37 protein-coding genes and 3 pseudogenes (1 of these 40 running past the window's edge) are annotated in these 50797 nt (G+C 49.0%); 8 read left to right on the plus strand and 32 right to left on the minus strand.

Annotated features, from left to right (window positions below):
* The 3 genes from dnaJ to grpE form a co-directional block, all read right to left on the minus strand.
* Nucleotides 1–564: the 5' end (the start) of a molecular chaperone DnaJ gene (dnaJ, locus tag ACTG2G_RS23190; RefSeq protein WP_005338032.1), read on the minus strand. Its footprint begins 579 nt before the window's first position; 564 of the gene's 1143 nt are visible here — the first part of the coding sequence; the start codon lies at nt 562–564; its stop codon lies beyond the left edge, outside the window.
* A 101-nt stretch (nt 565–665) separates the two neighbouring features.
* On the minus strand, nt 666–2594 hold the full coding sequence (dnaK, locus tag ACTG2G_RS23195) for a molecular chaperone DnaK (RefSeq protein ID WP_042053028.1): 1929 nt from the start codon (nt 2592–2594) through the stop codon (nt 666–668).
* 297 nt (nt 2595–2891) lie between these two features.
* Nucleotides 2892–3467 (minus strand): nucleotide exchange factor GrpE, encoded by a 576-nt coding sequence (grpE, locus tag ACTG2G_RS23200; RefSeq protein ID WP_005338036.1) that lies wholly within the window; start codon nt 3465–3467, stop codon nt 2892–2894.
* A 291-nt stretch (nt 3468–3758) separates the two neighbouring features.
* Between grpE and nadK the strand changes: the two genes are divergently transcribed.
* The 7 genes and pseudogenes from nadK to ACTG2G_RS23235 all read left to right on the plus strand — a co-directional run.
* Nucleotides 3759–4643: an NAD(+) kinase gene (gene nadK, locus ACTG2G_RS23205; protein ID WP_005338038.1), complete on the plus strand. Its 885-nt coding sequence runs from the start codon at nt 3759–3761 to the stop codon at nt 4641–4643.
* A 250-nt stretch (nt 4644–4893) separates the two neighbouring features.
* Nucleotides 4894–6558, plus strand: coding sequence for a DNA repair protein RecN (gene recN / locus ACTG2G_RS23210; RefSeq protein ID WP_323894190.1), 1665 nt, complete (start codon nt 4894–4896; stop codon nt 6556–6558).
* Nucleotides 6559–6935: 377 nt separating this feature from the next.
* Complete coding sequence (locus ACTG2G_RS23215) at nt 6936–7826, plus strand: manganese-dependent inorganic pyrophosphatase (protein WP_439985884.1); 891 nt, start codon at nt 6936–6938, stop codon at nt 7824–7826.
* A 281-nt stretch (nt 7827–8107) separates the two neighbouring features.
* The gene (locus ACTG2G_RS23220) at nt 8108–9226 is read left to right on the plus strand and encodes an RNA-guided endonuclease InsQ/TnpB family protein (protein ID WP_064341455.1); all 1119 of its coding nucleotides are present in this window, start codon (nt 8108–8110) and stop codon (nt 9224–9226) included.
* A gap of 152 nt (nt 9227–9378) precedes the next feature.
* The gene (macA, locus tag ACTG2G_RS23225; RefSeq protein WP_064341454.1) at nt 9379–10542 is read left to right on the plus strand and encodes a macrolide transporter subunit MacA; all 1164 of its coding nucleotides are present in this window, start codon (nt 9379–9381) and stop codon (nt 10540–10542) included.
* Nucleotides 10539–12511: pseudogene (locus ACTG2G_RS23230) on the plus strand (MacB family efflux pump subunit). Before macA ends, ACTG2G_RS23230 begins: the two are co-directional and overlap by 4 nt.
* Nucleotides 12512–12513: 2 nt before the next feature.
* Nucleotides 12514–13239: pseudogene (locus tag ACTG2G_RS23235) on the plus strand (TolC family protein); the annotation flags it as partial.
* Nucleotides 13240–13319: 80 nt separating this feature from the next.
* On the opposite strand, the gene istB reads toward ACTG2G_RS23235, so the two are convergent.
* A complete protein-coding gene (gene istB / locus ACTG2G_RS23240) occupies nt 13320–14075 on the minus strand; it encodes an IS21-like element ISAs29 family helper ATPase IstB (protein ID WP_059296348.1) in 756 nt (251 codons plus the stop codon).
* Nucleotides 14076–14089: 14 nt separating this feature from the next.
* The gene (gene istA, locus ACTG2G_RS23245) at nt 14090–15631 is read right to left on the minus strand and encodes an IS21 family transposase (RefSeq protein WP_059296349.1); all 1542 of its coding nucleotides are present in this window, start codon (nt 15629–15631) and stop codon (nt 14090–14092) included.
* A gap of 223 nt (nt 15632–15854) precedes the next feature.
* Here istA and ACTG2G_RS23250 point away from each other — a divergent pair.
* A pseudogene (locus ACTG2G_RS23250) lies at nt 15855–16496 on the plus strand (TolC family protein); the annotation flags it as partial.
* Nucleotides 16497–17033: 537 nt separating this feature from the next.
* Here the strand turns inward: ACTG2G_RS23250 and ACTG2G_RS23255 are convergent.
* The 27 genes from ACTG2G_RS23255 to ACTG2G_RS23385 all read right to left on the minus strand — a co-directional run.
* Nucleotides 17034–17444 (minus strand): H-NS family histone-like protein, encoded by a 411-nt coding sequence (locus ACTG2G_RS23255; protein ID WP_005344269.1) that lies wholly within the window; start codon nt 17442–17444, stop codon nt 17034–17036.
* A 720-nt stretch (nt 17445–18164) separates the two neighbouring features.
* Nucleotides 18165–19904 (minus strand): PglL family O-oligosaccharyltransferase, encoded by a 1740-nt coding sequence (locus ACTG2G_RS23260; protein WP_335838271.1) that lies wholly within the window; start codon nt 19902–19904, stop codon nt 18165–18167.
* A 123-nt stretch (nt 19905–20027) separates the two neighbouring features.
* Complete coding sequence (locus tag ACTG2G_RS23265) at nt 20028–22115, minus strand: YjbH domain-containing protein (RefSeq protein WP_335838243.1); 2088 nt, start codon at nt 22113–22115, stop codon at nt 20028–20030.
* Nucleotides 22115–22861: a capsule biosynthesis GfcC family protein gene (locus ACTG2G_RS23270; protein WP_335838244.1), complete on the minus strand. Its 747-nt coding sequence runs from the start codon at nt 22859–22861 to the stop codon at nt 22115–22117. Before ACTG2G_RS23270 ends, ACTG2G_RS23265 begins: the two co-directional genes overlap by 1 nt.
* A complete protein-coding gene (locus ACTG2G_RS23275) occupies nt 22858–23529 on the minus strand; it encodes a YjbF family lipoprotein (protein ID WP_335838245.1) in 672 nt (223 codons plus the stop codon). The genes ACTG2G_RS23270 and ACTG2G_RS23275 overlap by 4 nt, the downstream gene beginning before the upstream one ends.
* 90 nt (nt 23530–23619) lie before the next feature.
* Nucleotides 23620–23856 (minus strand): hypothetical protein, encoded by a 237-nt coding sequence (locus ACTG2G_RS23280; protein WP_439985138.1) that lies wholly within the window; start codon nt 23854–23856, stop codon nt 23620–23622.
* 96 nt (nt 23857–23952) lie between these two features.
* On the minus strand, nt 23953–24915 hold the full coding sequence (locus ACTG2G_RS23285) for a Wzz/FepE/Etk N-terminal domain-containing protein (protein ID WP_439985139.1): 963 nt from the start codon (nt 24913–24915) through the stop codon (nt 23953–23955).
* Nucleotides 24916–24987: 72 nt separating this feature from the next.
* Nucleotides 24988–27615, minus strand: a complete 2628-nt coding sequence (locus ACTG2G_RS23290; RefSeq protein ID WP_439985140.1) for an SLBB domain-containing protein — start codon at nt 27613–27615, stop codon at nt 24988–24990.
* 143 nt (nt 27616–27758) lie between these two features.
* Nucleotides 27759–28814, minus strand: coding sequence for a DUF1972 domain-containing protein (locus ACTG2G_RS23295; protein WP_439985141.1), 1056 nt, complete (start codon nt 28812–28814; stop codon nt 27759–27761).
* A gap of 368 nt (nt 28815–29182) precedes the next feature.
* Nucleotides 29183–30298: a glycosyltransferase family 4 protein gene (locus tag ACTG2G_RS23300; RefSeq protein ID WP_439985142.1), complete on the minus strand. Its 1116-nt coding sequence runs from the start codon at nt 30296–30298 to the stop codon at nt 29183–29185.
* 3 nt (nt 30299–30301) lie between these two features.
* Nucleotides 30302–31534: an O-antigen polymerase gene (locus ACTG2G_RS23305; RefSeq protein ID WP_439985143.1), complete on the minus strand. Its 1233-nt coding sequence runs from the start codon at nt 31532–31534 to the stop codon at nt 30302–30304.
* Nucleotides 31535–31785: 251 nt separating this feature from the next.
* Nucleotides 31786–32433: a glycosyltransferase gene (locus ACTG2G_RS23310; RefSeq protein ID WP_439985885.1), complete on the minus strand. Its 648-nt coding sequence runs from the start codon at nt 32431–32433 to the stop codon at nt 31786–31788.
* Nucleotides 32430–33632 (minus strand): Coenzyme F420 hydrogenase/dehydrogenase, beta subunit C-terminal domain, encoded by a 1203-nt coding sequence (locus ACTG2G_RS23315; protein ID WP_439985145.1) that lies wholly within the window; start codon nt 33630–33632, stop codon nt 32430–32432. Before ACTG2G_RS23315 ends, ACTG2G_RS23310 begins: the two co-directional genes overlap by 4 nt.
* Before the next feature lie 4 nt (nt 33633–33636).
* Nucleotides 33637–34815, minus strand: a complete 1179-nt coding sequence (locus tag ACTG2G_RS23320) for a polysaccharide pyruvyl transferase family protein (RefSeq protein ID WP_439985146.1) — start codon at nt 34813–34815, stop codon at nt 33637–33639.
* Nucleotides 34812–35981 (minus strand): hypothetical protein, encoded by a 1170-nt coding sequence (locus ACTG2G_RS23325; RefSeq protein WP_439985147.1) that lies wholly within the window; start codon nt 35979–35981, stop codon nt 34812–34814. The genes ACTG2G_RS23320 and ACTG2G_RS23325 overlap by 4 nt, the downstream gene beginning before the upstream one ends.
* Nucleotides 35978–37099, minus strand: a complete 1122-nt coding sequence (gene wecB / locus ACTG2G_RS23330) for a non-hydrolyzing UDP-N-acetylglucosamine 2-epimerase (RefSeq protein WP_439985148.1) — start codon at nt 37097–37099, stop codon at nt 35978–35980. The genes ACTG2G_RS23325 and wecB overlap by 4 nt, the downstream gene beginning before the upstream one ends.
* A gap of 356 nt (nt 37100–37455) precedes the next feature.
* On the minus strand, nt 37456–38001 hold the full coding sequence (rfbC, locus tag ACTG2G_RS23335; protein WP_439985149.1) for a dTDP-4-dehydrorhamnose 3,5-epimerase: 546 nt from the start codon (nt 37999–38001) through the stop codon (nt 37456–37458).
* 60 nt (nt 38002–38061) lie between these two features.
* Nucleotides 38062–38940: a glucose-1-phosphate thymidylyltransferase RfbA gene (gene rfbA, locus ACTG2G_RS23340; protein ID WP_439985150.1), complete on the minus strand. Its 879-nt coding sequence runs from the start codon at nt 38938–38940 to the stop codon at nt 38062–38064.
* A 112-nt stretch (nt 38941–39052) separates the two neighbouring features.
* The gene (gene rfbD, locus ACTG2G_RS23345; RefSeq protein WP_335838261.1) at nt 39053–39940 is read right to left on the minus strand and encodes a dTDP-4-dehydrorhamnose reductase; all 888 of its coding nucleotides are present in this window, start codon (nt 39938–39940) and stop codon (nt 39053–39055) included.
* Nucleotides 39940–41025 (minus strand): dTDP-glucose 4,6-dehydratase, encoded by a 1086-nt coding sequence (gene rfbB, locus ACTG2G_RS23350; protein ID WP_439985151.1) that lies wholly within the window; start codon nt 41023–41025, stop codon nt 39940–39942. Before rfbB ends, rfbD begins: the two co-directional genes overlap by 1 nt.
* A gap of 104 nt (nt 41026–41129) precedes the next feature.
* Complete coding sequence (locus ACTG2G_RS23355) at nt 41130–42197, minus strand: undecaprenyl-phosphate alpha-N-acetylglucosaminyl 1-phosphate transferase (protein ID WP_439985152.1); 1068 nt, start codon at nt 42195–42197, stop codon at nt 41130–41132.
* Nucleotides 42198–42974: 777 nt separating this feature from the next.
* Entirely contained in the window at nt 42975–44960 is a 1986-nt protein-coding gene (locus tag ACTG2G_RS23360; protein WP_439985153.1) for a polysaccharide biosynthesis protein, read from the minus strand.
* Complete coding sequence (locus tag ACTG2G_RS23365; RefSeq protein WP_439985154.1) at nt 44957–45982, minus strand: MraY family glycosyltransferase; 1026 nt, start codon at nt 45980–45982, stop codon at nt 44957–44959. Before ACTG2G_RS23365 ends, ACTG2G_RS23360 begins: the two co-directional genes overlap by 4 nt.
* Nucleotides 45982–46938: a UDP-glucose 4-epimerase family protein gene (locus tag ACTG2G_RS23370; protein ID WP_421386261.1), complete on the minus strand. Its 957-nt coding sequence runs from the start codon at nt 46936–46938 to the stop codon at nt 45982–45984. The genes ACTG2G_RS23365 and ACTG2G_RS23370 overlap by 1 nt, the downstream gene beginning before the upstream one ends.
* Nucleotides 46938–47744, minus strand: a complete 807-nt coding sequence (locus ACTG2G_RS23375) for a glycosyltransferase family 2 protein (RefSeq protein WP_265784316.1) — start codon at nt 47742–47744, stop codon at nt 46938–46940. The genes ACTG2G_RS23370 and ACTG2G_RS23375 overlap by 1 nt, the downstream gene beginning before the upstream one ends.
* Before the next feature lie 322 nt (nt 47745–48066).
* Nucleotides 48067–49107: an acyltransferase family protein gene (locus ACTG2G_RS23380; RefSeq protein WP_265784317.1), complete on the minus strand. Its 1041-nt coding sequence runs from the start codon at nt 49105–49107 to the stop codon at nt 48067–48069.
* A partial coding sequence (locus tag ACTG2G_RS23385) for a glycosyltransferase (RefSeq protein WP_439985886.1) occupies nt 49104–50797 on the minus strand: 1694 nt, incomplete at its 5' end. The genes ACTG2G_RS23385 and ACTG2G_RS23380, both read right to left, overlap by 4 nt.

A 50797-nucleotide genomic window follows, 5' to 3' on the forward strand; every position in this document is an offset into this window, starting at 1 on the left:
CGGACACGCCTGCTGCACCGCAAAGAAGCCCTGACGCATCTGCACCTGGCCGGAGCCGTGGCAGGTCGGGCAGGTCTGGGCACTGCTGCCGGTGTGGGCACCGGAGCCGTTACAGACTTCACAGTGAACCAGGGTCGGCACCTTGATCTCCTTGGAGACCCCGCGCACCGCCTCTTCCAGCGTCAGCTCCATGGTGTAACGCAGGTCGGAGCCACGGGCCGGGCCACGACGGGCACCACCACGGCCACCGCCGAAGATGTCACCGAATACGTCACCAAACATGTCGGCGAAGTCGGCACCGCCGCCAAAGCCACCGTGGCCACCGCCACCCTGGCTCGGGTCGACACCGGCATGGCCGTACTGGTCGTAACGGGCACGCAGGTTGGCATCGGTCAGGACCTCGTAGGCTTCCTTGACCTCTTTGAACTTCTCTTCGGATGCGGCATCACCCTGATTACGATCCGGGTGATACTTCATGGCCAGGCGCTTGTACGCCTTCTTGATCTCGCGATCGTCGGCATCTTTCGCCACACCCAGTACTTCGTAGAAATCGCGCTTCGACATACTCATCCTGTGGTTACGCAGACGGGCGTTGGTTACCCAACGCCCGTGAATTCATTGACCAAGCCGATGGGCGAAGCGGACTCCGCCCATCTGGGTAGGGCTTACTTCTTGTCGTCTTTCACTTCTTCGAACTCGGCGTCGACTACGTCGTCGTCAGCCTTGGCAGAAGAGGAGGACTGACCGGCATCAGCACCGGCTGCACCCTGGGCCTGAGCCTGCTGCTGGGCAATTTCCATCAGCTTCTGGGACGCTTCCAGCAGAGCCTGCTGTTTGGCTTCGATAGCAGCCTTGTCGTCACCCTTGATGGCAACTTCCAGCTCGCTCAGCGCGGCTTCGATCTTGGTCTTGTCGTCGGCAGGCAGGGCCTCACCGGCTTCGGTGATCTGCTTGCGTACGGAGTGGACCAGACCATCAGCCTGGTTGCGAGCCTGTACCAGCTCTTCAAACTTCTTGTCCTCGGCCGCATTGGCTTCGGCTTCGCGTACCATGCGCTCGATCTCGTCATCAGACAGACCAGAGGAGGCCTGGATGGTGATCTTCTGCTCTTTGTTGGTCTCTTTGTCTTTCGCAGAGACGTGCAGGATACCGTTGGCATCGATGTCGAAGGTCACTTCGATCTGCGGCAGACCGCGCGGTGCCGGACGGATGCCTTCCAGGTTGAACTGGCCCAGAGACTTGTTGTCGCTGGCGCGCTTGCGCTCACCCTGCAGCACGTGAATGGTCACGGCAGACTGGTTGTCTTCGGCTGTGGAGAACACCTGGGACTTCTTGGTCGGGATGGTGGTGTTCTTCTCGATCAGCGCAGTCATCACGCTGCCCATGGTTTCGATACCCAGGGAGAGCGGAGTAACGTCCAGCAGCAGTACGTCGGTCTTGTCACCGGACAGTACGGCACCCTGGATGGCAGCACCCATGGCCACGGCTTCGTCCGGGTTGACGTCTTTACGCGGCTCTTTGCCAAAGAACTCGGCAACGGTCTTCTGAACCAGCGGCATACGGGTCTGACCACCAACCAGGATCACGTCGTCGATCTCGCCAACTGCCAGACCGGAGTCTTTCAGGGCGACACGAACCGGCTCCAGAGAGTCTTTCACCATGTCTTCTACCAGGGATTCCAGCTTGGCGCGGGTCACCTTGATGTTCATGTGCTTCGGACCGGTGGCATCTGCAGTGATGTACGGCAGGTTGACGTCGGTCTGCTGGGCAGAAGAGAGCTCGATCTTGGCTTTCTCGGCGGCATCTTTCAGACGCTGCAGCGCCAGCTGGTCGTTGCGCAGGTCGATGCCCTGCTCACGCTTGAACTCGTCTACCAGGTAGTTGATGACGCGGTTGTCGAAGTCTTCACCACCCAGGTGGGTGTTACCGTTGGTCGCCAGTACTTCGAAGGTGGTTTCGCCTTCCACTTCGTCGATCTCGATAATGGAGATATCGAAAGTACCGCCACCCAGGTCATATACGGCAACCTTGCGCTCACCCTTGACCTTGTTCACGCCGTAAGCGAAAGCCGCAGCAGTCGGCTCGTTGATGATGCGTTTTACATCCAGACCGGCGATGCGACCGGCATCCTTGGTAGCCTGACGCTGGGCGTCGTTGAAGTAGGCCGGAACAGTGATAACAGCTTCGGTTACCGGCTCACCCAGATAGTCTTCGGCGGTCTTCTTCATCTTTTTCAGCACTTCGGCAGAGATCTGCGGCGGTGCCATTTTCTTGCCCTTCACTTCAACCCAGGCGTCGCCGTTGTCAGCTTTGGCGATGGCGTACGGCATGATTTTCAGGTCACGCTGCACTTCTTCATCTTCAAAACGACGACCGATCAGACGCTTGATGGCGAACAGGGTGTTTTTCGGGTTGGTGATGGCCTGACGCTTGGCCGGCTGACCAACCAGGATCTCGCCATCATCGGCATAGGCAATGATGGACGGAGTAGTACGATCGCCTTCTGCGTTCTCGATCACGCGAGCAGTGTCGCCATCCAGAATAGCGACGCAGGAGTTGGTAGTACCCAGGTCAATACCGATGATTTTACCCATTTGACGAATCTCCAAATACTTTGAATAAACTGGCGAGGAACTCGCCTTAATGCGTTAACGGCTAGGTGGGGGCTGCCAATCTGGCTTTCAAGCTCCCGGCATCAAATTTTTTGTGCCGCCGCGGCCTTGCTACCTATATGGGGTCGCCGGACGCAGCTTCAAGCCCCAACCCTAAAAAACCACACCCTTTGTCATGGTTGCGCGGTCACGTTGAGCCGTAAACCGGGCAAGATGAACAGGTGCTGCACTGCGAAACAAAAAGCCCGCCACAGGGCGGGCTCGGGCACCCACAGCCAATCAGTCGACCGCTTTGGCGATCATCACCATGGCCGGACGGATCACCCGACCGTTGAGGTCATAGCCCTTCTGCATTACGGCGATCACGGTGTTCGGCGCCACATCGGCACTCGGTACCATGCTCATCGCCTGATGGGCGTTGGGGTCAAACGGCTGGTTGATCGGGTCGAGCGCTACCAGACCAAACTTGGCCACGCCGCTCTGCATGGATTTGAGGGTCAGCTCGACACCTTCGATCATCGGCTTAAGGGCTTCGTTCTCCTTGTCGGCCAGTTCGATGGCACGCTCAAGGTTGTCCAGCACCGGCAGCAGTTCATTGGCGAACTTCTCCAGAGCGAATTTGTGCGCCTTCTCCACATCCAGCTCGGTACGACGGCGCAGGTTCTCCATCTCGGCGGCGGTACGCAGGGCGCGTTCACGCTCTTCCGCCGCTTTTTGGATGGCGGTTTCCAGCTGCGCTTCCAGTTCGGCAATGCGGGCCTGCTCGGCTGTCACTTCACTGTCTACATCGGTCGGCTCGACTGGCTGGGCTTCCACTTGCTCCATCGCTTCAACCTTTTGCTCTTCGTGGTTCATGACATCTCCAATTCCGGGGTTACTTATGAGGGCCCTGACGTCTGGTTGAGCGACCGGACGACAACAGACCGACTATGTTGGCGCTATTATGGGGATGCATCCCCGGCTTTCAAGGGGTAAAGGGCAATCAGGGTTGCTGAATAGCCGCAACTGTCGGTTTATCCGGGTTACCGCTCACCGTTTAACCTGCAGCCTCAAGGGGATAGCCACCCCCGTCACACGGGAGAGCGTCACAAGCGGAGCAAAGCACTGTATACTGGCCCGCAATACCCATCCCAGATCTGACTGACTATGGATTCTCCGTTCAAAACCATCGCCCTGATTGGCAAACCCCACCATGAGGGGGCCAACCAGACGCTGACCGGCCTGCATCAATACCTGACCGCCCGCGGCTTTCGGGTACTGGTGGAGAGCCGGGTCGCCCAGACCCTGAGCATCCTCGATGAAAACGTGATGGATCTGGTGCAACTGGGCCAGCAGGCCGATCTCGCCATCGTGGTCGGCGGCGACGGCAACATGCTGGGAGCGGCGCGGGTGCTGTCACGCTTCGATGTAGCAGTGATCGGGGTCAACCGGGGTAACCTCGGCTTTCTGACCGATCTCTCGCCGCAGGATTATCTGCTGCCGCTGGAGCAGGTGCTCTCCGGCCACTACAAGAGCGAACACCGCTTCCTGCTGGAAGCCTCGGTCTATCGCCACGGCGAGCGCAAGTCGAGCAATCTGGCGGTCAACGAGGCGGTACTACACCCGGGCAAGATCGCCCATATGATCGAGTTCGAGGTCTATATCGATGGCAGCTTTATGTATAGCCAGCGCTCGGACGGCATCATTGTCGCCACTCCGACCGGCTCAACCGCCTACTCCCTGTCAGCGGGCGGCGCCATCCTCACCCCCAAGCTCAACGCCATCACGCTGGTGCCGATGTTCCCGCATACCCTGAGCAGTCGCCCCATCGTGCTCGATGCCGACAGCGAAGTGCGGCTGCTGGTCTCGCCGGACAATCAGGACGATGCCATGCAGGTGAGCTGTGACGGCCAGGTGACGCTGGCGGTCCACCCGGGGGACGAGATCCTGATCAAGAAGAGTCACCACCAGCTCCATCTGGTTCACCCGCTCGACTACAGCTACTTCCACGTGCTGCGCAACAAACTCGGCTGGGGCAGCAAGCTGTTTTAATCGGCGCTGACCGACAACTGCATTGCCAGAGAGGGCGCCTGAATTGGCGCCCTTCTCTTTTCTGTCGTGGCAACATCCCCTGCCCTCTCATATCCGTACCGCGTGCCAATAGTCAGTACCGCATTCTCATAGCCATACCGCACTGGCGCACCTTTCCTGTACTAAAAATGACGGCGCCCTCTTTACTGTATATAAGACCAGTATATACTGGATGCATACACAGTAATGTTGACCTATACAGGATGAGACCATGCTGACCCAGCTGACCGTCAACAACTTCGCCATCGTCAAGTTTCTCGAACTCGATCTACAACCGGGCATGACCTGCATCACAGGTGAGACCGGCGCCGGTAAATCCATCGCCATCGATGCTCTCGGTCTCTGCCTCGGAGAACGGGCCGAAGCGGGCATGGTGCGACCCGATAGCGACAAAAGCGAGGTCAGCGCCCGCTTCCTGCTGGACAACAACCCGGCCGCCCGCGCCTGGCTCGCCACCAACGAACTGGAAAACGAAGGTGAGTGTATCGTGCGGCGAGTCATCTCCGCCGAGGGCCGCTCACGCAGCTATATCAACGGTGTGCCCGTCCCCCTCACCCAGCTCAAGAATCTGGGCCAGCTGCTGGTCAACGTGCACGGTCAGCATGCCCACCAAATGCTGCTCAAACCCGACTACCAGCTCGCTCTGCTCGACGGTTATGCCGGTCACCATCTGCTGCTCGACGAGGTGCGCCAGCACTATCAGCAGTGGCGCCAACTGCAAAACGAGCTGAACCGGCTCAAAGCCGAGCAGCAGCAGCGGGAGGCCCGTCGCCAACTGATCGAGTATCAGGTGCAGGAGCTGGACGAATTCGCCCTGCAGCCGGGGGAGTTTGAAGAGATAGAGGAGGAGCACCAGCGTCTGGCCAACGGCACAGAACTGATGCAAGAGTGCGGGGCTTGCCTCGATCTGCTCTATGACAACGAAGAGACCACTATCGCAGGGCTGCTGCAATCAGCCGTCGATCGAGCCGAGGGGCTGGTCAGCATGGACAGCCGCCTCACTCCGGTACTAGAGATGTTGAACGAAGCCCTGATCGGGGTGCAGGAGAGTCACAGCGAACTGCGCAGCTATCTCGATCGGCTGGAGCTGGATCCCGAACGTTTCAACGAGCTGGAGGCCCGCCTCTCCAAGGCGATCAATCTGGCCCGCAAGCACCATGTCAAACCGGCAGATCTGGCTCAGTACCATCAGGAGTTGGCCTCTGATCTCGCCCGCCTCAACTCCGATGAGGAGCGATTAGAGGGGATGGAAGATGAGCTGGCCGAGGCCCGTCAGGCGTTTGTCCAGGCCGCCGAAGCCCTGAGTCAGAGCCGTCAGCGTTATGCCGAGGAGCTGGGCGCCAAGGTGACCAGCAGCATGCACGAACTGGCGATGCCTGATGGCCGTTTCGCCATCGAGGTGCGCCCCGACGCCCAGAGCAGCCTCTCTCCGCTGGGTATAGATCGGGTGGAGTTTATGGTCACCACCAACCCGGGCCAACCGATCCAACCGCTTGGCAAGGTGGCCTCAGGCGGTGAACTGTCACGCATCAGCCTCGCCATCGTGGTGATCAGTGCTCGCAAGATCTCAACCCCGACCCTGATTTTCGACGAAGTGGATGTGGGGATCAGCGGCCCGACTGCCGCCGTGGTGGGTCGCCTGCTGCGCCAGCTCGGCGAGTCCACTCAGGTGATGGTGGTCACTCACTTGCCTCAGGTGGCAGGCAACGGACACCAGCATATGGTGGTGAGCAAGCATACCGATGGCAAAACCACCGAAACCCGGATGGATGCACTCGACCAGAATGCCCGCCTCAATGAGCTGGCACGCCTGCTCGGTGGCGACCAGATCACCGACAACACCCTGGCCAATGCTCGCGAGCTGCTGCGCCGTTGAATCAGGCCAAAACGCCGATTTGCAGCGATGGCGACTGACAGGGCTGACCGAACATGCTGACTTCGCAGGCACAGGCGAGCGCCATAGCCTCCACAGTCAGCAATAGCCAATAGCCAATAGCCAATAGCCAATAGCCAATAGCCAATAGCCAATAGCCAATAGCCAATAGCCAATAGCCAATAGCCAATAGCCAATAGCCAATAGCCAATAGCCAACTGTGAGCACCGAACTCGCGTCAGGATTACCGACCCAGATCAATAAAATGGCGAGTTAGGCGAAGCTGGCAGCAACATGGGCGTGGATCCGGTTGCCTTCATGTAGCGGATTTCGCATAGTGTTGCCCCCCTTTATGGGTATCCAATTGTGAGGCTTTGTCTATGATCCACGTTTTTGGTCACAAGAATCCTGATAGCGACAGTATCTGCAGTGCGCTGGTTATCACCGACTGGCTCAATGGCCAGGGCCATCAGGCCACCCCATGGCGTCTGGGTGACCTGCGCACCGAAACCCGTTTTATTCTGGAGCAGGCTGGCGTCAGCGAACCCGAGCTGCTGACCAAAGATCTGACCGGTGAAGATGTCTGGCTGGTGGATTTCAGTGATCTGGAACAGGGCCCTGCCACACTGGCACAAGCCAATGTACTGGGTCTGGTGGATCATCACCGTCTCGGCACTCTGGTCACCCAGTCTCCGCTGGATGCCTGGATCCGTGCCGTCGGCTGCACCTGCACCATCGCCTTCGATCTGCTGAGTCAGCAAGGTACCGTGACCCGCAGCCAGGCTCGCCTGATGCTGGGTGCCATCATGAGCGACACACTCTGTCTCACCTCGCCGACCACCACCGAGCATGACAAGATCGCTTGTGAGCGTCTGGCTCCGCTGGCCGAAGTATCACTGGCCGAGTTCGGCCAACAGCTGCTGATGGCAAAAACCGACCTGAGCGGTCTGACTCCGGCTCAACTGCTGCAGCAGGACGAGAAAGCGTTCCAGGCGGAAGGTTGCAACTTCATCATGAGCCAGATCGAAGTGGGCAGCGAGCAGCAGCTTGCCGAGCAACTGCCAGCCCTGCAGCAGGAGATGGCCCAGCGCGTGGCGAGCGAAGGGCTCGACTTCTTAGTGCTGATGGTCACTGACCTGACGGCTGCCGCCAGCCGCATCTACTTTACCGCGCACCCGAAAGTACCGGCCCAGTCCAGCTACCACCCAGGCTTTGTCAGCCGCAAGAAGCAGGGCCTGCCCTGGGTGATGGATCTGCTGGCCAAGGCCTGATCCTCCCTCACCATCACCTATGCCACAGCCCTGCCCCTGCGCAGGGCTTTTTCATCGCCACCGCCAGCCGCACTCTTGCCCTACCTTGCTGACTCTCTCGCCCACCACTGCGGTCGCTCGCTGACTCCTTTTCGGCGTATTGCCGTTAACGCCATCACTTTGCTTACATATTTGCGGCTGTTATTTATCTGAATGAGCGTAAAACCCCGTCCTTTCAGGGCGGGGATATAAGCGAGGTAAAATATCTTGATATCCCACATTAGCTGCGCAAGCATGTAAGGATGACAAAGCGCGCCTACAAATACCGTTTCTACCCCACCTCTGAACAAGCTACATTGCTTGCTCAGACGTTCGGCTGTACCCGATTTGTCTATAATCACATCCTTCGCTGGCGTACCGATGCCTTCTATCAGCATCAGGAAAAAATCGCTTACACCCAAGCCAACGCCAGATTGACCGCACTCAAGAAAGAGCCCGAATATCTTTGGCTCAATGATGTGTCCAGCGTCCCGCTCCAGCAAGCCTTGCGTCACCAACAGGCGGCATTCAAAAACTTCTTTGAAGGGCGAAACAAGTACCCAACTTTCAAAAGCAAGCACCATAAGCAATCGGCCACTTTGACCGATGCCGCATTTAAGTATCGGGAAGGTCAGCTCTACATGGCAAAGAGCAAGGAGCCGCTGGCTATCCGCTGGAGCCGCCCGCTCCCCTGCGAACCCAGCACCGTTACAATCTCCAAAGACGCAGCTGGCCGATACTTCGTCTCCTGCCTCTGTGATTTCGACCCCGAGGCGCTGCCCATCACACCCAAAATGGTCGGCATTGATCTCGGCATAAAAGACCTATTTGTAACCAGCAATGGAAATAAGGTCGACCATCCCCGTCACACGGCAAAATACGCAACCCTGCTTGCCCGCGCCCAGCGCCGCCTGAGTAAAAAGAAACTCGGCTCCGCCAATCGTGCCAAAGCCAAAGCCAAGGTTGCCCGTATTCACGCCAAAATCTCCGATTGCCGACAGGACAACTTGCACAAGCTGTCCCGCACACTGATTAACGAGAACCAAGTTGTGTGCGTTGAATCCCTCAAGGTGAAGAACATGATCCGCAACCCCAAACTGGCAAAGGCGATAGCCGATGCGAGTTGGGGTGAGTTTGTGCGCCAGCTGTCGTACAAGGGCGAATGGGTGGGGCGCTCGGTGGTTGCCATAGACCAATTTTTCCCCAGCTCAAAACGCTGCTCTTGTTGCGGATACACACTTTCAAAATTGCCGCTGTCAGTGCGTGACTGGGAGTGCCCTGAATGCGGGGAACACCACGACCGTGACCACAATGCGGCCAAGAATATTCTTGCGGCGGGGCTCGCCGTTAAAGCCTGTGGAGAGAATGTCAGTCTGGTGTAACGCATGTTACCTCAGCAGTTCTCGTTGAATCAGGAAACCCGGTTAGGTGACTAATCGGAATCCCCTCCCTTTAGGGAGAGGAGGATGTCAACAGGGCTTTGCTGCAGGATAATCGCCGCGCACAACCTTTTCCGTTTCCATTCAGGTGATCGATGAACATAACCCCCAAGCAGAGAACCCTGGCTATCACCATGCTGATCGCCGTGGTACTCCTCGGCTGGCTGCTCTGGCCCAGTCAACCACCCAAGGCGATGCTGACCGCTCAGGTGACCCGCGAGGATATTGCCCAAACTGTACTGGCCAGTGGTGTGCTGCAGGCCGTGGAGCAGGTGGATGTGGGGGCACAAGTCTCCGGTCAGGTTACCAAGCTGGCCGTCGAGGCTGGTGATCAGGTCAAGCAGGGAGACCTGCTGGCCGAGATCGATCCCCTGATTGCCCAGAACAACCTCAAGACTGCCGAGGCGGAACTTGCCAGCAATCGCGCCCAGCTCAAGATCAAACAGGCGCAACTCAAACAGAACGAGCTCGCCTGGCGGCGCCAGCAACAGATGTTCAAGCAGGAGGCGAGCTCACGGGCCGATCTGGAGAGTGCCGAGGCACTGCTGGCGGTCACCCGCGCCGAACTGCAAAATAGTCAGGCCAATATCGACAACGCCCTGATCAAGGTTGATCGGGCCAAGACCGAGCTGGGCTACACCAAGATCCTGGCGCCGATGGATGGCACCGTCATCAGCATTGTGACCCGTCAGGGCCAGACCCTGGCTGCCAGCCAGACGGTGCCGACCGTGCTCAAGCTTGCCAACCTCGAGACTATGACGGTCAAGGCGCAGATCTCCGAAGCTGATGTCACCAAGGTCAAAGCCTGCATGCCGGTCTACTTCACCCTGATCGGCGATCCGGATACCCGCTATCAGGGTACCCTTCGCGCCGTAGAGTTAGCGCCTACCAACATCAACGATCAGGCCACCACAGGTACCACCACCAGCAATGCGGCTGTCTACTACTACGCCCTGTTCGATGTACCCAATCCCGACCATACCCTGCGGGTCGCAATGACCACCCAGGTGACCATTGTGCTCGGCGAGCGCAAGCAGGTGCTCACTGTGCCGCAAACCGCCCTCGGCAAGTCGTTGGGTGACAACGAGTATGAAGTCACCGTGATCAAGGACGATGAGACAACCGAAACCCGTCATATCAAGACCGGTATGAAGGACGAGATCCGCATTGAGGTGATCAGCGGGCTGAGTGAGAAGGAGGAGGTGCAGCTCAATCACGGAGCCCCCGCCGACAATGATGAGATGGCGGTGATGCTATGAGTGAGCCCCTGAACCAGCTGCCGTTGATCCAGCTGAAAGGGGTCGAGCGACGCTACCAGAGCGGCGACAGCGAAGTCACCGTGCTCCACCCTCTTGATCTCACCATCTCGGCAGGAGAGATGATCGCCATTGTCGGCGCGTCCGGCTCCGGCAAGTCGACCCTGATGAATCTGCTGGGTTGTCTCGATAGCCCGAGCAGCGGCCAGTATCTGTTTCGCGGTCAGGACACCGCCACCATGGATGCGTTGGCGCTGGCCCGCCTGCGCTGCCACCACTTCGGCTTTATCTTTCAGCGCTACCACCTGCTGCCCCATCTCGATGCCGCCGCCAACGTGGAGATCCCGGCCGTCTATGCCGGCACCAGCCGCCCGGATCGCCAGGCGCGCGCGCGTCAGCTGCTGGGCAGACTGGGTCTGGCCGATCGCAGCCACCATACCCCTGCCAACTCTCCGGCGGTCAGCAGCAGCGGGTCAGTATCGCCCGGGCGCTGGCCAATGGCGGCGAAGTGATCCTCGCCGATGAACCGACCGGCGCACTGGATAGCCAGAGCGGCAAGGAGGTGATGGCGATCCTCAAGGAGCTGCACGCTCTGGGCCACACCATCATTCTGGTCACCCACGATATGAACGTGGCCAGCCATGCCGACCGGATCATCACTCTCAAGGATGGTCGGATTGAACAAGATAGCGGCCCCTGCCAAACGGCCGTGTTGGCTCCAGCCACCACCACAGCCCCTCAAAAAATAGTGCCCACTACAGGCGCCATGGGCCACGACTGGGATCGTTATCGGGAAGCGGGACGGATGGCGATGCATGCCATGCTCGCCCACCGGATGCGCACCTTCCTCACCATGCTCGGCATCATCATCGGCATCGCCGCCGTGGTGAGCGTGGTGGCGCTGGGGCAAGGGGCGCGCGCCAAGGTGATCGACCAGATCAATGCGATGGGCACCAACACCATCGAAATCTTCCCGGGCAAGGGATGGGGCGATGAGAAGATGGCCAGCATCCAGACCCTCAACAAGGGGGATCTCGATGCTCTGCTGGGGCAACCCTATCTTGCGGGCGCCAGCCCCGAGATTGGCAGCTCCGGCCAGTTGCGCTATCGCAACAAGACCAACAGCGGCAACGTGACCGGGGTCGGCAACGACTATTTCAAGGTGAAGGGGATGACGCTGGTCAGTGGTCGCTTACTGGAATGGCAAGATATCCAGCAGCGTGCCGCCGTCGCCGTGGTGGACAAGAAGAGCATCACCAGCCTGCTTGGCAAGGAGGAGCCGGTCGGCAAGGTGGTACTGGTCGGCACCTTGCCGGTGCGGATTGTCGGTGTGGTTTCGCAGGAGACCGGCTTCGGCCCCACCAGCCAGTCAGTCAATATCTGGCTGCCCTACAGCGCGGTGATGAGTCGCCTCATCTCGCAGCACCACTTCAGCCAGATCACCATCCGGGTCAAAGACGGGGTACAACCGGCACTGGCCGAGCAGGCGGTGATCGAGCTGATCACCAAGCGCCACGGGGTGAAGGATTTCTTCACCTTCAGCAGCGACAGCATCATCAAATCGGTGGAGAAAACCACGGCAACCATGACCTTGATGGTCTCGGCCATCGCAGTGATCTCGCTGATCGTCGGTGGGGTGGGCGTGATGAACATCATGCTGGTGTCGGTGGTCGAGCGCACCCGCGAGATCGGCATTCGCATGGCCGTGGGCGCCCGCCAGTCGGATATTTTGCAGCAGTTCCTGATTGAAGCTGTGATGGTGAGCCTGCTGGGGGGTATCTTCGGCGTCGGCCTCTCGCTAGGCATTGGTGCGCTCTTTGCACTGCTGGTGGACTCCATCAAGATGCAGTTCTCGCTCTTCTCCATCCTGATGGCCTTTGGCTGCTCGTCACTCATCGGGATCCTGTTTGGTTACCTGCCGGCACGCAATGCGGCGCGGCTCGACCCTGTTGTCGCACTGGCGAGGGAATAACAATGCACAAACTCTCCTGGCTGGCTCTCTCTATGGCCCTCAGCGGCTGTAGTCAGCACAGCACCTATCAAAGACCCGAGCTGGCGATCGCCCCCACATGGCAACAAGCAGAGGGCGCCCAACTGGCTGCGCAGGCTGGCCCCTGGTGGCGGGAATTTCATGATCCCCAACTCGACAAATTGGTCGAGGCGGTTCTAGCCGCCAACCCGGACATGCATGTGGCGGCCCTCAAGCTCAAAAGCGCCAGACTGGGCGCCGAGCAGGCCGATACCAACCTCACCCCCTCGGTCAATGGCACTATCGCAGCCAGTGGCAACAAGGATCTGAAAACCGGCAAAGACACCAACAGTCTGGGTCCCTCGCTGAGCCTCAGTTACGAAGTGGATTTGTGGGGCAAGCTTGCCTCGGTGCGGGATCAGGCAAGCTGGGAGGCGGCGGCAAGCGAGCAGGATCTCGCCAGCACCCGACTGCTGCTGATCGGCAATACCCTGGAGCAGTATTGGCAGCTCGGCTATCTCGGCTCTGCCATCACCCTTGGGGAACAGCAGCTGGCCAACCTGACCCGTACCGAGCAGCTGACCCAGACCAAATACCAGGCTGGCGCCATTACCCGACTCGATCTGGCGCAGGCACGCCAGCAACTGGCAGGCAAGCAGGCTGAGCTGGCCTCCCTCAAAGCGCAGCAGGAACAGGCTCGCAATGCCCTGCGTCTGTTGCTGGGCCGCAGCTGCGTATTCCGGCGAAGTTGAACAGCCATTCCGGCCAACGTGAACACCCTGATCCTTAACGCGCTCACGTCATCCCGTTTCTAACTCGACTGTTCAGATTGGGTCAACTCACTTCTCCTCTTTCTCATCGATTCTCCCTTCAGTGACAGCCGGTGAGCGTTGTGCATCAGCCGGTCCAGGATCGCATCTGCCAGGGTGTTGTCACCCAAGCTCGCGTACCACTCTTCAGTTGGCAGCTGACTGACTACTACCGTCGAGTATTTCCCGTACCGATCATCCATGATCTCCAGCAGGGCGTTGCGCTGCTCGGCATTCACCGCTTCCAGTCCCCAGTCATCGAGGACCAGTAGCTCTATCCTGGCCAGTTGACCCAGCAGTCTGGCGTAACTGCCATCTACCTTGGCCTGGCTCAGCTCAAGTAGCAGACGCGGCAGCCGGTAGTAACGAGTGCTATGCCCTTGCTGACAGGCTTGGTAGCCCAGCGCACAAGCCAGGTAGGTTTTTCCACAGCCACAGGGGCCGGTAATGAGCAGGTTCTGGCCTCGGCGCAGCCACTCTCCTTGGGCCAGGTTTGCAACCTGTGACCGCTCCAGGTTGCGTGCAGACTGGTAGTCCACCTCTTGCACCGTGGCTTGGAGTTTGAGCCGCGCCTGCTTGACTAGCCGAGCTTGTTTACGTTGCTCCCGGCTCAGTTGTTCGTGTTCGACCAGCAGGCTTAGACGCTCGATGAAGGGCAGCCCTTCGTAGGTACTGGCCTGTTCCAGTTGTTGTTGCACTGCATCCGCCATGCCGGTCAGTTTCAGGTTTCTCAGGCGGGTCAGGGTTTGTTGGGTCATGGGGCGTATCCTCTTTAGTGGAAGCTCTGGGGGCCACGGATGTTCTCGTGCTCTTGCGGTAACTCTGGGTAGCTCAGCGGGCTTTCGGGCAGTTGGTCGCGGCCACTGGTCAGCACCGACTTGAGCTGTTTGAGTCGCACCAGTCCTTCCCGATTAGCCAACTGACAGCAGGCCTCGACCCGTGATGGCGGATACTCCCGGCTAAGACTCAGTAGCCCCAGGCAGAGTCGGTATGCCTGCTCGACATGGGCTTTCTCTTCCAGCCGTTCGCTCACCCAGCACAAGGTGCCCGGTCCGATATCAGCAGCCCACTGCTTGAGACGGCCTGGCGTCCAGCGTTGCTGCTTGCTGTGGCGTTCCGGCATGTGCTCCGGGATCGTGCTCATCCCCGGGATGGTTTTACGCGGATGGCTCGCGACCAGCTGTTGCTGGTGATAGACCTGAAGCAAAGTGTCGCCAGCATGGAGCTCCAGTTGCTGGCCCACATACTGGTGTGGCACCGAGTAGTGGTGCTGCTCATAGCTGACGTGATAGTCGATGTTGACCTTGACCGTTTTGATGGCGACATAGCGATAGGGATGCACCGGCAGTGGTCCCAGCGCCGGGCGGTCCAACTGCTCAAACGCCTCGCGCCGGTTACCGGGCAGTTGCTTGAACGGGCGCTCGTTGAGTTCGTCCAGCAAGGCCCGGATGCACTGGTTGAGCTCGGCCAGCGAGAAAAAGGTCTGGTGGCGCAAGCGGGCGAGGATCCAGCGCTCGACGATCTGCACACCCACCTCAGCCTTGGCTTTATCCTTGGGCTTGTAAGGGCGAGCTGGCATCACTGCCACCTGATAGTGCTCGGCCAACTGCTGGTAGCTGGGGTTGAGCTCGGGATCGTATCGGCAAGCCTTGCTGACACCGCTTTTGAGGTTGTCGGGGATCAGCAGTGCAGGTGTACCGCCGAAAAACTCAAAGGCACGGACATGGCTTTGCAACCAGTCCGGCAGTGACTGTGACCAGGTAGCCTCGGCAAAGGTGTAGTTGGACGCACCAAGCACGGCGACAAAGATCTGGGCCTGACGGACCTCCCCCGTGGAGGGCGAGGCGATGGGCACCGTGGGCCCGCAGTAGTCGATAAAGAGCTTTTCCCCCGCCTTGTGGATCTGGCGCATGGAGCGCTTTTGCAACTGACACCAGGATTTGTAACGGTCGCAGAACTGGGAGTAGCTGTAACAGCTGTTGGGATAGCGCTGGGTGTACTCCTCCCAGAGCAGTTGTTTGGAGACCCCCTTACGCTTGAGCTCCTGATGGACAGAGGGCCAATCCGGTACAACATGGCGGGCCGAGATGGTGGTATCGGCCTGCGGATAGAACAGGGCCGCCAGTTGGCCATCATCAAGCTGGCTAGGTAAGGGCCAGGTCAGGCCGAGCGTCTGGGCACTTTTGAGGAGTTTCTGGATGGAGCCAACGCTGACCTTGGTGCAGCAACTTATCTGGCGAACAGAGAGGTCAGCTTCCAGCCGCAGTCGCAGCACTTCACGAATTTTACGCATTGCAATCCTCTTGGCAGACATAGGCTCTTCCCTGGCAAAAGGGAGAGCGTATCAAAGGTTGTTAAATCAATGCGTTAAGGATGATTCCGGTGAATGTGAACAGTGATTCCGGGATGTTGAACACTGTTTCCGGAAAGGAGGAGCAAAGTGTTCAGGTTGAGCCGGAATGAGCGTTCACATTGGTCCGGAAATGGTGTTCACGTTGAACCGGAATCGGTGTTCATGATCGGCCGGAATATGCAGCAGCAGCGGGCCACTGGAGTATGCACCCGCTTCCCTTGCAAAGCAGACCATTCCTGAACTTGCGGTGGGTATTCCGGCCAATGTGCTGGCACGCCGCCCCGACGTCAAAGCGGCCGAATTGCGGCTGCGCAAGACGCTGGCTAAAGGGGATGAGATCCGCACCAGCTTCTACCCCAGCCTGACCCTGACCGGCAGTGCCAGCACCGCATCCGATAGATTGGCGCAGGTGCTGCAAAATCCGGTTGGTACGCTGGGAGCCAGCCTCGCCCTCCCCTTCCTTGAATACAACCGCACCCAGCTCGCCATCGAAAGCTCAGAGCTGGATTACCAGATTGCTGAAACCGAGTTTCGCAAACAGCTCTACACCGCACTGGTGGAGGTGGAAGACAACCTGGCCGCACGCCACTATGGCCAGCAGCGACTCGATTATCTGCAGGAACAACTGAGTTATGCCCAGGAGGCCGAACGACTGGCCAAGGCTCGCTTCCAGGCGGGTGCAACCGGCGTGCAAGCCTGGCTTGATGAGCAGAACCGGCTGTGGGATGCCCAGCAGAGCCTGCTGGCCCAGCAAAAAGAGCAGCTCACCACCACTGCCAAAATCTATCGCGCCCTAGGTGGCAGCGATAGCGTGACGCCCCGATAACGCCTCCCCCCAATATTCCCCACTCTGCCTGTAGAGTGGGGAATACCATCGCCATCGACCGCACCGAATTCCCTCGCCCACACGGCATACGAACGCCATTGCTCATCATCAGGGGCAGTTACGGCAGCGCAGCCAATTACATGCATCGGCGACCCAGAATATCCCGGCTATACCTTGCGGCTATCTCTATCCCTCACGCACCCTGTGGAGATAACGATTACCGGATATTCCATCAGCAGAGAGCTCGCGGCTCTTGCCGAGCGGCTCCCCGCGAATCATGAGAGACATATCCGAAGCGCATATCTGCACGACGCATACAAATAGCGATATCACGCTGTTAATCCTGCACGACGAAATTAATCGCAAACAAAGAGTGATATTGAGCAAAGTAACAGTGAAGTGAAACGACGCTAAAAAAGGATACAAGCGAGGATGTAGATAACAATGGGGTGAAGGGGCAGATTGGATAACCACGAGTAAAACGGCAAAAATAATGCCGCTCAAAGGCGGCATTATTCAATCTCTGAACCTGACGAATTAGATCAGGAAATCGTTCAGGTCTTTACCCAGTGCTACTTGAGCAGCAATGGCTTTCGGCATACGGCCTTGACCGGTCCAGGTTTTTTCCTGGCCATCTTCTTCGTACTTGTATTTAGCCGGACGCGGAGCACGCTTGCTCTTGGCAGCGCCAGTCGCAGCAGCCGGAGCAGCGGCAGTCGCCAGCAGCTCGCGAGGATCAATACCAGCCTGCTGCAGCATTTCGGTGAATTCATTCAGCTTGCGCTGACGCTCTTCCTGTTCTGCACGCTCCTGTTCAACAGAATCGGCGCGCTCTTGGTAAACCAGGTCAAACTTCTCTTTAGCTTCCAGCAGTTGCTCAAACGGCAGCTCACGAATAGCCGCACGCAGACTGCGAATGTTCAGCAGAACTTTCAGAAACTCGTTCATTATTTCCTCACAAAAAGTCGGTTACAGGGATACCGTTTCAGAATAGCATGGACAATTCGCGAGAACATACAGTTTTTCTATATTAACGTTCTTTTTTTCTTAAATTTCACCATCAAGATCGAATGCTTGCCACTATCAATAACAAACTGGCTGGAATGCAGATCTTCTGGGTAGAGTGGTGATTACCATCTTGTGTTCAAGAAACATCAGTATTTCAAGACTCATTAATTTCCAGTTCAGCATCCAACAAAACTAAGGAAAGTGCGAACAAGTATCCCAAGAACAAAAAATGAAAATTTTAGTCATTTAATATCAATGGGTTACCAGTAAATGCTCTCGTGCCATATGACTTATTCGCACCTTCCCTAACTCTGTAACCTGCTTTATAAGCCTGAGCGAACATTTCTACCATACGTTCAACATCATGTGACAAGACTATGCCTGTCTGTTTAGCAATGAACACGTCTAGAACCTGTCCCTTCACCCGATGATGAAGGGAATACTCCCAATTCACTATCAACCCCTTCAACGCCATCGACAAAATTACATATTAATCAATTGGTTGGAATCGCCACATGACATTTCAAATATGCCTTTCATAGCCCGTTTGACAGACGCATGCGTCCGAAAACAGACTGTTCAGATACTGGTTGTCCAGAAGGGAAAAAATAAAAAAGCCAGCCGTTTTTAAGAGCTGGCTTTCTATGTATCCAAATAGCACTATTTATTTTTAGTTATATTCTTGCCTGATTGGTCAACACCGGTAATCACTGCCTGTGAAGCAGACCCAGTTAAAAGGGGCTCGGTTGGATAGAGCTTAAGTGCTTCAGCTCGCATCGCATTGGCTTCCTCTGTACGACCCAATGCATTAAGCGCGATCACCATATTGGCGTATATGTTGGCACGCGGTGTATGGCGTACGAATGCCTGCCCCCACTCCAGATAAGCTTCCAGTTCGGTCTTGTTATTTGTCTGCAAGCCCACCATCAGACGAACTGAGTTCACATCAAACTCGACTCGGGTCAACCAAGCCATGGGATTGACGATATCAAGTAGCAAGGTCGGCTCTTTATACCCACCCCGTTCATATTTGGTGACTACCCATGCGGTGTGAATTGCTGTGAGCATAAAGGGAACGACCAGCAGCGGGATAGCGATCGCCATAAATCGCAGTAACAGCCATGGGCGGCACTCCATATCCCACCATGATGAGAAACCCTGACTCGCCAGGTTGGTCTCCTCAATTTCGGTATCGATGATATAAATCAGCGTCAGCAACAGCCACCATAACACGATCGCATGGTAGAGAGGGTATTCCGTCTGGGTATGAAGCAATATTGGGGCAACCAAGGCAAGCAGCCCCATGGCATGTACCCAGCGCACACTCGCCAGACGCCATAATAATGCACCTCCCATGATCACCATGCCGACCATGGGTGCAATACCGCCCTCAACAGCCCAATAGAGAAACTCGTTGTGGGGGTGGTCGAGGTTGTAAATTACCATTCCAATATTTGGATCTACATGCCGAGCCTCTGTGTATGCGTGGAAGAATGTGGATTCAAATCCACCATACCCTATTCCCAATAACCAGTTTTGAAAGAGTAAATTCAATGTAAAAGGCCAGATATCTGACCGAGCTCCGCCAGAGAGATATTCGTTCATCCCCCGACTGACACTTGACACCCAATACTGAGAAGCTAATCCAACCACGGCCCCCAGCAAGACCAGACAGAGCATTCGTACCAATAAACGTTGACGATGCAACTGGGGTCCAAGCAGGATAAACGCCAGCAATCCCCCAAGCAGCCCCACCCGAGACTGCAGAACAATCAACAATAGACTGGCGGCGACAATCACCCCATAGCTCACCCTGCGCAACCAAACATGCTCATTGCTGCGTAGCTCCAGCCAAATAGCCAACGCAATCCCGGTGGCCATAAAGGTTGCCATCACATTTGGCTGTTGAAAGATCCCGTATGGACGATTGGCTTTGGCGTCATAGCCAATCCAGTTACCTGGCGTCAACAGATAGAACTGTACCAGACCGAGCACTGCCTCCATAGCGATCGCAATCAGGACGAGATAGAGCAATCGGTCACGCTGCAACCGATTAAATCGCCATTGGTAGAGACCGAACAAAAACAGCAGACCAGCAAACAGCCCCAGCAATCTTGGGATGGCATAATCCTTGAGAGCAAAACCTAGATAGAGCATGGGGAGCAGCATTAAGAGAGCCCCTACCCATAACGCAGCCTGTAATGAAGAAAATACCAGACGCTGGCGTAACGTCACTTGCCACAATCCCAGCCCAATAGTCAACGAGGCAAACACCCATCCCCATGCATTAAAGGGAAGATACAGTCCGGCACCGCCCGGGTTGTGCATAAAAAAGTGCATGCCCAATAGCCAATAAGTGATAAATAGTGCAGAAAAAGCACCATTTATATATTTAATCATCATGCATCCCTAGCGTAATAATTTTAGATCCCAGTATACATTAAGCAGATAATAAAAGAGCGGGCAGTTAACAACTGTCCGCTCTATCTATAGGGAAAACTCTAAGCCCTATGTCTCTGACTTCTATTGCAATTCAGTCAAATCGTAAAGACCATTTCTACGACTCAACATCTGTCCACCGTCACGAGTCAAAGGAACCCATCCAACGGTTCCTTTTGCTGTTGTTGGTTTTAGCAGCATCAAGTCGAAGGGGATCGTTATGTAGATACCTTTGGTAAAGCTACCTTCACCATACTCATCAGCAGAAACATTTGTAAATGTCGCATACCCCCCTAAAATAACGCCCGAATCAAATCGCTTTGAGAAATCGAGAGTAGTGCCTTTATCACCAGCCAAATACTGCCCCACGGCGACTTTGGCGGTGACATTACTCATGAATGGTAACTGCCAATAAGCTGTAACATGACCAGTCATTACATCGTAATCAGCCATTTTCAGAGTATTGTTCCAGTCTCGCTGTTTCACCCAGTTGGCATCAACGCCAATCGCCCAAGTCTTACCATATGGACGATAGAGAACCTCGCTGCCTACACCGGCATACATCATCTCCAAATAACCACCATAAACTTGCCCATACCAATCCCGAGAGAGTGGCTGCATATGAGTTAACTGCAAGTTGTTAAGTAATACATTTGAGGAATCAACATACTCACGAACCCAAGTTCGAACTCGTGGCAATGCCGCCCCATCAGGAGGGGGGGCTTTATAGTTGAACTCATCATAGTTATTAAGCAGATTAAAAAACAACGTCCCTTGCAAGCTGTTGTTTTCACTCATCCGCCAGTCAGCATTGGCATTGATACCGAGCTGGTACATATAGAAAGACTCTGCACCACCAAACGACTGTGTCAGATCAGGATCAAAGGAGTATGAAAAAGATTTACGTCCAGCAGCATAAATGGGTATCCCCTGAACTTCTCTGGCAGCCTGAACAGTCGATTTCTCTTGCTGCTCTTCTCCCAATACTTGCACCACGTTGGCTCGACGAACAGATTGGAGATCAATTTGGGTCTCCTGCAGATGGAAGTTTGCCTTACGCTCAATAATATTCAGGTCACGGATTGTGTTTGGCAAATGATTGGCCGCTAGAAGAGATGTTCGCTTCATCGCCTCACGTTCATCACGATACTTGCTCTGCGTACCAATGATCGTGACTGAGCCTGCCTCAGTATAAAAATCTGTGTCCTGCCACCCTGCATTATCTTTTAGCTCATTCGCCAACGTAGGCCACTTCACGTCAGCAACAGAATCTGGCACCAGGCCTGGTTGATAAACGGGTCTTGGCTGGTCAATCTGGGCAGGTTTCAGCTCGTTAAAGTTGGTCCGCATAGTCACCCCCCACATCAGGGTATTTCCCCTCTGCCAACTCAGATGGCTATCCAAGTTATCAAAAATGCGATATACCGCCCCAACATTCCACGGCGAATCTTGAGAAATATGGCCTGCAAACTCTTTACTATAGTCATTGCCATCATATTCCAGCTTCAACCTAAGTGGCTGCCATGGCGTTTGATACTCAATACCACCGAAGAGTGCTGCAGGCCCATGAAACAGGCTATCAAACTCAAACTTACCGCCATTCCCGGAGTAACTTTCATTCCTTTGACACCAAGCATCTTTGTACTCACAAAACGGGTTTTTAATATTACCGCTTTCGGCCATATTTCCCCAGCCAATACCGATAGTAAAATCAAATGAGCCATACTGTTTACTGGCAGTCAAAAACTCACCGTCAAAAAGACCAGTTCCCATCAGGTCTCTAAAGCCCATAGATACTTGTGGCAGATAGTTAGATTCTTGCCAAAGACGAAACTTAAAATCCATACCCTTATCTTTATGAGATTGACCGCCACTAAAGGTAGGATCATAACTGTATGGCATAGTCCGAGTATCTGTATACCTAAGTGTTGCCTCAAACCAATCAAATGGCTGCGCAGAGATAGACCACCGACGATATTGGTCATTATCAGCATAGTTGGCACTGAATTCGCCAGTCTTAGCCATACGAGCTGTTGGCATCTGCAACAAACCAACACCACCAAAATCACCTTGCGATGGGCCATAAGAATCAAAAATCGACTCTGTAGCGCATACTGCCCCAGAAACAACCCATGAAACAAAAAACGCAATATATTTACATTTAGGAAGCATTATTCAGGCACTCGATTAGCAAGCAAGTTAGCAATGCGAATATTGATATCTCTATATTGTGCGGGCAACACATCGGGGTTAAATCCGACAAACAGCGTCGCCCCAGCCATTGGTTCTCGATGCAGCTGATTCCAGTTAGCCACAGGAACACGACTGATAGAACTATCAGGCTGGATCAGAAATGCTTCACTTGGCTCAGCCCCAGCTAACAAGCTGTAACCCTGCCAATAGTCAGCCAAACCAGCACCAGACTGTAAAGGCTGTTTACTACGACCATTAATCAATCCTACGAAGTAGATAAAATCAGGTCTTGGAGCAACAAAAAGCGTGTAGTTTCCTTTCAGCAGAGGATTACCTTCAGGATCAACTCTACTCTTGGCAGGATCTAAAAAAACTGACAAACGACCACTGACAGGAATTCTATCCAGCTCTTGTAGTAACTGTTGGGTTGACTGGATCAATGCGCCCTGCTCCCCCCCCCTCATCCAAAAAACTTGCAGTAATTTAAGATCTTTGAGTAGGGTCTCTTTAGTTGCCTGGAGCTCTGCCATCTTTCTAGGATTAGCTATCTGTGCACTGCGCCAATAAATATCATTAGGCAGCTTGGTATTAAATAACAGGTCAGCCAGTCTAGCTCCATCATGAACTTCAATCTTGGTTACAGAATGACGTTCATAAATCACGTCTATATCGGCTTGAGCTAAGGCATAAAAAGGCATAAGACCGAGTATCAGATATTTTTTCATAAGGAGTAAGGCTTTAAGATTGTAATTTCAATTACCGGCAAGTCCGGCCCCAACTGCTGCTGGCTCTTCAGTATTCTGCCGGTACTGTGCTCAAACCAATAGTAGTTATGCCAAGATGCACGATTATGCTCAACCGTAATTAATTCATCAATCAACATAACATCATGTGTTCTATCAAGAATTATCAATTTTTCCGGCACTACAGATATAAATTCAGTCCTTATTTTATAGCCACTTAAATAGTCCTTTTCCCACTCTGCATTATATTGCCAATTCATCACGCTTGGATTAATGGTTTTATCAGGTGAGTCTGCAATTTTTTTCAATGGGTCAACCCAAGATGATTTCGTCAAATAGAGATCATTTTCCAAACCCACCGTCTTGTTCAACCGACCTGCATTGGTAACAAACAGCTTATTATCTGCGCTGACCCAACTCAAAGAACCATCGGGATCTGCAAATGCAAGCACCACCAATGCCTGTGGATTATCACCCACGCGCAGATATGCGCTTGCATAAGGCAACTCACGCACTTTCTCTGCAGTTACCACAACATCATCCACCCCCATAAAGGCGTAATGGAGCGTAGCGTAAGTATCAGAACTAGTAGTGGAACAACCACTCAAAAGTAACAATCCCAGATACATAAAAAAACGAGATGAAAACATAGACAGGTCACTCGGTGGAATTGGAAAATGATTGCAAAGTGACAAAAATAAGGCTGCCAATATGGCAGCCTTATTTCAACATCAGAAAACTTACTTCTTGGTAGAAGTTGTGGTGCTAGTACTGGTGGAGTTGTCATTTGCATTAGAAATAACAACTGCTGCCAGTGCTGCTGCACCGACACCAACGGCAACCAGAGTAGTAGTACCCACAGCCGCGGTGCCAGCTACACCAGTGGAACCTGCCGCAGTACCCGTAACTTCTTCAGCCGCAAATGCGTTTGAAGAGAGAACCAATAGAGCAGCCAGAGTCAACGCTGATTTTTTCATTACTAATTTCCTTATTTAAACATGACTTGAAGTATTAACAGGATACCTTGAAACAGACCAATTGACCAGAGTCAGTCGCTCAGATGAGCCCTTTCGTCAGCTCCGAGCCGGACGTGCGATTGCATGGCGTACCAATACAAGTATAACGCCTAGCATGCCGCCAAGCAGCGTCCCCAATACGGTAATCAACGCACGTTTGGGTTTCGCTTTTTCCTCAGCGGCAACAGCAGGATCAAGGGTTTTGAACACGTACTCCTGGTTTACTTCTGTCAACATCAAGGTTTTCGTCTGATCCTCTATCAGTTGATAGAACACCTTCTGCATATCTGCGACCGGGGTTTTCTCGAGCTGAGCTTTGAGATAGGTAATGTTACGTGTCGCATCGCTTTGATCACGCAGCTTCATGGCCTCATTGAGATCGGCGACCAACCAGTCAACCCACTGTTTGGCACGCTCCGGCGAGTAGTAATCCACCGCCACCGTAACCAGCCCCGATTTGGCATCCTGACTGATACTGGCAACATCGCGAAATGCCTTGACCAGCTCCCAGTCCGTTGGTTCAACCGACTTGCCAGGAGGCACTTCGCGCACCCACTTTTTGCTGGCCACATCATAGATCTCTTCATCAATCACCAATTCGCCAGTCGTCTTGTCCGCTTTGACTACGGCCATTAACGGCACTTCCAACTGATGTTGGCGAATAAAATGGCTGAGAAACTGGCGAGATTTCCCAATCTCGACCGCAATAGCCGTCTTGTCCGGCCCCCCACTACTGAGGTTAACCCCCGCTAAGCTGGCAAGCCCGCCAAACTGGGCTGCCATAGCAGCAAGCCCGCCGCCTTGTTGTTCAGCTGAAGGAGCAAGCAGAGCCTCGGAGCGATAAATATTTGGCAGTGAAATAGCAACCAGCACGGCAATGACCGCCCCCACCAGGGTACTGGCGGCAATCCACCACTTACCGCGCCAAAGCGCTGCAAACAATTCACGCAAATCGATCTCATCTTCCCCACCACCGCTCATCGCAACAGGCAAGGGAGGGTGTTCTTTTATCTGTGTCATAACTAGCCAAATCTCAAAAGAGCCAGGTGGCCTTTCCACCTGACTGAATGGACTATCAAATGAGGTGTGGAATTACTTGATGGCACTCCACGCGACACCCAGTTGATAGAGGATCTGGGTAGCAGAAGTCATGATGCTCAGGTTATCCAGATAATCGGAATCAACAGGCACCACGATTGTATCGCCAGGCTCCAGGTGCTTACGACCACCAAACCAGCTATCACCTGGCAACATCACACTGCCATTCGCCTTGATCACATAAATGCGGTCGGTATCTGCCTGCTTCTTGGTGCCACCAGCCCGACTCAGGTAATCGTTGACGCTCAGGCCACCATCGTAGACGTGGGAAGATGGGAACTGCACCATCCCCTGAATTGAGACCACATTTTGCAATGCGGGCACATAGAGCTTGTCGCCATCTTGCAGCATTACATCAGCCTGCTTGTCACCAGACAATATCGCCGGCATGTCGATAGTCATGCGACCGACCGCCTTGCTGTTTTCCAGCTGGTTGACGACCGTCATCGCCTCTGCAGGCGAGCTGGTGTAGTTGGCAATGCTGGATTGACGGCGCAACGTCATCGTGGCGATCTCTTGCTTGAGCTCATCACGCAACAATGCAATACGTTCAGCTTCCTGCTTGCGCAGCGTCTCGCGAGCAAACACTGCACCATTCGGGTTCGCATAAGGGGTTATACCGCCGACTCGCTGGATCAAGTCCTGTAGGCTTTCGCCACGACGAACTGTATAGGTCCCTGGATACTTCACCTCACCAAACACCTGTACGGTTGCTTCTTCACGCCACTGAGGATGAGGCAACACGTTCAAGCTATCTTTTGATTGCACCAAAGGTGAACCGATTACCCGATTTGCAGTTGCCAAATCAAGGCGCTGATTTTCAATCGCAATATCATTCCCTCGTTCGCTAATACGAGACAACTCAATCACATTCGCCTGTTCGTTAAAACCGCCCGCTGCCATGATCAAATCATGGGTACGGCTATAGGGCGTCAAGGGATAGATCCCTGGGTATTTCACCTCGCCGCGCACTTCAGCAATCTGTACCGGCTTGCCTTGTGCAGCTTGCGCTTTCAAACGTTCGAGAACGGGCGCAAGCAGAGTCTGACGAGAAACCCCCACGACTGCCTCTGTTGTGGTTGTGCCAGACACCTCCGCCAACGTCATCTTCTCTTCTTTGGCAAGCTGCGCACGGCTGACCTCAGCCCCCGTAGTGCTATCAATCACATCTACTTGTTGAGCAATACGTTGTTGCGCCTGCCGATTGATACTCGCCGAGGAGGTTCGAGTATTCGCCTGTTGTTTCAATCGGTCGGTTGCATCATTGCTAAAGACAAGTACCTGATCACGCGGTTGCAAGCGAATGTCATCTTCACCACCCGGCATTTGCAGGGCTCGACCCAGATTGAACTGCAACACTTCGATATTGCGCTGGGCATCCACTTCACGGACAACCAGGGCGTAATTCAAATCTGTGACCGAGGTCAGATCACGATCGGCACTTTGTAGAACTCGGCTGATCCGCATTCCAGGTTGGAAGCTGAATACACCTTCACGAACCACGGCACCTTTTACCACAATCGCCTGGCTATATTCGGTACTGCTCGGCTTGACCGTGACCTTATCACCATCGCGCACAACAAACTGGCGATCATGCTGACTTGCCAGATTCAAGTTGAATACCCGCATTCCGGTTTCACCATAACGGGTCACCGAAACCTCTTTGAGCGCAGCAGCCTTCATGCCGCCAGCCAACCCCAGCACATTAACTAGGGCAGCCGGGCCACTCAATTCATAAATAGCTGGGCGTTTAACCAGACCATCGATGCTCACTTCACTCCCTTTGGTAGGGATAAACACGGTGTCACCGGAACGCAAACGAATATCCTGACTGGTGTCGCCCCATACCAGCATCTTGTAGAGGTCGACATCGATCACTTTCTGCCCGGCACGCTTGACCTGGATCTTGCGCAGCGACCCCACGGTGTCGATACCACCTGCGGCTTGCAAAGCCTGGGTCACTGTCGCCATGCCATTGACGTTGTATGCACCGGGGCGATAGGCATCGCCCATCACAAAGACCTGCATGGTGCGCAAAGCACCAAAACTGATAAACGCCTCTACACCAATCTTTTGCTCCTTGATCCGGTTTTCCAGTTCAGTGCGTAGTTGCTGGAAAGTCTGACCACTGGCAGCAATAGGGCCAAGTGATGGGAAGTCGATAAAACCCTCACGACCAATCGCAAGGCTGTAATTCGCATTCTCCTTGCCATAAAGCTGAACCCGGATCTCGTCACCCGGGCCCATCACATAATCATCGGCAACCGGCATATCCACCACAGGCGCATCGGTCAATGGCTCACCAGCAAACACGCTATAGCCAAAAGGTTGTAATGCCCCCTCTTGCGTCGCACCTGCAACCAAGGGCCGCTGAGATGCCTGGCTGTAATCCACTTCGCGTGGAGCCGCCACAGGCGCAGTATTGACCGGTGTGACACTGCTTTGGCTGTTACTCCCTCCCAACTGGGATGGGTCGATACCATACTGAACAGCCAGCGCCTGCTGCTGGGCAGGAGACAGCTGTTTAAATTTGGCCATCATCTCGGGCGTAATTTGTGGCACCGCCATAAGCGGCAAGCCCACCAAAGCCAGAGAAAGAAGCAATCCCTTTTTTTTCATCATGAAAACTCGCAAAGCATCAGAAAATTCAATTATTAGGATTATTCTATCGTATCAAAATAACTCAAAAAGATCCAATAAGAACACCTAAACATTAATATACTCACCACATCAATGTTATATGTATAAGTTTAGACAAGCAAAAATCAATCTAAAAACAAGCGTTCATATTCAGATGCAACATTTATCCACTGATATTTTTTAAAAGCAATATCTTTCATTGCATCACCGAATTCAGCAATATTAAGTTCAGCATTAATCTGGTTTAATAAAGATGCCTCATCGCTAAAATACAACCCTTTATTCTCAGTTGTATATCGATTGAAAATACAATCATACGCATATATTGGCATGCCAAATTGCATAGCTTCGACCAAAGAAGGATTGGTGCCACCAGCAGAATGACCATGCACGTATCCCTTACATTGCCTTCTCATCTTATAGAGCACTGAGATATCATAGACAGGATCAACAATCTCTATATTCGCATAATGCGAAAATCTGCTTTTAAGCGCACGACCATATTCACTCACCTCCCAGTTACCAATAAAGCACAATTTCTCTCTAGATTTAGAAAAAGCAGTCAAAATCAATTCAATATTATTCTCAGGCTCTATCCGACAAAGTGAAAGATAAAAATCATCTTTGACATAATTTTCTTGGTGTTCAACTTGTAGTGCATGATCTCCACCATAAGCAATCACGTCACTGACAACACCATATTCATCCATTACATAATCAGCAATGCCCTGATTATCTGATACGACAATATCTGAAAAGCGAACTGCAAGTTTTTCCGAAAACTTTAAAAATTTTTTCGTCAGCCATCCCCACTTGTCGCGCCGCCATTCCAGCCCATCAATATTCGTAACAATACGTGACGAACTAAGCAACCGATAGATGGGCAAGAATAAACAACCTGACACCCCCAATATTAATGTGACATCAGGTTTTTTCTTAAGGCAAATTATCAGGCTTAATATATCATAAGGTATGCTAGAGACCCCATTTGCCTTGATGGGGAGATATAACAACGACGCATCTTTATAGTTTTCAGACTTTGTTTGATAAGAGTGAGAAGAGCAAAATATATGATATTTTATATTATCTGACTGATAATCGACAAGGTTTTGTACTAAAGATTCAAAACCACCATAGCAAGCAGGTATACCGACAGTACCAATTACAGCAATATTATTCATCAAAGCGAGTCCTGATTATCAATATTTAGCACCGCAAATTATTTATCTGAAAGAGTTAGTAATTTCAGAAATGGGCAATTATATCTTTGTTATGCCAAAATGTTTGTTCTTCGATAGACAGATTGTAATGGGTAGTACACTTATAAAAAGATTACATGTTATCACTGACTGCATAGAGACATGGCTAGGCATTCTGTCATCTATAACAGGACAAATACTCACCCTAGCTATTTCCCGTCCTTAGAGCTCATGTTTAGATTGTTCAAGTCATGTAAAAACATGATATCAGGGGATATCTTGGCCAACAAGAGTATATTTTATAGAGAATGTGCTATTTAAGCTGCTTGGAAGCCCCTAGAGCTTTAAATCTAATCTTTATTTTTTAACCGTAAAGCAAGTTGATATGCTTCTAATGTTTGTTGAGCAGTGTGGTGCCAAGTAAACATAGAAGTAATTCTATTTTTTAAATCAGGATTAAATTCTTTGCTCATAACTGATACAACCCCCTTCCTTATTGACTCAACATCGCCCGGTTCACAATATTCTGCGTAATCCTCAAAATAAAATTTTGTATCCCCTCGATCAGTAACCAGAATATTACAATGCATCATTGCGGCTTCAAGAGAGGATAGACCTGGAGTCTCCATCCAAGAAATTAACGCATGAGCCTTTGCTACATGATACAACTCTGCGAGTTCATCTTGATCTACATGATTAATGAACACCACATTCGTGCCAGCTTCACGAACACATTCATCATAATAGGCTTTACTATTGGGACTTGGCTTACCCACGATCACTAATTGATAGGGTAAATCTTTTACAGCCTTAATAAGGTCTAATTGACACTTTCGGATTTCAACACGAGCAGCACTAAGCAAGCAGCCTTCGAACTTCTTATATTTACCAGAGAATTTTTTTGAATGGTCGAAAACTGATGTATCAACAGCGTTAGCTACCCATAGACCGTTATATACATCAAGCTTCATATCAGAAACAACACGATCGAGCTCAGTAGGACTATTTGGTAAAAGGACATCTATATTTTTTGCAATGAATTGCTGGGAGCGATAATGACCTTTGAATAGGTAACGCAACATCCCAAAATGGAAATTACCATTAAAAATAATTCTTGCAGTAGTTTTTAGATATTCTAGCGAATATTCAGAAACATTATTAGCAATCCATTTCTGAAGGCCTCTCCTAGTTTTTCGATCACATTCATTGTAACTCCCCCAAATGGTTGAAAGTACTGTTGGAATAGAGAGATTTTTTGCTGTTATCACATGATGTAAAATATCTTGTGGATTTCTCAGGTTAAAGAAATGAATTAAATCATAGTCAATGAAATTTGGTTCACTATCATCTGCGATATCAACAATAATTCCTAGCCGCTCTAAATGTTCTTTAGTTTTCAATAACTGTATTGTATCACCACCAGGACCGGAAAAAACTGTCGGCCTTGTAATAAAGAGAACTTTCACTTTCTATAACCTCTTACTGTAGTTATAACGCCCCAAAAAACATATAAACACTAAGGATGTAGAATAAATAATCACATACAGCTTATTGAAGTTATATGTATAAATAAAAGTCAACATAGTAGTAAAAAAGTAAATATAAAAAGGGATTAAAAAAACTTTACCCTTAAAAAAAATCAAATAAAAAGTCAAACCCAACACATAAGATAAAGCTAAAGTAACTATAACACCAAAAAATCCGAAATCAAAAAAAGGAACGCCGAAGCCAGTTGCAGTAAGAACACCATAAAAATCAGATCCTAAAACATCTCTTTGAAAATCAATTAACTCATAAGCATTACCAGTAAAAAGCGAATCAAATGGCAATACAAAGGTAAAATACCCCAAGCCAAAATCAAAATCAGATATTACATACTGATTTAAAATCTCAAAGTTCATCGTAAAAGTAACATATAAATAATAAAGAGGAATCAATATAAAGGTATCACCAAAAAACCAAACTCGCTGAATATCTTCAAAAAGAGTATCACCCAAAAAAATAAAATCCCTATAGAATTTCGCTGCACCAATAAGGTATAGAAAAATGAAAATAATTAGTAAGCACTTTAAAAGTGACAATTTCAGAAAGACACTTCTAACTAGAAAGCATTGTAGAAAAAAAAATGCTATAACACCTCTGTTGCCAACTGCAAAAGATAAAATAATGTGTAATATAGAGAAAAAAACAAATAAATTAAATAAAGACTTAAACTGACCGAAATTAACTTTCCGAGACAAACATTCGAAATATAGATATAATAAAAAAGTGAGGCCTGACATTGCAATCAAATGTACATACCCAGATATAGGAAATGACATTCTTAAAATTTCAAAGTCTTTATTTAAAATAGGAATGGAGCCATATTTCCTGTAAAAAACAAAATGTTCAAACAAAAAAAACATTGTTGAAATAAAAATCAAAAAAATAACTATATATATTGCAATCCTTCTATTACTGGCATTAACCTCACCATCTTGACATACCAAAAAAGTTACAACGCCAATAGGAATTTTTTTCATCCCCCAAAGAATGCCGACAGCCAGTATAAATAGACTTAAGATGAGGTACAGACTAGTACGTTCATCAGGCAATTCTATTTGCGTACTTAATCTGAAAAGATATAATGCTGTTGTGAAACTAACTGCAAAAAAAATAAGAAATGGATTACAGAAATTTGTATGAAGTATTATTTTTTTCATTTCATCTCAACCCTTATAAATTGAAATCTCAATTTAATTTTTTTTATTTTTTAACATTCTAACTCCATAAGTAAGACCCTGAAAGAATGCCATAACACAAGTGAATGATGAATTTTTAAAAGATTTTAAAGTTGAAATTAAAAACATATTTATAAGGTACCTTGAGAGATGAAAGAAATTTATCTCAGAATGCTTCCTATATAATAAAAAAGAATTTCGAGTTGAATAAAATATTGCATTCGGTGTTCTACTTAAGGGATTCGAATCTTCTCTATAGAGTCGGTTACAACTGAAGTTAGACTATAACCTAATTTTTTTATTCTTAATGATAAATCAACCTCCTCCCAATACATAAAAAAATCATCATCGAAAAGCTTTAATTTTTCTGCTAGGTCTCTTCTTATAATAAAAAAAGCACCAGCCACATAATCCGTAACAACAAATTTTTCACCAGAGTCAGTTAATCTATATTTTTGACTTAATCCGTTTAGTTTTATTGAATCGTAAATCCTTACACCTTCAGAATTAAGTGTTCTTATCATTGACGCACCAACATTTGGATAATTTATCAGTTGCGAGCTTAATGCATTCAATGCCCTCCTACCGACTTTAATATCAGGATTTGCTATTACAATATCACCCAGAAGATTCTTTTCAATTAAATAATTTAATCCTGCATTGTTACCAGCAGCATATCCCAAGTTAGAGTCATTCTCTACAAAATGAATATCTAACTCTCGAGAATATTTATTAGCTAGATTAATTAACTCTAGAGTATCGTCCTTACTGTTTTGTATTAAAATTATTCTAAAAGGGCAGTTCTCTGATAACTTTATTGCATCAAAAAAAAACCTTACATCGTGACAACTATTCCAATTTAAAACGAATACATTTATCACATTCGCCCCTTAATTACACGAAGAAATGAACCAACAAAGACACGTAAATGTTTATATAATGTCGCATACTTTGTAGCTACAATTTTCCTTTGATTTGGCATATTAAAAATAATTAGACCACCTAATTGCTTTGCCATATAACGCACTAATATTGTTGATTTTCTTTCAAATTGTGTAACTTGTACTTTAGAGAGTTGCTCAATATCATAATCAGCAACGGTTATTATATTTTCACGAATCATTTTTGCTACTATAGATTTTCCTATCTCGCTTCTTGCAAGTACAAGACCTTGTCCATCTGACTCAGTAAATAAAGGATATCCCTTGTCGTCACAATTCCAAACGTCAGCACTAACAATATCTGCAACCTCGCCAGTACCATCAGCACAAAGTTTACATCTACTTTGTATTGTTGGTCCGAGAATTTTGCCCCAAGAACGAGAATACTCCATCGTTGTAGAAGTGCTATTCTGCACTAAAGTCGTTTTTCCCGGCCAGCCTTTACCTCTAAAAAAGAAGTTTTCAACAGGCATATCAACATTATAATTTAAAGCTTCAGCGACCCTTCTAACACCTAATCGACTCGGGGTGCCCGCACAGAAGAAACTAACAATTAATTTAACAGCATTTTTTACCTCATTATCTATTGACATTAAGTTACGCAAAGCTACGCAATCACACGGTTTACCAACAAACGCAATCCTCTTGTTAGGATTGTCGCTTAGAGTCTGCAAAAAATACTCTAATGGTGATGCCGGACTATAACGGGATCCTGTAGCTTCAAGTAAATCCTCTCTGGACCTGCTGACTTTAGATATATTCTCTAGTGGATTATGCTTATCTACACCTATCTGAATAACAATATCGACTATATTATAGTCTAATGCATAAAGTAGCGTTTGAGTAACAATGCCACCAGATGAGCCTAAATAGCGTATCTCTTTATCATTTGAATGACCGATATAGGATTGTTCAATTGGCCCCCAGATTGGGTGGCTTGAATTAGTTTTAATACTTGCCTGATTTATGCCTGGGCAAACAGTTTTGAAAATGGCCTGCTCATCTCCGTTTAACTTTTCGCTGCATACAGGGCGATTATATTCCCCCTTATTGACAACAACTTTACTAGGGAATAGAGATGAACACAGACCGCAACCTGTACATAAATCGTTTTTTAAAACTTTCTGAATCACATCCATACTATTATTTCAACACCTCTTCCAAAGCGCTTGTGTATTTTTCAGTCAACTGATTTTTTTTGTCTGTCAAACCTTGAAGCTCTAACTTGATTTGATTTCGATTATTAAAATGGTCAAGATTCATTTTTATAGCATTATTTAATGACAATTCTTTAGCTTCTAAAACATTACCATAGCCTAAAGTTGTATATAATCCCTTAAACTTGCGACTGTAAGCATAAGGCGTAACAGGTACACCACTTGAAAAGGCTGCAATTGTGGCGTGCATTCTTGCTCCAGTGAAATATTCAAAACTGCTTATATAATTTTTCACCTCAATAGGATTCGTAAATCTTGGCGCAACAATACAGCGTGGAAATAACTCAGCCACCTCGATGCATGCAGCATAGTCGTCTTCGATTTTCTGAACGGGTGAGGTAGCTATTACATGAGAAACCAAGTGTATTTCAACATTTTCAATTGATAAGAAACTTTCTATTAGCTCATTAATATAATCTTTATAGTTATGAGCCAAACCAAACTGGTTATCTCTTGTATATCCGCCATTCCAGAGTAATCCAGAAACATTAATTCCAACTTTAATCTTATCACTAACTTCACGAACCGTAGAATAAGGCATGGATAATGCTACATCAGTGCCTAGATGACAAACTCCAAATTCCTTACCAACTTGAAAACTAATATCGTCCCTTGCAAATACTAAACTTGTATTTCTGACAATGAATCTAGATACAACTTCAGCAAACTTAGATTTAAAGGGGCCAATTGTTTGGGGCGACAACACTGATTTTCGAGCAAAAATTGCATTAACTAGCTTAGTAAAGACTTGAATAAGAAAACGACGATTACCATATATATCAGAGAAACTGTCACCGGCTCCAATATCTAATACAAGATCAAAATCTTTTATCATTTTTATATAAGATTTCAACTTTATTGGGTTAGAAATCAATTCTTTGACACTGATTGTTATATGCTCAAATTCACGACCTATTTGAAGCTCTACCAGAGCCTTATTTTTCTCACTGGTGACCTCATTATCACCTATAGTAAAAAACTCAGCATCAATTCCCAAATTTCGACAAACTCGATCAACTAAAATCATATTGCCAATAGAAAGTGCTCCAACCCCCAAATTACCTGAAGATACGTTGTGCCACAAAAAACCTATTTTGACTTTCATTTAATAGCTCTCAAAAACAAAAGAATATAACCCAATAAAACTATCGCGTAATATAAAATAACACCATACACAATTATAGCGATATCTAACCCCAAAGACACCCCCATAATAATCAATGCAAAAAAGGCCAATAAACCAATTATTTGAACGAGGACCCTACTTTTAATCCTTCCTGTCACAACCATATATATCCCCAAACAACTCGATATCCATTTCAAGGATATAGGGACAAACATCAACGGCAATAAATACGAATACGCGATATACTCCTCACCTAAAACAGAAGAAATCAAATATGTATCAAATACACTTAAAAACCAGAATAAAGCTAAACTTATAAAAATAAAAAATGTTGTCCCTATAAATAGGGATTTATGTTTACCTACTTTTACTTCATTTGCTATTTCTCTAAATATAACATTCACAACAACAGCAGATAATGCACTTACCCCATTAGTAATTCGCGTATATGAACTATATATGCCAAATATTGAACTATAATACAGACTAACTAAATACCCATCCAAGACCTGCCAAATATTAGTCAATAAAAAATCGACAGTATAATTAACTTGTTTCAACAGTAATGAGGAATTCCAGGTAAAGTTAAAGCTAAAATAGCTCAACAACTTGAGCCTATAGGTTATAATAATGAAACTTACCATTCTTGAAATAAAAATACAAAACGCAAAAATAATTAAACTGCTTTTACTAAAAACAACAAAGAGACAAAAAAAAGTAAAAACTATATTATTTAATAGCGAAAATTTTAGCTCGCCCGAAAACTCACCTTTTGCCCGTATTTCAGTCAACATAAAATCATAATATCCGTTCACTATGAATGACATACCGACTAGCAACACTACATAGTCAACAGAAAATATGAAATAGATAACTAAACTAACCATGCAAATTATGGAAAATAAAAATTTTAGATAAATATTATCTTTAATTTCAGCTTCATCTGTTATTGCTACACCCCTAAAAAAACGCTGATGAACCCCCAAATCTGAAAAAAGAGTAAGCATGCTCCCAGCTAACAATGCAACACTTAACTCACCAAATAAAGTGGGTCCATAAACTCTTGCCGCTATTAAATAAACAACTGTATTAGCAACTAATCTTAACGAAAATGACAATCCCGAGTATACATAATTTTTTATCATACTAGTAAATCTAATATTCTTTTTGATGCCATTCCATCTCCATAAGGATTATGGGAAAAACTCATTGAATGATATGCTTGCGGATCATTTAGTAATTCAGACAATCCGAAAACAACTTTTTCGACTTCCGTACCAACCAACCTAACGGTACCTGCAGCAACAGCTTCGGGGCGTTCTGTTGTATCACGCATAACTAACACAGGTTTCCCCAGTGAAGGAGCCTCCTCTTGGATACCACCCGAATCGGTTAAAATAATATAGCTACGCATCATTAGATAAATAAATGGTAGGTACTCTTGAGGCTCAATCAAAATAATATTTTCGATATCACCTAAAATGCGGTTAACTGGCTCACGTACATTAGGATTTAGGTGCATTGGGTAGAGAATCTGCACATCAGTGTTGGCTTTAGCTGTGATAGCTAAAGCTTCACATATTCGTTCAAACCCACATCCAAAACTTTCACGGCGATGTCCAGTGACCAAAATTAACTTTTTAGTCTCGTCTAAATATGAGAACTGAGAGGCTAATGTAGCTTGCAGAACGCTATTTTTTTCAATCTTATCTTTTACCATAAGTAGTGCATCAATTACGGTATTTCCGGTAACGACTATGCTATCCTCGGCATAGTTTTCTTGAATCAAATTTTGCTTAGATGTTTCAGTAGGTGCAAAATGGTATTTTGCCAATGCACCAGTGAGCTTGCGATTTGCTTCTTCAGGCCATGGAGAATAAATGTTCCCTGTGCGCAAGCCTGCTTCGACATGTCCTACAGCAATTTGCTCATAATACGCCGCCAAACTAGCAGCAAAGGTAGTTGCAGTATCGCCATGTACTAACACAACATCAGGTTTAAATTCTTGTAGAACCGGTTTTATCTCAAGCAAAATACGGGCTGTAATATCATTTAATGTCTGCCCAGCCTTCATAATATTCAAATCATAATCTGGTTTAATCTCAAATAATGATAATACTTGATCTAGCATTTCACGATGCTGGGCGGTGACACAGACTTTCGCCTCAAAACGTTCATCAGCAGCTAAAGCATGTACCACAGGTGCCATCTTTATTGCTTCTGGTCGGGTACCAAATACCGTCAACACTCTCTTTTTTAACATATCAATAGCCTTTTAAATTCACTTTTAAGTACCTGTTCACCAGATTACGAAATCTGATATGCTTAAAGGATTTGAGAAAGGAACTAATTGTTCTTACTCACCAGCTTTTGATTCATCTTCACGTTGCACTTAAAACTCATTTTCCTGCCAACTTATACAATGCGATACTCACCTTATCGAACCCCAATATTTAACCGATAATACAATAAAGCACCTATCACCAAACATCATAAACTCGCGGCCAGTAATACATCTTACAGTAATAGCCACTGCCTGACTAACTTTTCAAAATATTGTAATATGGTATTCAAAATTAGGCGGGTACAAACATTCACCTTGTGGGCATCTATTTACATTTAAAAGGTAACCGCCAAATTCAATGTAACAGCCTCTTGATCTTTCTTTGACAAACTCACCTTACTTGTCATCGGCCACCTAATCCCGACTAGTGGGTCATCCCAATGGATTGAGCCTTCACTCTGCGGTGAATAGTAATTGGTTGTTTTATACAAAAACTCGGCCGTCTCTGTCAGAGTAACAAAGCCATGCGCAAATCCTTCCGGGATCCACAGCTGTCGCTTGTTTTCTCCAGAAAGATGAACGCCTACCCATTGCCCAAAGGTCGGGGAGCTTTTACGAATATCTACCGCCACATCAAACACTTCACCGGCCACACAACGCACCAGCTTGCCTTGAGCATGAGGCGGCAACTGATAGTGCAAGCCGCGCAATACCCCTTTTGACGATTTGGAGTGATTATCCTGTACAAAAGTCACCGGATATCCTACCGCCTCTTCAAACAACTTGTGGTTGAAACTCTCAAAGAAAAAACCACGTTCATCACCAAATACTTTTGGTTCAAAAATAAGCACATCAGGGATTGCTGTCTTGATTACATTCATCTGTCTACCCGCATTCAATTCAATCTTTATGGGGGCGCAACTTCCCTCCCCCATATCACATCAGGCTTTGGCAACCATTTTTAACAAATATTGGCCGTACGCATTCTTTGCCAGTGGCGCTGCAAGAATACGTATCTGGTCAGCACTGATAAACTTCTGGCGATAGGCAATCTCTTCCGGACAGGCCACCTTCAACCCCTGACGGGTCTCAATGGTCTGAATAAAGTTGCTCGCTTCAATCAGGCTTTCATGGGTACCGGTATCCAACCAGGCATAACCACGGCCCATCATGGCCACCGACAGATTACCTTGCTCCAGGTAGATACGGTTCACATCGGTGATTTCCAGCTCACCACGGGGCGACGGCTTCAGGCTCTTGGCGATCTCCACCACGCTGTTGTCGTAGAAATAGAGGCCGGTGACCGCATAGTTACTCTTGGGCTTCAACGGCTTCTCTTCCAGAGAGATAGCGGTACCTTCTTTATCAAATTCCACCACCCCATAACGCTCGGGGTCATGCACATGGTAGGCAAAGACGGTAGCGCCACTCTCTTTGGCCGCTGCGGCTTCCAACTGTTTCTGCAGGTCATGACCGTAGAAGATGTTGTCGCCGAGTACCAGAGCACAGGGGTCTGACCCGATAAACTCTTCACCCAGAATAAAGGCTTGTGCCAACCCGTCCGGACTTGGTTGTACCTTGTACTGCAAATTCAGACCCCACTGGCTACCGTCACCCAGCAATTGCTCAAAGCGGGGAGTATCTTGCGGCGTGCTGATGATCAAGATATCGCGAATTCCCGCCAGCATCAGGGTGCTCAGCGGATAGTAGATCATCGGCTTGTCATAGATGGGCAGCAGCTGCTTGCTCACCGCCATGGTCACAGGATAGAGACGGGTGCCAGAGCCACCGGCCAGAATAATGCCTTTACGTTTGGTCATGATGCTTGTTTCTTATTTTTAAATTGCAAAAGAAAAGGGTGGCTTGCAGCCACTCCTTTCTGTTTTATCCCTGCCAGCCAGGGAGGCAGTCACTACATCCCAGGCCAGTAATTTACTTACCGAGGATCTCGGTCAACATCCGCTCCACACCGACTGTCCACTCCGGCAGCACCAGATCGAAGGTGCGCTGGAATTTGCCGGTATCAAGGCGGGAGTTATGGGGGCGTTTGGCCGGAGTCGGGAAGGCGCTGGTCGGCACCGCATTGAGTTGTGTCACCGCCAGTTCAACGCCAGCCTCTCTGGCTTTGGCAAACACCAGCTGGGCGTAGTCAAACCAGGTGGTGGTACCGGAGGCAATCAGATGGTACAGCCCGGCGACCTCGGGTTTACTCTGCGCAACACGGATCGCATGGGCGGTGCAATCAGCCAGCAACTCGGCGCCGGTCGGTGCGCCGAACTGGTCATTGATCACTGACATCTCGCTACGCTCTTTGCCAAAGCGCAGCATGGTCTTGGCAAAGTTGGCGCCGCGGGCGGCATAGACCCAGCTGGTACGGAAGATCAGATGACGGGAGCAGAGGGACGCACCTTGCTCACCCGCCAGCTTGGTTTCGCCATAGACGTTGAGCGGTGCAGTTGCATCGGTTTCAACCCAGGGGCGCTCGCCGCTACCATCGAACACATAGTCGGTGGAGTAATGCACCAACCAGGCACCCAATGCTTCCGCTTCTTTGGCGATCGCCGCTACACTGGTCGCGTTGAGCAGCTCGGCAAACTCCCGCTCGCTCTCCGCCTTGTCGACTGCGGTATGGGCCGCGGCGTTGACAATCACATCCGGCTTGACCAGTCGTACCGTTTCGGCCACCCCTGCCGGATTGCTGAAATCGCCACAATAGTCGGTGGAGTCAAAATCAACGGCAGTGATGCGCCCGAGCGGGGCCAGTGCACGCTGCAGCTCCCAGCCTACCTGGCCGTTTTTGCCAAACAGCAGGATATGCATCAGATACGCTCCCCGTAATTCTGCTCAATCCAGGACTGGTAGGCACCGCTCTTGACGTTGCTGACCCACTGCTGGTTATCCAGATACCACTGTACAGTTTTGCGAATGCCAGACTCGAACGTTTCTTGCGGTTGCCAAGCAAGCTCGGCACTCATCTTGGTCGCATCGATGGCATAGCGGCGATCGTGGCCGGGGCGATCCGCCACATAGGTGATTTGCTCACGATAAGAGCCCGCCTTCGGCACCATCTCGTCCAGCAGATCGCAGATGGTGTGTACCACCTCCAGATTCTGCTTCTCGTTGTGGCCGCCGATGTTGTAGGTCTCCCCCACCAAGCCAGTAGTCACCACCTTGTAGAGCGCGCGCGCATGATCTTCTACATAGAGCCAGTCACGGATCTGGTCGCCCTTGCCATAGACCGGCAGCGGCTTGCCATCCAGTGCATTGAGGATCACCAGCGGGATCAGCTTCTCGGGGAAGTGATAAGGGCCGTAGTTGTTGGAGCAGTTGGTGACAATGGTCGGCAGGCCGTAGGTACGGCGCCAGGCGCGTACCAGGTGGTCACTGGAAGCCTTGGAGGCAGAATAGGGGCTGCTGGGGGCGTAGGGGGTAGTCTCGGTAAAGAGCGGCAATGGCTCACCGGCAGCCACTTCATCCGGATGGGGCAGATCCCCATACACCTCATCGGTGGAGATATGGTGGAAGCGGAAGACCGCCTTGCGTACCTCGTCCAGACCGTTCCAATAGGCACGTGCCGCTTCCAGCAACATATAGGTGCCAACGATATTGGTCTCGATAAAGTCAGCCGGGCCTGTGATGGAGCGGTCAACATGGCTCTCGGCGGCCAGATGCATCACCGCATCCGGCTGGTGCAGGGCAAACACCCGATCCAGCTCGGCGCGATTGCAGATATCCACTTGCTCAAACGCATAACGCTCGCTTGTCGATACATCGGCCAGGGATTCCAGATTGCCGGCATAGGTGAGTTTATCGAGATTGATAACGGCATCCTGGGTATCACGGATAATATGGCGCACCACGGCAGAGCCGATAAAGCCTGCGCCGCCTGTTACAAGGATTTTCATTCTATTTATTAGGCCATGTTGAAGTTAAATGCCTCTCTCCGAGAGACAAAAATGAAGGGTGTTAATATGTTCTTAGCCTAGGTTTGATAGTGCACGTGCACTAGTCAATGACTATTGTTACGAACTTGACTCTTGCTGCTTTTTATCCAGCGCCCCACTCGCCAGGCGTAATTAATGGCAAGCACATAACCAGCAATGAACAGCAAATAGATAGCCATCATTGACCATTCAGATAACTTTGCTATTTCAGCCAATATACCCATAAAAACAATACCAACATTACTAACAACCATTAGTAGTAGTGCTTCACGATGGGTAAATCCAGCATGCAACAGAATATGGTGCAGGTGATTACGGTCAGCCTTGAGCGGCGATTGACCTTTGCGAATACGGCGGATCATAATCCCTACCATATCAATCAGCGGCAGCCCCATCAGCCAAAGAGCCATCACAGGCCTGAATGCGGGGCGTTGCTCGGTGACTTGTGAACCATAAATAACCAAAAAACCAATGATGAAACCCAAAAACATAGAGCCAGCATCACCCATAAAGATCTTGCGCTTAAAGGGTGGGATGGTGAGGTTGATTGCCAGATAAGGCACTAGTGCAATTGCAATCACTAAACAGAAATTTGCCATTTCTGGCATGGTATTGCTGAACAACGTAGCCAGCCCAACCAAGCTGATCCCAGCCATTGAGCCCGCGAGCCCATCGATGCCATCCATCATATTGAAGGCATTCACCGCAGCACAAACAGCCAGCACTGCGACAATAACCTCACCCCAAGGCAAGTGAATATCACCGAGTCCCAGTAGGTCACCGAAGTTATGCAAACCGACTTCAGTTGAGAGGCATAGAATAACGATGAGTAACGCTTGCAGTCCGAGTCGTAACTTGGGTGAGATATCGAGCGCGTCATCCACCGCACCAATCACCATCATAGCACCAGCACAGAGTAGTAACATCAACAAAGGAAGAGAAAGCGGCATCGTCATAAAAACACTGAGATACACACCTATACTGACAGCCAAACCACCAATCAGTGGAATGGCCCCCACATGCTGTTTGCGTTGGTTCGGCATGTCTACCAGTTGCAACTTACCAGCCAGCGGACGCAACAATGCGATCGCTAATGCCGTGCCAATAAAAGCTACTAAACCTGACATTTCCATGATTTTATCCCTGTACTATCTCTTTAATTGCACAAAAGAGCGCATCCTTGCGAACTTGAGCGCATCATTAATCTACTAAATCAACCCCGTGTCCTAACGACATCTTACTGAACTGCATAATTGTTCTTATAAAAGCTATTAAAAATAAGATTTCACATCTGTTACAGATCAAGTCTCTGGCATCACGTAAAGCTCGTAGAGATCATTGAATGTGCCTTCCCCTTTCAAATAGTAAAGGGTTTGTTATAGCAATATCTCTGTCAGAGGTTTTTCCACCCCAATACACAATGCTTGGGCTAGCCTCGCGCTAACACTTTGAGCAAACATACAAAATATGCACCACAACAGTAGTGTAATATGTTGTATTTGTTATCGCAGTGTAATATGTTGTATTTATTATCTTTTGCGGCCACTCATTTGACCAAGCAATGTTCGAATTACCGTAAAAAAGATAAGCTACCGCCCCTGAGTTACAGCCCTCAGCCCGCTCAAAAATCTACCTAATTGTCAAACAAATGGTAAGAGACATGACGAGATCATCGCACCACAGCTCAATCCATTACTCGTGGTGTGACCGACAAGACTTGCCGCCTTTCGTGCAAGATATCATGGGTCTTGCCTAATCAACCTATTTAGGGGCACAGAAACACAGATATGCCCTTTCAATAAGGGCCTTATAATACCAGCCGTTTGATGAAATTAGTAGCCAAGTTAGTCCAAATGCAGGTTATTTAACCAAAAGCACAAGCAGCCCAATGACACCAGCATCCAAGCAAATCAGTTTTTTGCAAGCAAAAACTCGATGTTGTGAGAGGGCAACGACACGACATTATCTTGTGATTTGGCCTGTTTTCTGGCAAGCCACACCAGATCACAAATACCATCTGTTGGTTCAAATGCAGCCGGAGCATTCATCAGGATGTCACGTACTTGCTGGTGATCAAAGTGGTGGCAAGCATCATCCAATGACGCTAACAAAGGGCGCAGTCGCGACCAGGGCAACCAGCACTCTTGTGCCACCATGATCCTGGGATGCTCGGTTCCTCTGGCATCATCACCAATCAGTAACTCTTCGTAGAGCTTTTCACCCGGCCGCAACCCCGTTACCTCGATGGCGATATCACCATCGGGCCGCTGCTCATCACGCAGTGTCAGGCCGCTGAGGCGTATCATGCGTTTGGCCAACTCCATGATCCGTACCGGTTGCCCCATATCGAGCACGAAAACATCGCCTCCCTCCCCCATTGCGCCCGCCTGGATCACCAACTGGGCTGCCTCAGGAATGGTCATGAAATAACGAATGATATCGGGGTGAGTCAAGGTGATGGGCCCACCTTTGTCTATCTGTTGTCTAAACAACGGGACTACTGAGCCAGAAGAACCGAGCACATTACCAAAACGCACCATGCAAAAACGGGTTTGATGCTTTTCACGGGTCAACGCTTGCAAGACTAACTCAGCCATACGCTTGCTAGCCCCCATGGTATTGGTCGGGCGTACCGCTTTATCAGTTGAGATCAGTACAAACGTTTCCACTCCGGCTTCAATAGCAGCTTGTGCCGCATAGAGGGTGCCAAAAACGTTGTTACGCACCCCTTCGATGATATTGAACTCGACCAGTGGCACATGTTTGTAAGCTGCTGCGTGGTAGACGGTCTGGATCCGAAAGCTCTGCATCACTGTTTTGAGGCGATGCTGACGCTGCACAGATCCTAATAGCGGTATTAGCTCAGTTGCGATCCCTTCGCGCTGGCACTGCTCACTTAAATTTTTATGCAGGTCATAGAGGGCATATTCAGATAACTCGAACAATACAAGCGTAGAGGGGTGGCACCGCAAGATCTGGCGACAGAGCTCAGAACCGATTGATCCTCCGGCACCAGTCACCATGACAGCCTTACCTGTGATATTGGCCTCCATCAATCTCGTCACAGGTTCTACAGGGTCTCTGCCCAACAGATCGTCGATAGAGACCTCATTGAGCTGATCGATACGTGCAGAACCATTAACCAAATCGGCCATGCCCGGGATAGAGAGCACTTCGCAAGAGAGGGGCTCAAGTGCATTGATCACCTCCTGACGGCGAGCCCTGGTGCTGCTCGGCATAGCCAGCAAGATCTTCTGGACACCATGGAGCTCAATCAGAGTTGGCAGTTGGGCACTGTGATAGACGGTGCATCCCTGGATAACGCAGCCCTGTTTGGCGGGATCATCATCAACAAAGGCGACTGGATAAAACTCATTACCTTGCAGCAATGCCACCTGTAGCTGGCGCCCAGAAGAGCCAGCTCCATAGATCAATACCTGCGTACGAGCCAAACGGGTAGTATTAAGCAAGGCCCGAAAGAACAAGCGCACACCACCGACCAGCAGCACCAGAAAGGAGAGATAGATAACCGATACCGTTCTGGGCAAGAAGATATCGAAGTAAAACGCAGATATAACGAAGAAACAGGTAGAAAGAAATGCCCCTAACAAGATTGTCCAGAGCACTCGAAAACTGACATATCGCAATACCGCACGATACAACCCCAGACGAACAAATAGACCGATACTGACAATGATGATTGCCCCTAGCAGTGCCCAGTGATGAGGGCTATCGATTGGCCAGCTGCGCTCCAGCCTGATCCAGTAGGCCCCCCAATATGTCATTGTGATGAGCATGACATCGACTGTGACAGACACTGCGCGCTTACTAGTCCGGGACAAGGAACCAAGGAAAGTGAGCAACCAACTCCCCATAGGCAACAACTGATGTTTCATTCCGGCACTCCTGCATTCAGGTAATACGCAAGATAGGTTAACGGCAAGTAAGCAATCGACAACCCGAGAAAACCATCGATCTGATCAGAAACAATCATCGCAGCGATAGGCGCAAGCCAGAGGCAATTTATCAGCAGCACCGCCGAAGTCACGCGTCGATGGCTTTGCCAGCGCCTTGCAGCATATTGAAATGCATGAGTACGATGGGCTTCACTCAGGCGGCACTTTAGACGATAGCGATTCAACAAGGTCCAGGTGGCGTCGACTACAAAGACTCCGAGCATAACAAGCCAGCCCCACAGAAATTGAGGGGCAGAAGCGGCATCCAGCAACATCAGAGAAGCCAGCATCAAGCCAAGAAAACCACTGCCGCCATCCCCCATAAAGATCCTGGCTGGCGGAAAATTCCAGCACAAGAAGCCCGCCGCCGAGACCCCCAGTAGCAGGGGCAAACTGGCAGATGACCACTCACCCCCAACGAGATAATGAAATAAAGCCATGAACAGGCAAACGATAACGGCCTCACTGGCCGCCAAGCCATCGATGCCATCCATAAAGTTGTACAGATTGATAAACCAGATCACCCCCAGCCAAGCGATTAGATAACCAAACCAGGCAAGATCCAGCTGCCAGCCAAAGAAGGTCAGCTCTGGCAAACCATCAACAGCAGATACCACCAAGGCTGCCGCCATGCTCTGCACAATCAGGCGGGTTCTGGGCTTGAGAGAGATGTGATCATCGATAAAACCAACCAATGCAATGGCCAATGCTGCAGTCCATATCAAAGCGAAACTACCATGAGATATGCCATAGGGCAGCGGGAGCAGGGCGACAAACAAAGGCGCTGCCAGCAGAAAGGTCGCCACGATAGCCATGCCACCACCTCTCGGAGTAGGCACCTGATGTGAACTGCGATGATTGGGCTGGTCAAGCAAGTGGTTCAGAGCATAACGCCGGAGTAAACCAGTACCAGTAACTGAACAAAGCAGGCACAACATCAAAAAAAGAACAAATGCAAACATCAAGGTGACTCGTTATGGGAAGATGCCATCAAAGATAGGGTCTGAGAGAGCGAACAGGGTGCCGACCATTGTAATCGGCTCTGTGCCTTACTGGTATCCATTTCCAGAGAGCCATAAATACGCTGCAACTTGGAATCAATCCCCAAACAGCGGCCAAGCCCCCTTATCAACCTTGGTGGGGTATAAAACAGCCTACAGGGAACACCTTCTGCATCAGCAATCGCTGCAAGCAACTTTGATGTCGACATCGCGACAGGATCTGCAACCAGAAAGACCTGGTTCACTGCGGCTGGGTGCTCCATCGCATGGGAAATAAAGTCACACAGATTAGGCAACGCCAACAGGCTGCGCGCATTGTTCAGACGGGCAAAGGGTAGCGGGATCCCTTTGCGCACCCACGTCATCATACTGGCAAAGTTAGCCTTCACTCCTTCTCCATAGATAAGAGGAGGACGAACGATGGTAACAGCCATACCACACTCTTTCGCAAGCGCCATCAGCCCTTGTTCCGCATCATACTTCGAGCGTCCATAGGGATCTTCTGGCGGACTCTGCACATGCTCATCAAATGGCTTGCCTGGCTCGGTGTGCTCGCCATTCACTTTGATCGAACTGATAAAAATGAAGCGCTTTACTCCTGCGTCAGCCGCTTGGCGAGCAAGCGTGAGCGTCCCCTCTGTATTCACTGCTCGAAAAGCCGCCAGGGGATCTGTCGCGGTATCCGACATCACATGGACCCTGGCTGCACAGTGAACAACCACATCCACTTGTTGCAATTGGGCCGTCCAGTCGGCATCCTCAGTCAAAGAGGGAGCCTGAACCTGGTAAGAAGCCAGCGGGTAACATCGCACCGCACCTTTCACATTGGCTCCACATCTAATCAGGTGTTCACAGACCGCTTTGCCTACAAATCCGTTGGCACCGGTGACCAAGACTGTACTTTTGATATCTGCCATTACCACCAACGCCAACCGTGAATATTGAAGAACGTCACCATGGAACGCCCAAACATCCAGATATGGCGCCAGCCTTTGCGGGATGCATGACCACCGTGATGAACGACCTTCACCTGAGGGACATAGGCAATCCGGCTGATCTTTCCTGCCCGTAAACTGATGTCAAAATCTTCAAAATAGAGGAAAAAGCGAGGGTCAAATCCTCCGAGCTGCTGCAATACATCTGTGCGAAACAGCATAAAACAACCACTGACAATGGGTGGGTCCCACAGCACGTCATGATTGTTGAGCTGATCTGCCATCTCATATTTTGCCAAGCGCGTCTGGAATAACTTCTTCACACTCGCAGGAGCAAATCCACGCAACAATAGATCAAATACGGTTGGATAGCGTTTGCAGAGCCGTTGTACCTTACCATCCTCCCATGTTGCGAAAGGCGTCAATAATCCGCAATCCGGATGTTGCTCCATAAATTCGAGTGCATTTTTCAGTGCATCCGGGGCGACTTCAAGATCGGGGTTAAGGATAAGATGATATTTAGCATCAGTCTGCAATGCGCGGTTATGGCCAGCACCAAATCCAGGATTTGACTGTGCAAAAATCAAGTCGTGAACACCTATAAAGCTCTTGCTTATATCTTCATTTTGAATAGCAAAATCACTCGATGGAGAGTGATCTACAACTATCAAGGAACTAACAACCCCAGCTTCAGTGATTGCTCTCTGTAGTTTGTTGAGAGTGCTTGCTATCATCGCCTTTTCAGTACAATAAGCGACCACACCAATAGTTAGATAGGACTTGGGCATACTATTTACCATAGCAAAATATTGCGCTCACAAAGTCACAAGTGAAAAAAGATAGAGTTAGCATAGTAACTATATTAACCTTTCATGCCATGATAATAAAAGCTGACTGTACAAGTATCGAGCCAGCGCTTTCTATCGATTATTATAGGTTCATTTGACATGGTTAATTGCATGGTCCATAAAATAGAGAACGCTTAAACCATTAGCTTTACAATACATAAAAATCATTGTATCAATCACAACGAGCGTGAAATTAAAAGCCCACTGCAGACATTACACTAAAACATATGTTTTTAAATACGACATTGTTATTTTGTAAGAATCATCGCATAAACCTACGCTCAATAAAATAAAATGAAAATGACCCCATAAATAAAACCATCACAATAATAGATGTTGATAATAACATTGGTGACGAAATCATGCCCTTCACCTGATTCGCAGCATTTATGATCGGCATGTGATAAAGATAGATGCTGAAACTGATCATGCCGATAAATGATAGACCAGACCATCGACATAAACGAACAAACCATTTATTTCGCTCAAGCATGATAAATGCAAAAATAATCATCCCAAATCCCAAAGCCAAATAGGTTCTGGAAAATACCATCGAAGATACTTCTATCCAAAATGTATCGTCCAAATTTTTAACGAAACTGACAATTAAAATAAAGCCTGTAATAAGCAGCAAAAATGCAACATAGTTCCTTGGATGTTTTGCTTGAACTAAACAATCGGCATAAACAAAGGCGATGAAACAACCTATAGCAAATTCATCCAACATACCAATCACTTGAGTAGACCAGATGAATTCCTGCATGGGTTGACCATTAAAATATAAATAAATAATATAACGCCATAACCAAGCGACTATAAACATACCAAACAATATAATATACTTCTTACTAGTAGAGCGTAAAAAGCAAGCAGTAACAGCCATGAATATATAGAACGAAAATTCAACACCTAACGACCAATAAGCTCCATTAATGGAACCATGTGTTTGTTCTAAATAAGAGTGTATAAATAAAAGGTGCGCTACGGTATGCACAATACCATTGGATGTAGTAATGAAATAAAAACCACTAAATGTAATAGTGAGCAACATAGATACATAGTAAGGTGGTGCGATGCGCAGGAATCTACGTTTAAGAAAATTAATTACTTTCCACTCACGAGGTCTAATTACACAAAGGCAAATAAAAAATCCACTTAACACAAAAAATAGATCAACGCCTACCCATCCCCAATAAAATATATGTGGCCAAACGGCCACACTTAACTCTTCCATGTGATAAAACAATACCAATAAAGCCGCAACACCTCGCAATACGTCCAATGATTCTAATCGAGCAGTCATTTAATAATCTCGTGCATTGGTTTACGACTCAGCAAGCGCTTTATTGCTCTCTGCAATTTAAACGGAATGAAACGTGCCAATGAACTAACAAAGGGCATATTTCTAACTTTCCATAGATACTGTAAAAATTGTTCTTTTCTTGATAACAGTACAGCACTAGGAGCAATATTTAGCTTTTCATTCCACTTCTTGACTAATTTAGAACCATCAACAGGTGTCAAAACTGCCAAGCCACTCAGGTATTTCTCTTGATAGAAGATATCATCTCTCTCTATTTCATCACAAACTTCACTCGACACCACGAAATCGCTTAACTCGGCGCCTTGGGCATAAGCACGCCAAAATGCTGCACAATCAATGGGTTTGATATTCCATGGTAATAGTAAAGAGTGATTTCTATTTTCGATACGCTCGACAAAAGCACCAATATTCGGACATACAACAGGATATGTATGTTCAAGTGCAATGGATAATGTATAACTGTATGTCTCAGGCCATAAAGCAGGGAACCAGACAACATGAGGTTTAATACTATCAAGTTTCTCTTCAAGTTGATCCAGTCTATACGCACCATGATTCACAACCCCACGCAAGGGGCGATAACCATAACCTAGTAGATGAAACTCTATCTTATTTGGATCACACAGCAAGGCGACTTGTTCTAGTAGATCAGCTCCCTTTTCCCGACTTAAAGCACCAAGGATAAGTACACGTAGGGGGTCGCCTGGTTTATGGGCCTGCTTAGGTTCTGGGTAACGATAAGCATCTGGATGGTATGTAATAATTGCCTTGCTAGATAGCTCGCTCTTATTCCCATAAAGCCTACTAAAGCGCTGATATACATCTTGACTAGGATAAATAATTCGCTCAGCTCGAGAAAGTAAGGGAAATATACCGCTGCGCCATTCCTCGCCAGAAACACTGATTTGTGCAGCATCTCTACATATATCATCATAATTTTGATTATCCTCGCTCACAAATTGTCCATAGCGATCTGTAAGCGTTGGATTACCATTTAACATATAATAATCATGAATCGTCACATCATAGGAAATTCCTAGCGAACTAGGTAGCAACCAGGTGCGTGGTGGCAGACCCATGCTATGGTGAAAATGTACACGACTAACTCTGAGGTCTCGCAAGAAGCTCACTAATAATTCATATTCTGTGTGAATATTGAATACAAATGCATCGCTCTTATCACCGTTAAAGGCACTCAAATAAAGATTAACATATCCTTCTCTACCCCCAGGAGTTAGACGGAGAAACAATACCTTTCCCAAATAATATGATGCTAGCTCAGAAACATGTTGAGCTACCCCACCACCGAGGTGATGTGCTACGGCTAAGACTACTGGGAGACCCGTCTCAGCAATGTATCTTACTTTAGCCATCATCCTAGCCTGTCTTGCAGGATCTTGTGCAATGAATGCCATGACATCGCGGGTATAATTAGGGTGTAGTGTATTAAGCAGCTCTAATGCACGAGCTTTTCTTGGATCCCCTTCATCCAGAAAACTGACACCGCCTTTATGGTAGGCAAACACATTTAATTGGTGATAATTCTTCCATCCCAACTTTTGTGCTCGTTGGCACCAATCATTCTCCTCTCCATACCCCTTGCCAAAGGTCTCCTCATCAAAATAACCGACAACATCCAAGCAATCACGCCGGATATACATGCAAAATC

Source organism: Aeromonas sp. 55A, from assembly GCF_051919665.1.
GTDB classification, from domain to species: domain Bacteria; phylum Pseudomonadota; class Gammaproteobacteria; order Enterobacterales; family Aeromonadaceae; genus Aeromonas; species Aeromonas veronii.

What these genes read in the sequence shown, in the direction of transcription:
- dnaK (WP_042053028.1), bottom strand. Translation starts at nt 2,594, where the DNA reads ATGGGTAAAATCATCGGTATTGACCTGGGTACTACCAACTCCTGCGTC.
- grpE (WP_005338036.1), bottom strand. Translation starts at nt 3,467, where the DNA reads ATGAACCACGAAGAGCAAAAGGTTGAAGCGATGGAGCAAGTGGAAGCC.
- nadK (WP_005338038.1), top strand. Translation starts at nt 3,759, where the DNA reads ATGGATTCTCCGTTCAAAACCATCGCCCTGATTGGCAAACCCCACCAT.
- recN (WP_323894190.1), top strand. Translation starts at nt 4,894, where the DNA reads ATGCTGACCCAGCTGACCGTCAACAACTTCGCCATCGTCAAGTTTCTC.
- ACTG2G_RS23215 (WP_439985884.1), top strand. Translation starts at nt 6,936, where the DNA reads ATGATCCACGTTTTTGGTCACAAGAATCCTGATAGCGACAGTATCTGC.
- ACTG2G_RS23220 (WP_064341455.1), top strand. Translation starts at nt 8,108, where the DNA reads ATGACAAAGCGCGCCTACAAATACCGTTTCTACCCCACCTCTGAACAA.
- macA (WP_064341454.1), top strand. Translation starts at nt 9,379, where the DNA reads ATGAACATAACCCCCAAGCAGAGAACCCTGGCTATCACCATGCTGATC.
- istB (WP_059296348.1), bottom strand. Translation starts at nt 14,075, where the DNA reads ATGACCCAACAAACCCTGACCCGCCTGAGAAACCTGAAACTGACCGGC.
- istA (WP_059296349.1), bottom strand. Translation starts at nt 15,631, where the DNA reads ATGTCTGCCAAGAGGATTGCAATGCGTAAAATTCGTGAAGTGCTGCGA.
- ACTG2G_RS23255 (WP_005344269.1), bottom strand. Translation starts at nt 17,444, where the DNA reads ATGAACGAGTTTCTGAAAGTTCTGCTGAACATTCGCAGTCTGCGTGCG.
- ACTG2G_RS23260 (WP_335838271.1), bottom strand. Translation starts at nt 19,904, where the DNA reads ATGATTAAATATATAAATGGTGCTTTTTCTGCACTATTTATCACTTAT.
- ACTG2G_RS23265 (WP_335838243.1), bottom strand. Translation starts at nt 22,115, where the DNA reads ATGCTTCCTAAATGTAAATATATTGCGTTTTTTGTTTCATGGGTTGTT.
- ACTG2G_RS23270 (WP_335838244.1), bottom strand. Translation starts at nt 22,861, where the DNA reads ATGAAAAAATATCTGATACTCGGTCTTATGCCTTTTTATGCCTTAGCT.
- ACTG2G_RS23275 (WP_335838245.1), bottom strand. Translation starts at nt 23,529, where the DNA reads ATGTTTTCATCTCGTTTTTTTATGTATCTGGGATTGTTACTTTTGAGT.
- ACTG2G_RS23280 (WP_439985138.1), bottom strand. Translation starts at nt 23,856, where the DNA reads ATGAAAAAATCAGCGTTGACTCTGGCTGCTCTATTGGTTCTCTCTTCA.
- ACTG2G_RS23285 (WP_439985139.1), bottom strand. Translation starts at nt 24,915, where the DNA reads ATGACACAGATAAAAGAACACCCTCCCTTGCCTGTTGCGATGAGCGGT.
- ACTG2G_RS23290 (WP_439985140.1), bottom strand. Translation starts at nt 27,615, where the DNA reads ATGATGAAAAAAAAGGGATTGCTTCTTTCTCTGGCTTTGGTGGGCTTG.
- ACTG2G_RS23295 (WP_439985141.1), bottom strand. Translation starts at nt 28,814, where the DNA reads ATGAATAATATTGCTGTAATTGGTACTGTCGGTATACCTGCTTGCTAT.
- ACTG2G_RS23305 (WP_439985143.1), bottom strand. Translation starts at nt 31,534, where the DNA reads ATGAAAAAAATAATACTTCATACAAATTTCTGTAATCCATTTCTTATT.
- ACTG2G_RS23315 (WP_439985145.1), bottom strand. Translation starts at nt 33,632, where the DNA reads ATGGATGTGATTCAGAAAGTTTTAAAAAACGATTTATGTACAGGTTGC.
- ACTG2G_RS23320 (WP_439985146.1), bottom strand. Translation starts at nt 34,815, where the DNA reads ATGAAAGTCAAAATAGGTTTTTTGTGGCACAACGTATCTTCAGGTAAT.
- ACTG2G_RS23325 (WP_439985147.1), bottom strand. Translation starts at nt 35,981, where the DNA reads ATGATAAAAAATTATGTATACTCGGGATTGTCATTTTCGTTAAGATTA.
- wecB (WP_439985148.1), bottom strand. Translation starts at nt 37,099, where the DNA reads ATGTTAAAAAAGAGAGTGTTGACGGTATTTGGTACCCGACCAGAAGCA.
- rfbC (WP_439985149.1), bottom strand. Translation starts at nt 38,001, where the DNA reads ATGAATGTAATCAAGACAGCAATCCCTGATGTGCTTATTTTTGAACCA.
- rfbA (WP_439985150.1), bottom strand. Translation starts at nt 38,940, where the DNA reads ATGACCAAACGTAAAGGCATTATTCTGGCCGGTGGCTCTGGCACCCGT.
- rfbD (WP_335838261.1), bottom strand. Translation starts at nt 39,940, where the DNA reads ATGCATATCCTGCTGTTTGGCAAAAACGGCCAGGTAGGCTGGGAGCTG.
- rfbB (WP_439985151.1), bottom strand. Translation starts at nt 41,025, where the DNA reads ATGAAAATCCTTGTAACAGGCGGCGCAGGCTTTATCGGCTCTGCCGTG.
- ACTG2G_RS23355 (WP_439985152.1), bottom strand. Translation starts at nt 42,197, where the DNA reads ATGGAAATGTCAGGTTTAGTAGCTTTTATTGGCACGGCATTAGCGATC.
- ACTG2G_RS23360 (WP_439985153.1), bottom strand. Translation starts at nt 44,960, where the DNA reads ATGAAACATCAGTTGTTGCCTATGGGGAGTTGGTTGCTCACTTTCCTT.
- ACTG2G_RS23365 (WP_439985154.1), bottom strand. Translation starts at nt 45,982, where the DNA reads ATGTTTGCATTTGTTCTTTTTTTGATGTTGTGCCTGCTTTGTTCAGTT.
- ACTG2G_RS23370 (WP_421386261.1), bottom strand. Translation starts at nt 46,938, where the DNA reads ATGGCAGATATCAAAAGTACAGTCTTGGTCACCGGTGCCAACGGATTT.
- ACTG2G_RS23375 (WP_265784316.1), bottom strand. Translation starts at nt 47,744, where the DNA reads ATGCCCAAGTCCTATCTAACTATTGGTGTGGTCGCTTATTGTACTGAA.
- ACTG2G_RS23380 (WP_265784317.1), bottom strand. Translation starts at nt 49,107, where the DNA reads ATGACTGCTCGATTAGAATCATTGGACGTATTGCGAGGTGTTGCGGCT.